This window comes from Marinobacter algicola DG893 (genome assembly GCF_000170835.1).
GTDB classification, from domain to species: domain Bacteria; phylum Pseudomonadota; class Gammaproteobacteria; order Pseudomonadales; family Oleiphilaceae; genus Marinobacter; species Marinobacter algicola.
Map to the genome: position 1 here is coordinate 1 of NZ_ABCP01000015.1, position 57671 is coordinate 57671.

The 57671-nt window shown below is 57.9% G+C and carries 55 protein-coding genes and 1 pseudogene (1 of these 56 running past the window's edge); 17 read left to right on the forward strand and 39 right to left on the reverse strand.

The genetic code is table 11. From position 1 onward, the window contains the following. A partial coding sequence (locus tag MDG893_RS11185; protein WP_007153896.1) for a metal ABC transporter solute-binding protein, Zn/Mn family occupies positions 1-624 on the forward strand: 624 nt, incomplete at its 5' end. Here MDG893_RS11185 and MDG893_RS11190 read toward each other — a convergent pair. The 3 genes from MDG893_RS11190 to MDG893_RS11200 all read right to left on the reverse strand — a co-directional run bounded on the left by MDG893_RS11190 (position 604) and on the right by MDG893_RS11200 (position 3192). After that, the gene (locus tag MDG893_RS11190; RefSeq protein WP_007153897.1) at positions 604-1518 is read right to left on the reverse strand and encodes an AEC family transporter; all 915 of its coding nucleotides are present in this window, start codon (positions 1516-1518) and stop codon (positions 604-606) included. The two genes, MDG893_RS11185 and MDG893_RS11190, sit on opposite strands and share 21 nt — an antisense overlap. 82 nt (positions 1519-1600) lie before the next feature. Continuing rightward, the gene (locus MDG893_RS11195) at positions 1601-2371 is read right to left on the reverse strand and encodes an SDR family oxidoreductase (protein WP_007153898.1); all 771 of its coding nucleotides are present in this window, start codon (positions 2369-2371) and stop codon (positions 1601-1603) included. Positions 2372-2412: 41 nt separating this feature from the next. Next, the gene (locus MDG893_RS11200; protein ID WP_007153899.1) at positions 2413-3192 is read right to left on the reverse strand and encodes a CLCA_X family protein; all 780 of its coding nucleotides are present in this window, start codon (positions 3190-3192) and stop codon (positions 2413-2415) included. Between the two features lie 245 nt (positions 3193-3437). On the opposite strand from MDG893_RS11200, the gene dusA reads away from it, so the two are divergent. The 5 genes from dusA to MDG893_RS11225 all read left to right on the forward strand — a co-directional run bounded on the left by dusA (position 3438) and on the right by MDG893_RS11225 (position 7966). Beyond that, entirely contained in the window at positions 3438-4460 is a 1023-nt protein-coding gene (dusA, locus tag MDG893_RS11205; RefSeq protein WP_167319395.1) for a tRNA dihydrouridine(20/20a) synthase DusA, read from the forward strand. A gap of 118 nt (positions 4461-4578) precedes the next feature. Further along, on the forward strand, positions 4579-5544 hold the full coding sequence (gene tal / locus MDG893_RS11210; protein ID WP_007153901.1) for a transaldolase: 966 nt from the start codon (positions 4579-4581) through the stop codon (positions 5542-5544). 34 nt (positions 5545-5578) lie between these two features. Further along, positions 5579-6025, forward strand: a complete 447-nt coding sequence (locus MDG893_RS11215) for a tellurite resistance TerB family protein (protein ID WP_007153902.1) — start codon at positions 5579-5581, stop codon at positions 6023-6025. Positions 6026-6041: 16 nt separating this feature from the next. Next, on the forward strand, positions 6042-7169 hold the full coding sequence (locus MDG893_RS11220; protein ID WP_007153903.1) for a 3-deoxy-7-phosphoheptulonate synthase: 1128 nt from the start codon (positions 6042-6044) through the stop codon (positions 7167-7169). Further along, positions 7166-7966, forward strand: coding sequence for a glycerophosphodiester phosphodiesterase (locus MDG893_RS11225; RefSeq protein WP_007153904.1), 801 nt, complete (start codon positions 7166-7168; stop codon positions 7964-7966). Before MDG893_RS11220 ends, MDG893_RS11225 begins: the two co-directional genes overlap by 4 nt. Here the strand turns inward: MDG893_RS11225 and sthA are convergent. The 10 genes from sthA to MDG893_RS11275 all read right to left on the reverse strand — a co-directional run bounded on the left by sthA (position 7963) and on the right by MDG893_RS11275 (position 18441). After that, on the reverse strand, positions 7963-9354 hold the full coding sequence (gene sthA, locus MDG893_RS11230; RefSeq protein ID WP_007153905.1) for a Si-specific NAD(P)(+) transhydrogenase: 1392 nt from the start codon (positions 9352-9354) through the stop codon (positions 7963-7965). The genes MDG893_RS11225 and sthA overlap by 4 nt on opposite strands. 123 nt (positions 9355-9477) lie before the next feature. Continuing rightward, the gene (gene nqrM / locus MDG893_RS11235; protein ID WP_007153906.1) at positions 9478-9726 is read right to left on the reverse strand and encodes a (Na+)-NQR maturation NqrM; all 249 of its coding nucleotides are present in this window, start codon (positions 9724-9726) and stop codon (positions 9478-9480) included. 12 nt (positions 9727-9738) lie between these two features. Beyond that, positions 9739-10788 (reverse strand): FAD:protein FMN transferase, encoded by a 1050-nt coding sequence (locus MDG893_RS11240; RefSeq protein WP_007153907.1) that lies wholly within the window; start codon positions 10786-10788, stop codon positions 9739-9741. Between the two features lie 9 nt (positions 10789-10797). Continuing rightward, a complete protein-coding gene (nqrF, locus tag MDG893_RS11245) occupies positions 10798-12024 on the reverse strand; it encodes an NADH:ubiquinone reductase (Na(+)-transporting) subunit F (RefSeq protein WP_007153908.1) in 1227 nt (408 codons plus the stop codon). Between the two features lie 37 nt (positions 12025-12061). After that, complete coding sequence (gene nqrE, locus MDG893_RS11250; RefSeq protein ID WP_007153909.1) at positions 12062-12670, reverse strand: NADH:ubiquinone reductase (Na(+)-transporting) subunit E; 609 nt, start codon at positions 12668-12670, stop codon at positions 12062-12064. Next, positions 12670-13335, reverse strand: coding sequence for an NADH:ubiquinone reductase (Na(+)-transporting) subunit D (locus tag MDG893_RS11255; protein WP_007153910.1), 666 nt, complete (start codon positions 13333-13335; stop codon positions 12670-12672). The genes nqrE and MDG893_RS11255 overlap by 1 nt, the downstream gene beginning before the upstream one ends. A gap of 2 nt (positions 13336-13337) precedes the next feature. Then, positions 13338-14141, reverse strand: coding sequence for a Na(+)-translocating NADH-quinone reductase subunit C (locus tag MDG893_RS11260; protein ID WP_040474537.1), 804 nt, complete (start codon positions 14139-14141; stop codon positions 13338-13340). Continuing rightward, positions 14134-15342: an NADH:ubiquinone reductase (Na(+)-transporting) subunit B gene (locus MDG893_RS11265; RefSeq protein WP_007153912.1), complete on the reverse strand. Its 1209-nt coding sequence runs from the start codon at positions 15340-15342 to the stop codon at positions 14134-14136. Before MDG893_RS11265 ends, MDG893_RS11260 begins: the two co-directional genes overlap by 8 nt. 3 nt (positions 15343-15345) lie before the next feature. Then, positions 15346-16692 carry a Na(+)-translocating NADH-quinone reductase subunit A gene (locus MDG893_RS11270; protein WP_007153913.1) on the reverse strand — a complete coding sequence of 449 codons (1347 nt, stop codon included), beginning with the start codon at positions 16690-16692 and terminating at the stop codon, positions 15346-15348. Positions 16693-17037: 345 nt separating this feature from the next. After that, positions 17038-18441: a glyceraldehyde-3-phosphate dehydrogenase gene (locus MDG893_RS11275; protein WP_421844845.1), complete on the reverse strand. Its 1404-nt coding sequence runs from the start codon at positions 18439-18441 to the stop codon at positions 17038-17040. Between the two features lie 262 nt (positions 18442-18703). Between MDG893_RS11275 and mfd the strand changes: the two are divergent. Then, positions 18704-22209: pseudogene (gene mfd / locus MDG893_RS11280) on the forward strand (transcription-repair coupling factor). Positions 22210-22256: 47 nt separating this feature from the next. Further along, complete coding sequence (locus MDG893_RS11285; RefSeq protein WP_007153917.1) at positions 22257-23174, forward strand: CsiV family protein; 918 nt, start codon at positions 22257-22259, stop codon at positions 23172-23174. Here MDG893_RS11285 and MDG893_RS11290 read toward each other — a convergent pair. The 5 genes from MDG893_RS11290 to MDG893_RS11305 form a co-directional block, all read right to left on the reverse strand. Then, positions 23155-23937: an S-methyl-5'-thioinosine phosphorylase gene (locus tag MDG893_RS11290; protein WP_007153918.1), complete on the reverse strand. Its 783-nt coding sequence runs from the start codon at positions 23935-23937 to the stop codon at positions 23155-23157. The genes MDG893_RS11285 and MDG893_RS11290 overlap by 20 nt on opposite strands. Positions 23938-23939: 2 nt before the next feature. Continuing rightward, positions 23940-25193: a mechanosensitive ion channel family protein gene (locus MDG893_RS11295; protein ID WP_007153919.1), complete on the reverse strand. Its 1254-nt coding sequence runs from the start codon at positions 25191-25193 to the stop codon at positions 23940-23942. Between the two features lie 32 nt (positions 25194-25225). Then, positions 25226-25732, reverse strand: coding sequence for a L,D-transpeptidase (locus MDG893_RS20730; protein ID WP_083797695.1), 507 nt, complete (start codon positions 25730-25732; stop codon positions 25226-25228). Positions 25733-25789: 57 nt separating this feature from the next. Next, on the reverse strand, positions 25790-26464 hold the full coding sequence (locus MDG893_RS11300; protein WP_007153921.1) for a TetR/AcrR family transcriptional regulator: 675 nt from the start codon (positions 26462-26464) through the stop codon (positions 25790-25792). A gap of 61 nt (positions 26465-26525) precedes the next feature. After that, positions 26526-27431: a hypothetical protein gene (locus MDG893_RS11305; RefSeq protein ID WP_040474540.1), complete on the reverse strand. Its 906-nt coding sequence runs from the start codon at positions 27429-27431 to the stop codon at positions 26526-26528. Between the two features lie 209 nt (positions 27432-27640). Here MDG893_RS11305 and MDG893_RS11310 point away from each other — a divergent pair, with 209 nt between their 5' ends. Continuing rightward, positions 27641-28255, forward strand: coding sequence for a riboflavin synthase (locus MDG893_RS11310; RefSeq protein WP_007153923.1), 615 nt, complete (start codon positions 27641-27643; stop codon positions 28253-28255). On the opposite strand, the gene MDG893_RS11315 is transcribed toward MDG893_RS11310, so the two are convergent. The 6 genes from MDG893_RS11315 to MDG893_RS11335 form a co-directional block, all read right to left on the reverse strand. After that, positions 28234-29376 carry a class I SAM-dependent methyltransferase gene (locus MDG893_RS11315; protein WP_007153924.1) on the reverse strand — a complete coding sequence of 381 codons (1143 nt, stop codon included), beginning with the start codon at positions 29374-29376 and terminating at the stop codon, positions 28234-28236. The two genes, MDG893_RS11310 and MDG893_RS11315, sit on opposite strands and share 22 nt — an antisense overlap. A 164-nt stretch (positions 29377-29540) precedes the next feature. Further along, a complete protein-coding gene (locus MDG893_RS11320) occupies positions 29541-30392 on the reverse strand; it encodes a UDP-2,3-diacylglucosamine diphosphatase (RefSeq protein ID WP_007153925.1) in 852 nt (283 codons plus the stop codon). 82 nt (positions 30393-30474) lie between these two features. Continuing rightward, on the reverse strand, positions 30475-31521 hold the full coding sequence (locus tag MDG893_RS11325) for a class I SAM-dependent methyltransferase (RefSeq protein WP_007153926.1): 1047 nt from the start codon (positions 31519-31521) through the stop codon (positions 30475-30477). A gap of 107 nt (positions 31522-31628) precedes the next feature. Then, positions 31629-31802 (reverse strand): hypothetical protein, encoded by a 174-nt coding sequence (locus MDG893_RS21075; RefSeq protein WP_007153927.1) that lies wholly within the window; start codon positions 31800-31802, stop codon positions 31629-31631. 125 nt (positions 31803-31927) lie between these two features. Further along, positions 31928-32605, reverse strand: a complete 678-nt coding sequence (gene can / locus MDG893_RS11330) for a carbonate dehydratase (protein ID WP_007153928.1) — start codon at positions 32603-32605, stop codon at positions 31928-31930. A gap of 65 nt (positions 32606-32670) precedes the next feature. Next, positions 32671-37557, reverse strand: a complete 4887-nt coding sequence (locus tag MDG893_RS11335; protein ID WP_007153929.1) for an NAD-glutamate dehydrogenase — start codon at positions 37555-37557, stop codon at positions 32671-32673. A 144-nt stretch (positions 37558-37701) separates the two neighbouring features. Between MDG893_RS11335 and MDG893_RS11340 the strand changes: the two genes are divergently transcribed. Genes MDG893_RS11340 through MDG893_RS11365 form a run of 6 tightly spaced genes read left to right on the forward strand, consistent with a single transcriptional unit; the run spans position 37702 to position 44671 of the window. Beyond that, positions 37702-38664, forward strand: a complete 963-nt coding sequence (locus tag MDG893_RS11340; RefSeq protein WP_007153930.1) for an AAA family ATPase — start codon at positions 37702-37704, stop codon at positions 38662-38664. A 10-nt stretch (positions 38665-38674) separates the two neighbouring features. Continuing rightward, positions 38675-39619 carry a DUF58 domain-containing protein gene (locus MDG893_RS11345; RefSeq protein WP_007153931.1) on the forward strand — a complete coding sequence of 315 codons (945 nt, stop codon included), beginning with the start codon at positions 38675-38677 and terminating at the stop codon, positions 39617-39619. Between the two features lie 19 nt (positions 39620-39638). After that, positions 39639-40109 carry a DUF4381 domain-containing protein gene (locus MDG893_RS11350; RefSeq protein ID WP_007153932.1) on the forward strand — a complete coding sequence of 157 codons (471 nt, stop codon included), beginning with the start codon at positions 39639-39641 and terminating at the stop codon, positions 40107-40109. Continuing rightward, positions 40103-41125, forward strand: a complete 1023-nt coding sequence (locus tag MDG893_RS11355) for a vWA domain-containing protein (RefSeq protein ID WP_007153933.1) — start codon at positions 40103-40105, stop codon at positions 41123-41125. Before MDG893_RS11350 ends, MDG893_RS11355 begins: the two co-directional genes overlap by 7 nt. Beyond that, positions 41118-42926, forward strand: coding sequence for a vWA domain-containing protein (locus MDG893_RS11360; RefSeq protein WP_007153934.1), 1809 nt, complete (start codon positions 41118-41120; stop codon positions 42924-42926). The genes MDG893_RS11355 and MDG893_RS11360 overlap by 8 nt, the downstream gene beginning before the upstream one ends. Further along, positions 42920-44671: a BatD family protein gene (locus tag MDG893_RS11365; RefSeq protein WP_007153935.1), complete on the forward strand. Its 1752-nt coding sequence runs from the start codon at positions 42920-42922 to the stop codon at positions 44669-44671. Before MDG893_RS11360 ends, MDG893_RS11365 begins: the two co-directional genes overlap by 7 nt. A 4-nt stretch (positions 44672-44675) precedes the next feature. On the opposite strand, the gene ccmI is transcribed toward MDG893_RS11365, so the two are convergent. Genes ccmI through ccmA form a run of 9 tightly spaced genes read right to left on the reverse strand, consistent with a single transcriptional unit; the run spans position 44676 to position 51900 of the window. Beyond that, positions 44676-45953 (reverse strand): c-type cytochrome biogenesis protein CcmI, encoded by a 1278-nt coding sequence (ccmI, locus tag MDG893_RS11370; protein WP_007153936.1) that lies wholly within the window; start codon positions 45951-45953, stop codon positions 44676-44678. Positions 45954-45995: 42 nt separating this feature from the next. Next, positions 45996-46475 carry a cytochrome c-type biogenesis protein gene (locus MDG893_RS11375; RefSeq protein ID WP_007153937.1) on the reverse strand — a complete coding sequence of 160 codons (480 nt, stop codon included), beginning with the start codon at positions 46473-46475 and terminating at the stop codon, positions 45996-45998. Continuing rightward, the gene (locus MDG893_RS11380; protein WP_007153938.1) at positions 46475-47011 is read right to left on the reverse strand and encodes a DsbE family thiol:disulfide interchange protein; all 537 of its coding nucleotides are present in this window, start codon (positions 47009-47011) and stop codon (positions 46475-46477) included. Before MDG893_RS11380 ends, MDG893_RS11375 begins: the two co-directional genes overlap by 1 nt. Continuing rightward, the gene (locus MDG893_RS11385; RefSeq protein ID WP_007153939.1) at positions 47008-49020 is read right to left on the reverse strand and encodes a heme lyase CcmF/NrfE family subunit; all 2013 of its coding nucleotides are present in this window, start codon (positions 49018-49020) and stop codon (positions 47008-47010) included. Before MDG893_RS11385 ends, MDG893_RS11380 begins: the two co-directional genes overlap by 4 nt. A gap of 38 nt (positions 49021-49058) precedes the next feature. Then, complete coding sequence (ccmE, locus tag MDG893_RS11390; RefSeq protein WP_007153940.1) at positions 49059-49535, reverse strand: cytochrome c maturation protein CcmE; 477 nt, start codon at positions 49533-49535, stop codon at positions 49059-49061. A 14-nt stretch (positions 49536-49549) separates the two neighbouring features. Beyond that, positions 49550-49777, reverse strand: a complete 228-nt coding sequence (gene ccmD, locus MDG893_RS11395) for a heme exporter protein CcmD (RefSeq protein ID WP_007153941.1) — start codon at positions 49775-49777, stop codon at positions 49550-49552. Positions 49778-49781: 4 nt separating this feature from the next. Continuing rightward, positions 49782-50528 (reverse strand): heme ABC transporter permease CcmC, encoded by a 747-nt coding sequence (gene ccmC / locus MDG893_RS11400; RefSeq protein WP_279625877.1) that lies wholly within the window; start codon positions 50526-50528, stop codon positions 49782-49784. 18 nt (positions 50529-50546) lie between these two features. Beyond that, the gene (gene ccmB / locus MDG893_RS11405) at positions 50547-51278 is read right to left on the reverse strand and encodes a heme exporter protein CcmB (protein WP_007153943.1); all 732 of its coding nucleotides are present in this window, start codon (positions 51276-51278) and stop codon (positions 50547-50549) included. Next, positions 51262-51900 (reverse strand): cytochrome c biogenesis heme-transporting ATPase CcmA, encoded by a 639-nt coding sequence (ccmA, locus tag MDG893_RS11410; protein WP_007153944.1) that lies wholly within the window; start codon positions 51898-51900, stop codon positions 51262-51264. Before ccmA ends, ccmB begins: the two co-directional genes overlap by 17 nt. A 133-nt stretch (positions 51901-52033) precedes the next feature. Between ccmA and fliK the strand changes: the two genes are divergently transcribed. Next, a complete protein-coding gene (gene fliK, locus MDG893_RS11415; RefSeq protein ID WP_040474538.1) occupies positions 52034-53383 on the forward strand; it encodes a flagellar hook-length control protein FliK in 1350 nt (449 codons plus the stop codon). After that, on the forward strand, positions 53380-53682 hold the full coding sequence (locus MDG893_RS11420; protein ID WP_007153946.1) for an EscU/YscU/HrcU family type III secretion system export apparatus switch protein: 303 nt from the start codon (positions 53380-53382) through the stop codon (positions 53680-53682). The genes fliK and MDG893_RS11420 overlap by 4 nt, the downstream gene beginning before the upstream one ends. 17 nt (positions 53683-53699) lie before the next feature. On the opposite strand, the gene MDG893_RS11425 is transcribed toward MDG893_RS11420, so the two are convergent. The 6 genes from MDG893_RS11425 to MDG893_RS11450 all read right to left on the reverse strand — a co-directional run. Further along, positions 53700-54092 carry a DUF2802 domain-containing protein gene (locus tag MDG893_RS11425; protein ID WP_007153947.1) on the reverse strand — a complete coding sequence of 131 codons (393 nt, stop codon included), beginning with the start codon at positions 54090-54092 and terminating at the stop codon, positions 53700-53702. A 68-nt stretch (positions 54093-54160) separates the two neighbouring features. Continuing rightward, positions 54161-54649 carry a chemotaxis protein CheW gene (locus MDG893_RS11430; RefSeq protein ID WP_007153948.1) on the reverse strand — a complete coding sequence of 163 codons (489 nt, stop codon included), beginning with the start codon at positions 54647-54649 and terminating at the stop codon, positions 54161-54163. Positions 54650-54781: 132 nt separating this feature from the next. Further along, positions 54782-55570 (reverse strand): chemotaxis protein CheW, encoded by a 789-nt coding sequence (locus MDG893_RS11435; RefSeq protein WP_007153949.1) that lies wholly within the window; start codon positions 55568-55570, stop codon positions 54782-54784. Further along, positions 55563-56360 carry a ParA family protein gene (locus MDG893_RS11440; RefSeq protein WP_007153950.1) on the reverse strand — a complete coding sequence of 266 codons (798 nt, stop codon included), beginning with the start codon at positions 56358-56360 and terminating at the stop codon, positions 55563-55565. The genes MDG893_RS11435 and MDG893_RS11440 overlap by 8 nt, the downstream gene beginning before the upstream one ends. 246 nt (positions 56361-56606) lie before the next feature. Then, positions 56607-57389, reverse strand: coding sequence for a flagellar motor protein MotD (gene motD, locus MDG893_RS11445; protein ID WP_007153951.1), 783 nt, complete (start codon positions 57387-57389; stop codon positions 56607-56609). A gap of 28 nt (positions 57390-57417) precedes the next feature. Beyond that, positions 57418-57671 carry the 3' portion of a flagellar motor protein gene (locus MDG893_RS11450; RefSeq protein WP_007153952.1) on the reverse strand. 484 nt of this gene lie beyond the right edge of the window, so 254 of the gene's 738 nt are visible here — the last part of the coding sequence; its start codon lies beyond the right edge, outside the window — the gene reads right to left on this strand; the stop codon is at positions 57418-57420.

The following is a 57671-nucleotide window of genomic DNA, read 5'->3' on the forward strand; positions in this document are numbered from 1 at the left end:
ACGCAGTTAGGTAGCGATCACGGTGACCACAAACATGGGCATCACAACCACCATGAGGAATCAGGCGAACACGACGACCACCGTCACGACCACGGCTCCGGAGAGGATCCGCACATTTGGCTGGATCCGGCCCTGGCGGTTGAGATGGGCCGGGATATTCACCGGGTACTTGCAACCCTGGAAGGTGCAGACATCCATGTACTTGACGACAATCTGGCGCGTTTCGAGCAGGCTATGGCCAAGGCCGAAGCAGCGATCGATCAACGCCTGACGCCCGTTCGCGACATCGACCTTTTCACATACCACAACGCATTCACCCGCTTCGTGGGACACTACAACCTGAACCTGGAGGGGATTCTGACGCTGAACCCGGAACTGTCTCCAGGTGCCGGCCACATCGCAGAAGTCCAGGAAAAACTGCGCAACGCCAATCAACCCTGCCTGCTGACCGAGCCTCAGTTCAACCGTCAATGGTGGCGCTCAATCACCGAAGGTCTGGACATAACGTTCAGTACCTGGGACCCGCTCGCCACCAATATTGAAACCAATCAAAACGGCTATGTCGCCTTTCAACAGAGCCTTGCAGACGCTGTGCTCAAGTGCTTACCAGAGAATGCCCAATAGCAGGGGAATAGTCACCATGGCCAGCAAGGTCTGGCCACTGATGATGCCCGCCATCAAGGGCGCGTCACCACCAAGCTGGCGCGCCAGGATGTATGAAGAGGTGGCTGTCGGCAGCGCTGCCAGCAGTATTGCCACCTGAACCATCATGCCTTCCAGGCCCAGCAGCAGGGCCAACCCAGCTGTAAGCAGCGGAAAACCCATCAGCTTCGCCAACGAGGACACCAGGAATGGCATGGAGGCGCCGCGCAGCGCCTTGAGCTGCAAGCCAGCACCCACCGTCATCAGGCCCAACGGCAACGCGAGGTCACTTAATGGCTCGAGAATACCGGCCACCAGTGGATGGAAGCCAATCTGGAAATAGCTCCATACCATTCCCACCACAGAACCAATGATCAATGGGTTGGAAACAATCGCCTTGAGGACAGGTTTCAGTTTTACCGCGCCCTGTCCTGCGACCAAGGAAAACATCAGTATGCACAGCAGGTTCAACAGCGGCACCTTCACCGCCACGGCAATGGCGATCAGTGACAGCCCATCATCGCCAAGCAACATGCCCGCCGTCGCCAGGGCAACGTAGGAATTGAAACGAATACCGCCCTGAAATACTGAAGAAAATACCGGCCCTGGCCAACGCCAGATCCACTGCAGGGCGACCAGCAACAACGTCATTGCTGCCAGCATGGCAACAATCAGAACGAGAATATCGCCGTAGGCTGACGCCGGCACCTGAGCCTGACCCAGCTTGAAGATCAACATCGCCGGGAAGAGTACGTAATAGGTGAACCTCTCCGCCTGGGGCCAGAAGTCGCCCCCCGGAAAATGCCAGCGTCGAAACAGGTAACCCAGCAGAATAAGCACAAACACCGGCAACAGCGCCTGAATCATAACCGGCATTGCTTAACTCTCCCGAATACCGCTTGGACAAGGCTTGAAAGCATAGCAAAGATAGCTGACTGTCGCCTGGCCGGAACGCGGACTACTGACGCCAGAGTTTGCTCAACACTCGTCGGGTCACTGAGGTCGGAGCGGATTTGGCGATGGGCCACAATGCCCGAAACTGCATGGAAATTGGTCGATGCAGGCGCGGCTGCTCGACCTGAGCCCATACCTGCGCTGCAACAACGTCCGGAGTCAGGTTTACGCCCAGGCGTTCAAATAAACGGGATCCCTGCTCGTTCTGCTGCACCATGCCGGTATTCACGAACGGAGGCATCAGATCACACACGCGAATATCGTGTGGTTCCCACTCAATATCCAGGGCCTCGGTCATCGCACGTACCGCGTGTTTGCTGGCGGAGTAGGACGCAAAATCCGGAATCCCATAGGCGGCTGATGCTGAACTCATGTTCACCACCTGGGCGCCTGGCGTTGCCTTCAGATAGGGAAACGCAGCGTGCAAAACCGTCATCAGCCCAATGACATTAACCTCTACCACGGCCCGATGCGCGGCCAAGCTGATCTCCTCGAAAGGCCCGACTTTCAGAATGCCAGCATTATTGTGAAGCAGCCTTAACTGTCCTCCCGTACGACTGGCAAAGTCCGCCAGCCCCTGCCTGACCGACGCTTCGTCCACCACATCTATAATGTGGGTACTGCAGCACTCATCCCCCAATTCACTCCCAAGCGATGCAAGGGCCGCCTCATCCCGGTCAGCAGCACCGACAAACCATCCCCTGGAGGCAAAGAGACGGGCGGTCTCCCGGCCAATACCGGCGCCAGCGCCAGTGATAAAAATGCAGTCGTTCATGAGGTAACCCTGTCCTTGTTATTGATCAACTGTGGATGATCTCAGGAAGTTGACGACAAAGTTTGGCCAACAGGGCCATCTTCAGCATGCTCACGATAAAGTGCTCCGCCCAGTGCCACAAAGTAGCACTCAAACGCATCGTTGATTCGCTGGCGTTGATGGCCTTCCGGATAAAGGCCTGCCCTGGCCTCGTCAGAGTAGACAGTCCCCCTGACCAGAAAATTATTCTGCGGCTGACTGTCTTCAACAAACGCTTCAAATGCCCGGGCACAGAGTTCTTCAGGCCTGGCGTAATAAAGCACCTTCATCTGTGCATCGGCCCGCTTCGAGCACTGAAACAACGAGCTGGGGCTGGTGCCGTCCTCATTCAACAAGATAGCCTGAAAACAGGCCCCCAATCGTTTGTTGAGGGGATGCTCCTTCTGGTCAGCGCTCTCCAGCCAACCAGTGGACGCAAAGCCGCCACTCGCCAGGCCGCGGAACGCCTTATGCCCCATGTAATGATCGAAAGCGTGAAACCATTCATGGGCCAGGCTCCCGGCGCCGGCATTCTTTGCCAGCGCCAATTGTCGGGTTGCTGGGACGTAGTGCGCTGCAACACCCGGCCGGCCACCGATCCCGTACTGCAACCCCAGTGATCCACGCAACGAAATCAGATGTTCCGGGCCCTGGAGGATAACCATAAGATCGCACAGAGCCTCATGGAACCTTCCCGCCGCCCGGTCCCGTTCAGGCGGCGTAACCCAGCGACCCACTTCAATGCTGCGGAATTCGAACCGGCGCCTAACGTCAACAAAAGATACCGGGCTTTGTCCTGTCATGACGGCTCCACCTGCCTGGTTGAAATTCTAAACGCCCGAGTCGAGCATGCCTTCGGCCGAATACTGATTATTTGTACAGTATTCTGTCGCGCATTGATCGCCGCGTCAACGACTCGTGAATCCAGCCAAGGCATCCGTGTTTACACTACCTTTCGCACATCCCCTCACGTCAAAAGGTGCGTTTTCCTGATAAACTATGGCCCCTCGGATCACTTGTGAACGTTATAGCTGAGCAGTCAATGAACATGAACGCGCCCCAGGAAACTCCCACTCTGAAGCCCTCCCGCCGCTTCTGCGTGGCTCCGATGATGGATTGGACCACCAGCCACTATCGCTATCTGGCGCGCCAACTCAGCCGACATACCCTGCTCTACACCGAGATGGTCACAACCGGCGCACTGATCCACGGCGATACCGCTCGATTTCTGAGACACGACCCGACGGAATACCCGCTGGCGCTGCAACTGGGTGGCAGCAATCCTCAGGAACTGGCTCATTGCGCCAACCTGGCTGAACAGTACGGGTTTGATGAAGTCAACCTGAACGTGGGCTGCCCCAGCGACCGGGTACAGAACAACATGATCGGTGCCTGCCTTATGGCACACCCCGACAAAGTGGCCGAGGGCGTGCAAGCGATGATCGCCGCCACCAGTCTGCCAGTCACCGTCAAACACCGTATCGGGATCGACGGCCGCGAATCCTGGGACGATCTTTGTGAGTTTATTGAGAAGGTCTCCGAAGCCGGATGTCGTACCTTTATCGTGCATGCCCGCATTGCGGTTCTCGAAGGCCTGAGCCCGAAAGAAAACCGGGACATACCACCGCTGAAATACGACTGGGTCTATCGCCTTAAAGCCCGTTACCCGCATCTTGAGATCATCATTAACGGTGGCATCAAGACCTTTGCTGAGTGCCGCGAGCATCTCGAGCACACAGACGGCGTAATGCTCGGGCGTGAGGCCTACCACAATCCCTGGCTACTGGCTGGCGTGGATACCGAGTTTTTCGGACGGCCCATGCCGATTTCGTCACGGCACGACGCGCTGCGTGCTGTATTACCATTCATTCAGAGTGAACTGGACCGTGGCGTTTACCTCAGCCACATCTCCCGCCACCTGATGGGCCTGTTCCACGGCCAGCCTGGAGGCCGCCAGTTCCGGCGCTACATCAGTGAGAACGCCCACAAGCCCGGGTCCGGCATTGAAGTTATCGAACAGGCCATGGCGAAAGTTCCCGAGCCTGCCGGGGCCACGATAGTGCCCGCCTGAACACCCTGATACCTTTTACTGTCTTGTTCCTGTCAGGGCAGCCCGTTATTGTAGGCGTATGACCCTAGCGCCCGCCAAACGGGCGATCAATAACAAATCGATCAGGACGACAGGACGAATGACCAGCAAGCTCGAACAACTGAAAGCCATGACCACGGTGGTTGCCGACACCGGGGATCTGGACGCTATCGCCCAGTGGAAACCGGAAGACGCCACCACCAACCCATCGCTTCTCCTGAAGGCGGCGGCCTCTGACGCCTACCGCCCGATGCTTGATGAGGCCGTCGCGGCCGCTCGCAAACAGGGCGGCTCCGATGCCGAGCAGCTGACGTACGCTACGGACATGCTGGCCGTACTGGCAGGCAAGCAGATTCTCGGGCGCATACCAGGCGTGGTTTCAACCGAGGTGGATGCCCGGCTGTCCTTCGATACCGATGCCACCCTCACCCGCGCACGTCGCCTGGTCGAACTGTATGACCACCTGGGCATGGATACCAGCCGGGTGCTGATCAAGATCGCATCCACCTGGGAAGGTATTCGCGCCGCTGAACAGCTGGAGAATGAGGGCATACACTGCAACCTCACCCTGCTGTTCTCCTTTATCCAGGCTGCGGCCTGTGCTGATGCTGGCGCCTTCCTGATCTCGCCGTTCGTGGGCCGCATCCTGGACTGGCATCTGGCTGACACCGGGCGTGATGCTTTCCCGGCGGCAGAGGATCCCGGTGTCCAGTCGGTCACCCGCATCTACAACTATTACAAGGCCAACGACTACAAGACAGTGGTGATGGGCGCCAGCTTCCGCAACACTGGTGAGATTGAAATGCTGGCCGGTTGTGACCGCCTGACCATCAGTCCGGCCCTGCTTCAGGAACTGGAAAACGATTCCGGCGCGCTGACACGCCAGTTGTCCGTCGAGGGTGCGAAGAGCTCTGACAAACCGGGCGACATAGATGAACGCCTGTTCCGCTGGGAGTCCAACGAAGATGCCATGGCCACGGAAAAACTGGCCGATGGCATACGTCGCTTTACCAACGACCAGATAGAACTTGAAAACCGCGTCCGCCGGCTGTCCCAGGCAGCCTGACGCCAGCAATCCCGTAGAGGAGAGCCCTGACACCATGATTGAGCGCCTGAAGAGCCTGTTTGGCTCGCCCCAAGATGAACCGACACAGCCCGACAGTCACCAGCTAGCGGTGGCGGCCACGGCGTTGATGGTTCAGTTGTCCCGGGTCGACAACGATCAGGACGACGAAGAACTGCAGACCATTGTTAATTTTGCGGTAGAGGCGCATCAGGTCACCCGCGACGAAGCCGAGGAGATCCTTCAGGATGCGCTCAGCCAGGCAGATGACGCCACCTCCCTGTACGAATTTACCGGCCTTATCAATGAGCAGCTGAATCAGGAAGAAAAACAGGCACTTCTTGGAAGCATCTGGCGGGTAGCGTTTGCTGATGGCCGCATTGACAAGTACGAGGAACACCTTATTCGCCGCATGGCGGATCTGCTGCATCTTAACCACAGGGAATTCATGCAGGCCCGCCATCGCGCTGAAGGCGCTGGCTGAATCTTAAGGAGCAAGTATGTTAGCCATTCTCCACCCGGATACCGCGCTGGACAGCGAAGCCTATCGACAGACCATGCATTTTCTGGAGAACCTGCCAGGGGTATCGGTCAGGGTGCATGAAGTCCAGGGTGCCAAGCAGCGCCTGACAGAGGTGTACCTGCTGGGTGACACCAAATCCCTGGACAAGGACGAAATCGAGGCCCTGCCTGCCGTTGAGCGCGCGATACGCATCTCCGACGACTACCGGATTCTGGGGCGGCACAAGGACGACAAGCGCCAGAGTGGCTTTACCTATAACGGCGTGACCTTCGACCAGTCCAACCTGAACATTTTTGCCGGCCTGTGCGCCGTTGACGTGCCAGAGCATGTGGAGCAGATGATGCAGGCCCTTGAAGACAACGGCCAGGTCTGCACCCGCATGGGTGCCTACAAACCCCGGACCAACCCGTACTCCTTTCAGGGCCACGGCAAGGGCTGCCTGCCCTGGGTGTTCGAGAAAGCCGGCAAACATGGCATCAAGGTGATTGCCATGGAGATCACCCACGAGAGTCACATTGAAGAGATCGACCATTGCCTGGAGCAACTGGGGCGCCCTACCGGTGTCATGCTACAGGTAGGCACGCGCAACACGCAGAACTTTGAGCTGCTCAAAGCCATTGGCCGCCAGAGTACTTACCCGGTGCTGCTTAAACGCGGCTTCGGCATCACCCTGAATGAATCTCTGAACGCGGCCGAATATCTGGCCAGCGAAGGCAACGCAAACGTGATTTTCTGCCTGCGAGGCATGAAGACCGAAGCTGGGCAGCCCCACCGCAACATGGTGGACTTCGCCCACGTGCCGGCGGTGAAACGCCTTACCCGTATGCCGGTATGCGTCGACCCGTCCCACTCGGTCGGCAGCCGCGAACGTGCACCCGACGGCGTTCTGGATGTCATGCACGCAACCGCTCAGGGCGTGATAGCAGGCGCCAACATGGTACTGGTGGACTTCCACCCGAAGCCGGAGAAAGCCCTGGTGGATGGCCCTCAGGCCCTGCTGATGCGGGAATTACCGGCGTATCTGGAAGACATTCAGCTGTGCCACGACACCTGGAAGCAACGCCAGCAAATCTACAACCGTCTGAAGGAATCTTCTCCAGAATGATCGTGTATGGACACAGGGGCGCAAAGGGGGAAGCCCCCGAAAATACCCTGGCCGGTTTTACCCACGCCTACCGCCACGGGGTTCGACACTTTGAGCTCGACCTGGTGTTGTCAAAAGACGGCACGCCAATGGTCATTCACGACCTGACCGTTGACCGCACCACCGGACAGGAAGGCAGCGTTGCCAGCTACACGGCATCCGAGCTGGCGGATATGGACGCCCGGCGCAACACCACAGCCTGGCCGCGGAAAGCAGGCATTCCCACTCTGGAGGCGTTACTCAACGAGTTTCCGGATTTCGAGCACCTGCAACTGGAAGTAAAGAAAGACAACCGTCACCGACTGAATATTCTGTGCAATCGCCTGACAGAAATCATCCAACGTCGTGACCTGTACAACCGAGTGGCTATTACTTCCTCCGACAGCTGGTTCCTTCAGGAAGCCCGCCGCCGGGACCGCAAGGTGCGGATCGGACTGGTAACGGACCGGAAATTTCCAAGACCGGTCAATACAGCAGCCCGCCTGCATTGCGATTTTCTCTGTATCGGCTGGCGTATCTGCACCAGATCGATCGTTGACGATGCCCACAGGCGCGGCATGCACGTGTCCACCTGGACAGTAAACCGCATTCACGACATGGTTCAGCTTGAAGCCAAGGGCGTCGATAGCATCATCACCGACTATCCTACAAGCACGCGGATGTTCTTCGACAATCGCGCCAAAGCAGCCCTGCACCTTCCAACGCCCCAGGAGAGCGCGGAAGGCACGGATAGCACTCGGCCAGCAATCACCAGTTAGAAAATCCGATTCAAGCCGTTAAGGGCCGCTACCCGATAAGCCTCAGCCATGGTCGGGTAGTTAAAAGTCGTATTGATGAAATAGTTCAGGGAGTTGGCCTCACCTTCCTGATTCATGATGGCTTGGCCGATGTGAACGATTTCCGCAGCCTGGTCGCCGAAACAGTGAATTCCCAGTAGTTGGCGGGATTCGCGGTGAAACAGGATCTTGAGCATGCCTACCGGGTCGCCGGTGATCTGGGCCCGCGCCAGGTCCTTGAAGAACGCCTGCCCCACCTCGTAGGGAACCTTGGCTTCGGTCAGTTCCCGCTCGGTTTTACCCACCGAGCTTATCTCCGGCAGGGTATAGATACCCGTCGGCACATCCGATACCAGCCGGAAATAGTCGTCCTTCACGATGTCGGAGGACGCCGAGCGGCCCTGGTCGTAGGCGGCGCTGGCGAGGCTTGGCCAGCCAATCACATCACCGGCCGCGTAGACATTCTCCACCTCGGTTCGATAATGATCGTCAACCGCCAACTGCCCACGACCGTTTGGCGTCAGACCAATGTTGTCCAGGCCCAGTTTTTCGGTATTACCGCTACGGCCATTACACCAGAGAAACGCATCCGCACGTATTTTCTTGCCGGACTTCAGTGACAGTACGACCCCGTGGTCATCACCATCGACTGATTCATACTCTTCGTTGTGTCGAACCAGCACACCGTTATTGCGAAGGTGATAACTCAGGGCGTCAGAAATCTCGTCATCCAGGAACGTGAGCAAGCGGCTTCCGGGGTTGATCAGGTCCACTTTCACACCCAGGCCGGCGAAAATCGAGGCGTACTCGGAACCAATGACGCCGGCGCCATAAATAATCAGTGTGCGGGGCGTGTGGGACAGGTTCAGAATGGTATCCGAGTTGTAGATACGGTGGTGACGGAAATCCACATCCGGCGGAAGATATGGACGAGAGCCGGTTGCAATAATCGCCTGCTTGAAGTGCAGGATTTCATGGGATTTATTACCCCGTATCTCGAGCCGGTTGCTATCGATAAAACTGGCACGGCCGTTAATCAGATCCACACGGTTCCGCGCATAGAACTGGGTTCTCAACTTGACCTGCTTGCCGATCACCTTCTGCGCATTCTGCAAAACGCGGGGAAAAGAAAACCAGCGCGGCTCGCCGATATCGCGGAACATCTGGTTGGTGTTAAACGTGATGATCTGCTTGACCGAGTGACGCAACGCTTTGGAAGGAATAGTGCCCCAGTGGGTGCAGTTGCCGCCAACCGTGGGTTTATCTTCGATGATTGCGACACGCTTGCCGTGTTTCGTCGCATTCATCGCTGCACCTTCTCCCGAAGGGCCCGCGCCGATAACGACGACGTCGTAATGATGTTCTGCCATTCTGCAGTGACTCCTTATCTACGTCGTGAGGGAGCCTCTGAAAAGACCCTGCAGGCACGCACTGGCAGGGCGCAGGCGCTTTTCAGAAGCTCCCGGAATTTTTATAGGTTGGTGGACGCCGGATCAGCGGTCGTCTGAGCGGGAGGCGTCATACGTCAACGCCTTCGCGGACTTGCCGTCGTTGGCAAGGCGTTCGTTTTCTTCTTCACATTTCTGGGTGTTACCACCACAGATATCACAGGACTTGCTGATACCCATGGCACCAATCCCACCGCAGGTGCCACTGATCGGCTTGCGGCCAAAAATCACCCCGACGGACATCGCTGCCACCAGCAGTACGACGATCATCAGGACCAGCAGAAAAGTACCCATACGGACTCTCCGTCAGTGTGTCAGGAACGAGGAAAACGCAGGCGTGTAGTCCGTTTCAAACCCGTTGTCACCCCGCACAATAAAATACGCGGCTATGTTCTCACGCGTGGCCAGCGCCTTTGCACGATCATGCCCCATCACATTAAAAGCCGTGGCCAGGGCATCTGCCGTCATGCAGTCATCCGAAATGACCGTTACCGATGCCAATGTATGGCTGATAGGTCGACCGTCCTTCGGGTCTATTGTATGCGAAAACCGCTGACCGTCCGATTCGTAGTAGTTACGATAGTCACCCGAGGTTGCCATTGCGTGGCGGTCAAGGGCAACCACACGGTTGATTTCACGCATCTCCGAAACCGGCTGCTCAATGGCCAGGCGCCATGCCTCGCCATCCGGCTTATGCCCATGAGCCTGAACCTCACCACCTATTTCGACAAGGTACGCGGAAATGCCTTCATCTTTCAGGTAACGAGCCACCGCATCCACGCCATAGCCCTTGGCAATAGCTGACAGATCGATGTATTGATTGGGGCTCGCTCTCAATGCCGGAGGATCAGCCTGAAGGTCCAGTTTACCGTAGCCGGTGGCTGCTATCCTGGCCGCGAGCTCATCGTCGCTGGGGATCGTCTCTGGCCGGGCATCTGGCCCAAAGCCCCACAGATTAACCACCGGCCCGATGGTGACATCGAAAGCGCCATCGGTCAGTTCGGAAACCTGGCCAGCGGTTGCAAGCACTTCGTAGAGCGGCGTTGAGATTTCCACCCACTCAGACTGATCGTCCAGACGATTAAAGCTTGAAAGCTCGGAATCTGCACGCCATGTGGACATCGACGCGTCCACGCCTTCCAGAACCTTTTCAATGCCTTGCGCGAGATTCTCCAGCCGCCCCGGATTGTCCGTCAATACGACGTTGATATGATAACGCGTACCAAACACCGGCCCGGCGATCTCCCAGACCTTTTCCTCTTCCTCAAACGAACAACCCGCCAGCGCGGCCAGGGCCAGCACCAGTAAGGCGCCGGCCGCAACCACCCTGACGGGTCGGAACATGCTGAATGTCATGTGAGCTAATTAACCCCCGAAGTCATCCAGCATGATGTTTTCGTCCTCAACACCCAGATCTTTAAGCATCTTGATGCAGGAGGCGTTCATGATTGGGGGCCCACACATATAGTACTCACAGTCCTCCGGAGCTGGATGCTCCTTCAGGTACTTTTCATAGAGCACGTTATGGATGAAGCCGGTCTCGCCTTCCCAGTTATCGGTTGGCTGCGGGTCTGACAGAGCCACATGCCACTCGAAGTTGTCGTTTTCTTCCGACAGCTGGTCGAAATCCTCAACGTAGAACATCTCGCGAACGCTTCGTGCGCCGTACCAGAAGCTGATCTTACGCTTGGACTCCAGACGCTTGAGTTGGTCAAAGATATGAGACCGCATGGGCGCCATGCCGGCACCGCCGCCAATGAACACCATTTCCGCTTCGGTTTTCTTGGCGAAAAATTCGCCGAATGGCCCCATAACAGTCACCTTGTCACCCGCCTTCAGGTTGAAGACGTAGGACGACATGATGCCCGGGTTATGGTCGGTTCCAGGAGGCGGCGTGGCAATACGGATATTGAACTTGAGAACGCCCTTCTCTTCCGGGTAATTGGCCATGGAGTAGGCGCGGATGGTCTCCTCCTTGTTGATGGCCTTGTAACGCCAGATATCGTGCTTGTCCCAATCTTCATGGAACTCCTCCTCAATCTTGAAATCCTTGAACGGGATTTCGTAGGGAGGGCACTCAAGTTGTACGTAACCACCGGCACGGAAATCAACTTCTTCGCCTTCGGGAAGCTTCAGTACCAGTTCTTTGATGAACGTCGCCACGTTGTGGTTGGAGATAACCTCACATTCCCACTTCTTGACGCCAAAGAACTCCTCTGGCACTTCCACTTTCATGTCCTGCTTCACCGGAACCTGACAGGACAGGCGCCAGCCTTCCTTTTCCTCGCGATTGGTGAAGTGGGTCTTTTCCGTGGGCAGCATGGCACCGCCACCCTCCAGGACCTTGCACTTGCACTGGGCACAGGTACCGCCGCCGCCACAGGCGGAGGACAGGAAGATACCACTTCCGGCCAGGGTTCCGAGAAGCTTGCCGCCAGCTTCCGTGGTCAGCGTGTGCTCTGGGTCGTCGTTGACTTCAATGGTCACATCACCGGTGCTTACGAGTCTGGACCGTGCCGCGAGAATGACCGCGACAAGGGCCAGCACGATAACGGTGAACATGACCACGCCGAGAATAATTTCTGTATTCATGGTCTCGCCTTTTCGTTAAACCGAATCACCGGGTTGATTACAGTGAAATACCTGAGAACGACATAAAGCCGAGGGACATCAGACCAACAGTAATGAAGGTGATACCCAGGCCTCTCAGCCCTTCGGGAACATCGCTGTACTTGAGCTTTTCGCGGATACCGGCCAATGCGAGTATGGCCAACGCCCAGCCGACACCGGCACCAAATCCGTAAACCACACTTTCACTGAAGGTGTAGTCCCGCTCAACCATGAACAGTGATGCACCCAGGATGGCGCAATTCACGGTAATCAGCGGCAGAAACACCCCAAGGGCGGCATACAAAGCCGGCATATACTTGTCCAGAACCATCTCCATGATCTGGATAAGCGCCGCAATTACACCAATGTACGTAATAAGGCCCAAAAAGCTCAGGTCAACATTCGGTAGCCCCGCCCAGTCCAGCGCACCTTCCCTGAGGATGGTGTTGTAGAGCAGGTTGTTCACCGGCACCGTAATGGTCAGTACCACGACAACGGCGATACCGAGGCCAGCGGCCGCTTCAATCTTCTTGGAGATCGCCAGGAAGGTACACATCCCCAGGAAGAAGGCCAACGCCATGTTTTCAACAAAGATGGCCTTCAGAATCAGACTGATATAATGCTCCATCAGAAGGCCTCCTTAACGGTGTGGCGGGACATTTTGAAGTCCGCTTCTTCTACCTGCTCAGGCTTCCAGGTACGCAGACCCCAGATCGCCAGACCGATGATAAAGAACGCACTCGGCGGCAGCAGCAACAGACCGTTGGGAATGTACCAACCACCCTCGTTGACGACCGGCATCAGAGACACGCCGAACAGCGATCCCGCGCCGAGCAGCTCCCGGAAGAACGCCACGAAAATAAGCAGAACGGAATAGCCCATGCCGTTACCAACGCCATCCAGGAAGCTCAGCCAGGGGCCGTTCTTCATGGCGAAACCTTCAGCACGGCCCATAACGATACAGTTGGTGATGATCAAACCAACGAATACCGACAGCTGCTTGCTGATTTCGTAGGCATACGCCTTGAGCACCTGATCAACAACGATAACCAGGGAGGCGATAATGGTCATTTGCACGATAATCCGGATACTGCCGGGAATCTGCGTGCGAACCAGCGACACGGCCAGGTTAGAGAAAGCCGTTACCGCGATAACCGCCATGCACATAACCAGAGTTACGTTCATGCTGGTGGTCACCGCCAGTGCCGAGCAGATACCGAGGATCTGCAGGGCAATGGGGTTGTTACTGAATATCGGCTCGAAGAGAACCTGTTTGGCTGAAGCGTCTGCCATGATCAGACCTCCCCTTCACGAAGTTTTTTCAGGTACGGTGCGAAGCCCCGGTCACCCATCCAGTAGTTAACCAGCTGCTCAACACCGCGGCTTGTCAGGGTCGCACCGGACAGGGCATCCACCTTGTGTTCCTTGTCGGATGCACCAGCGCCCACGCCACCCTTGACCAGGCGAATCTGCGGCTCTTTCAACTCATCGCCGTACACTTCCTTGCCGACCCATTGACTTTTCCAGCGGGGGTTATCCACTTCGCCACCAAGCCCCGGCGTTTCAGCGTGGTCATAGAAGCCAAGGCCTTCAATGGTATTGGCATCGCCCTCGAGCGATACAAACCCGTAAAGGGTGGACCACAGACCATAGCCATGAATCGGAAGCACTACCCTGACCAGCTCACCGTTTTCACTCAGCGTATAGATCTTGGCAACATTCGGGCGACGCTTGATGCCGGCCTTGTCTTCCGATGCAGGAATATCGATAGACATGGACGGATCAGAAGCCGCCTTATACATGTCGTACTTCATCGGCTCTTTCACACCAACGGCCCCGGGGTCAACGTAATCACCGGAATCGAGGTCAACCAACCGAACGTCGAAGCGAGAGAAGGTTTCCTCAATCTCTTCCGCCGTTGCGCCTTCTTTCAGCATTCCGGCAGCCGCCAGGATGTTGGAACGAATATCCAGGTTCTGGTTCTGGATCTGCGCCGGTCGAAGCATTACCGCCGCTGTCGATACCACGACAGAAAACGCAACGCTCAGCACCAGAGCAACCATCAGCGTTCTGGAGACAGTTTCTTTAGCTTTAGCCACGGGCAAGCCTCCGTTTGATGTTGGCCTGAACCACATAGTGGTCCATCAGCGGTGCAAAGAGGTTGGCAAACAGAATTGCCAGCATGATGCCTTCCGGGAACGCCGGGTTGATTACGCGAATCAGTACGGTCATCACGCCGACCAGGATACCGAAGCACCAGCGACCGGTGTTGGTCATCGCCGCCGACACCGGATCGGTCGCCATGAACATCATGCCAAAGGCAAAGCCACCCATCACCAGGTGCCAGTGCGCCGGCACGTCAAACATGGGATTGGTATCCGAGCCAATCACATTCAGCAGCAGCGACATGGCAATCATGCCGATCAACACCCCACCGACGATACGATAGGACGCGATTTTCATCACCAGCAGGATAATGCCGCCGATCAACACGGCCAGCGTCGAGGTCTCACCCATGGAGCCCTGAATCGAACCCATAAAGGCGGACATCCAGCCAATCTGGGCTTCCAGTGCTTCCAGGCCACCACTGGCAGCCCAGCTCAGCGCGGTCGCGCCACTGAAACCGTCGACGGCCGTCCATACCGTGTCACCGGAAATCTGGGCCGGATAGGCAAAATACAGGAATGCACGACCGGTAAGGGCCGGGTTCAGGAAGTTCTTGCCAGTGCCGCCAAACACCTCCTTGCCAATGACCACACCGAAGGTGATACCGAGAGCAACCTGCCACAGCGGAATGGTCGGCGGGCAGATCAGTGCGAACAGCACGGAAGTGACAAAGAAGCCTTCGTTCACTTCGTGACGACGTACCGTGGCAAACAGCACTTCCCAGAAACCACCCACCGCGAAGGTGACGAAGTAAATGGGCACGAAGTAAGCCATGCCATAAACGAAATTATCCCATATCCCTGCACCGGCGCCAGTTACCGCAAGCGCTTGAATAAAGGCCGTTCGCAGGCCGCCATCTGCCACCAGGGCGTCCGGATTGGCCGCCAGATAGCTGTTGGCCTGAAAGCCGATGTTCCACATACCGAAGAACATCGCCGGGAAAGTGCACATCCACACGGTGATCATGATGCGCTTCAGATCGACGCCGTCACGAACATGGGCGGTCGTGGATGTCACCTTGCCGGGAGTATAGAAAATAGTATCGACGGCTTCGTACAGCGCGTACCAGCGCTCGTACTTGCCACCTTTCTCAAAGTGGTGCTCTATGCCATCGAGAAACTGTCGAATTGCCATCTGTTAGCCCTCGATCTCGATTCGGGTCAGGTTCTCGCGGAGAATCGGACCGTATTCGTATTTACCCGGGCACACGAACGTGCACAGCGCCAGATCTTCTTCATCCAGCTCCAGGGCACCCAGTTTCTGTGCCATTTCCGTATCACCGACGATCAGCGAACGCAGCAGTTGCGTCGGCAGGATATCCAGCGGCATCACCTGTTCATACGCACCAACCGGCACCATCGCTCGCTCACTGCCGTTGGTTGTGGTGGTGAAATTGAACAATTTGCCACCCGCCAATTTCGACAGATAGATATTCAGCACGGAGAATTTGTTGGGGCCGGGTGAAAGCCAGCCCATGAACTCCCGCTTGTAACCTTCCTCAAGCACGGAGATCTGGTTGGCGAAACGACCAAGGTAGTTACAAGGCCCGTCACCACGACGACCACCGAACACAGAGCCGGAAATTTTGCGAACCTCGCAGTCCGTGGCGATTTCACCCTCAAGAAGTTCATCAAGATTGGCGCCGACACGGGTACGAATCAGGCGCGGCTTGAGAGCCTTCGGACCACCAACCGCCACAATACGGTTCACCGACAACTCGCCGGTCTCGAACAGCTTTGCGATATCAATGACGTCCTGGTAGCCGATGCTCCATACCACTTTGTCCCCGGCAATGGGATCGAGGTAATGGATATGAGTACCTACGTTACCCGCTGGATGAATACCCTCAAATTGCTGAACTTCCACACTGTCGCCAGACGGAACCGGCACATCAGAGCCCGGCTTGCCGGTGACAAACACCTTACCGGTGGTCAGCTTGGAGAGAATCTTCAGCCCCTGCTCGAAGGCCGCACCGTTTTCACGGATGATCACTGTGGGATCTGCTGCCAGCGGGTTAGTGTCCATGACGGACACGAAGATGGAATGCGGCGCCGTATCAATGGCAGGCACCTTGCTGTAGGGACGGGTCTTGAAGGTTGTCCACAACCCGGACTCGACCAGGTTATCAACAACTTGCTGACGCTCCAGACCAGCAACATCAGACGCATCGTAACGAGCAAAGGTCTCAGCTTCATCGCCGTCGATTTCAATGACGACCGACTGAAATACACGGCGCTCGCCGCGGTTGATTTCCTTGACCACACCGGCTGCCGGTGAGGTATAACGAACGCCCTCGGTCTTCTTGTCCGTAAACAGCAGCGTGCCGCGCTTTACACGGTCACCTTCTTTCACAGCCATCGTTGGCTTCATGCCTACGTAGTCAAAACCGATCAACGCCACATGGCGAACGGGTTTGCCGTCTGTAATGGTCTGTTCAGGAGCGCCGCTGATGGGAAGATCCAGGCCTTTTTTGATCTTGATCATTAGCCTCATCCAATCATCAGAAACTATTCGATGGATTTGTAACGCCCGACGCCTGCCGCCCAGTTGTGCCAATCCGGCCTGAACCGAATGATGGCGCCAGGGCAACGGATCCACCAGCGTAAATTACAGCCAGGCATCCGGTTAAGGAAAAGCGATGGGAAGCGGGTGTCAGACGTACCCAAAATCGCGCCAATTATAGAGATTAAGGAATACTATTTCCACCAGAAACCCTACGGAGTTTGTGCCTTAACGTAATCAGAGAGTGGTTTACATGGGCCCAAAAAGAAACCCCGGTCGCGAAAACGACCGGGGTTTCTTAACTGCCTCGGAGCACTTTGGGGCCCGTCAGCCTCTGACCCGCTTCGGGAAGATCGGATAGGTAACACCCGCCATCTGATTAACCACGCGAATCACCTGGGCACTGTAGCCGGCCTCATTGTCATACCAAACGTAAAGGATCAGGCGCTTGCCATTGGCGATAGTGGCCTGCGCATCCACAATGCCAGCATGGCGGGAACCGACGAAGTCGGTGGAAACCACTTCCGGCGAGTTGACGAAGTCAATCTGCTTCTGCAACTCGGAGTGCAGCGCCATATCGCGAAGGTATTCGTTAACACCCTCCACCGTTACGTCTTTCTCAAGGTTGAGGTTGAGGATTGCCATGGACACGTTCGGAGTGGGAACGCGAATGGCGTTACCGGACAGCTTGCCCTTCAATTCCGGCAACGCCTTGGCAACGGCCTTAGCTGCGCCGGTTTCGGTAATAACCATGTTGAGCGGGGCACTGCGACCACGGCGGCTACCTTTGTGGTAGTTATCGATCAGGTTCTGGTCGTTGGTGTAGGAGTGAACCGTCTCGACATGACCATCCTCAACACCGTACTCATCATAAATAGCCTTGAGCACCGGTGTAATGGCATTGGTGGTACAGGATGCCGCTGACAGGATTCTGTCCTCACGGGTGATCCAGTCGTTGTTGATGCCGTGAACAATATTCTTGATGTCACCCTTGCCCGGCGCTGTCAGCAGAACCCGGCTGACCCCCTTGGATTTCAGGTGCAGCCCAAGACCTGCCTCGTCACGCCAGATACCGGTGTTATCTATGACGATCGCATTGTTGATGCCGTATTGGGTGTAATCTACCTGATCGGGGCCCGGTGAATAGATCACCTTGATAAAGTTGCCGTTGGCGATCAGCGCAGAGTTTTCTTCATCAACAGTGATTGTACCGTTGAAGGGGCCGTGAACCGAGTCGCGGCGCAGCAGGCTAGCCCGCTTTTCAAGGTCATTGTCTGCCCCGCCCTGACGAACCACGATGGCACGCAAACGCAGGTTGTTGCCGCCCCCAGCCTTTTCGATCATGATCCGGGCCAGCAGCCGCCCGATCCGCCCGAAACCGTACAGCACCACGTCCTTGGTGTCGTTTTCGGCATCTTCCTGGGACTGGGTCTGATATTGGCCGATAATCGGGCCAATCTCACGCTTGAGGAAGTCATCAAGGGACCCGCCCTCTTCCTTGAACTTCACCGCAAGCTTGCCAATATCGACATGGCCACGCCCCAGATCCATCTTGTCCATCGCCTGCAGAATAGGCAGCGTGTTGTGAACGGACAGCTCGCTGTCTTCAACCTGACGCACAAAGCGGTGCGCGCGGATGATGTCGATGACCGACTGGTTGATAATGGACCGACCATACACGGACGTGACCACATTATTTTTACGATAGAGGCGACCGATCAGCGGAATCATGGCTTCCGCAGTGGATTCTCTTTCCGTCCAGTTAGACAGGTGCTGGTTGATCTGTTCGTGACTCACGCTTGAACCTCTGCAGTTGGAACCTTAAAAATTGGGGCATTATTATCCAACGTTATTTCCCAGACAGCAAATACACCCCGTTAATCCTTTCGTAACTGTTGACCCGCTGTCATGACAGCGGGACGTCTGGCCGGTAGAATACGCGCCTCGCCAGTCCCCGACTCCCAATGTTTCCAGGAGAAAGAACCAGCCCATGATGCAAACCGCCGCCCATTCCGACAGACACACCGCACTGGTTGCGCCGGTCGCACCTGTCAAGGCTGCGGATCATCGCACCTGGGGGCAACTGCATGGCAGCAGTGACGCCCTGGCCATCTGCGAGAGCGCCAGGGCCCACCAGGGCCTGACACTGGTAATAACCCGCAGCACCGAGGAATCCATCCGCCTCGAGCAGTCCATGCGATTCTATCTGGGCCTGCCCACCGATGAAGACCAACCGGCCATCACACCGGATGGGCTCGAGCTGCTGTCGCTGCCGGATTGGGAAACCCTGCCCTACGACCTGTTTTCACCACACCAGGACATTACCTCCCGTCGAATCCGGCTCTGCACCGGTTACCAACAACGAACCACGGCGTCCTGGTGGTGCCTGCCCGCACCCTGATGCACCGGCTGCCGCCGGTCAGTTACCTGCAGGGCAACACGTTGCTTCTTGAGGTTGGGCAGTCACTGGATATCGACAACTGGCGAATGCAGCTGGAATCCGCTGGCTACCGGCACGCCGATAACGTCTATGAACACGGCGAGTACGCGGTGCGCGGGGCTATCCTGGACATCTTCCCTATGGGGGCCACCCGCCCCTATCGCATCGATCTGTTCGATGACGAAATTGAAACACTGCGAACCTTTGACCCGGAAACCCAGCGCTCGATCGACCGAATTGAACGCATTGAGTTGTTGCCCGCCAACGAGTTTCCCTGGCATAAGGAAGCCCGCTCAGGGTTCCGCAACCGGTGGTTTGAGCAATTCCCGCACGCCGACAAGGACGCCCCCATCTACCAGGACGTCACCCACAGCATTACACCGCCGGGAATCGAGTACTACCTGCCCCTGTTTTTCGAACAGACGGCGACACTGTTTGACTATCTGCCCGGCGAGACCCTGGTATTCACAGCGTCCGGGCTCAATGACGCGGCCAGCGCCTTCGACGCCGACACCCGTGCACGCTACGAGGACCGTCGCCACGACCGGATGCGCCCTATCCTGCCGCCAGCGGAACTCTTCCTCCAGAAGGACGAACTTTTCGGCCTGCTCAAAGGGCTTCCCCGGGTAACAATGACCACGGAAGCCACTGAGTCCAGCGGCGGCCGCAATTGCCAGACCGACGTCATGCCCGATGTTGCGATGGATGGCCGTGCCGCAGACCCGGCTGGGCGTCTCAAGCGCTTTATCAGTGAGTTCAATGGTCGGGTCCTGATCTGTGCGGAGTCCTCTGGCCGACGTGAGGCGCTGATTGAGAATCTGGCCGACCATGGCCTCAAGCTGTCGACTCTGGAAAACTGGCAGGCTTTTGTTAGCGACCCGTCCGCCACCCTCGGCATTACCGTCGCACCCATGGAATATGGGTTGCTATTGCCTGACCATCACCTCGCTTTGATCACGGAGACAGCCCTCTTCGGAGAAAGGGTGCTGCAGCGTCGACGCCGGGAGAAACCAACCGAGGCCGACGATGCTGGCTACCGGGACCTGTCCGAGCTGCGCATCGGCGCGCCGGTGGTTCACATAGATCATGGCGTTGGCCGCTACCAGGGCCTGGAAACCATTACGGTTGAAGGCGAAGCCAGTGAATTCCTGATGCTGGAATACGCCGGCGGCTCGAAACTCTATGTACCGGTCTCCAGCCTGCATCTGATTTCCCGCTACACCGGTTCGGATACAGATCACGCGCCTTTACATAAGCTGGGCACGGACCGCTGGAGCAACGCCAAACAGAAGGCTCTGGAGAAAATCCGCGATACCGCGGCGGAATTACTGGATGTCTATGCGCGCCGGGAGGCCCGCAAGGGTTTTGCCTTTGAAGACCCCAAGGAGGCTTACCGCGCCTTTGCCGCCGGTTTCCCCTTTGAGGAAACCCCGGATCAGCAGGCTGCTATCGAGGCTGTGTTCGAGGATATGGTGAGCGAAAAACCCATGGACCGCCTGGTCTGTGGCGATGTTGGCTTCGGTAAAACAGAAGTCGCCATGCGCGCCGCCTTCATGGCGACATACTCCGGCAAGCAGGTCGCTGTGCTCGTACCTACCACCCTGCTGGCACAGCAGCATTACGAATCCTTCCGCGACCGCTTCTCGGAGACCGCCGTTCATGTGGAACTGCTCAGCCGTTTCCGTAGCGGCGGGCAAACCACCAAGGCGATGGCCGCCATCGAAGCCGGCAAAGCCGATATCGTTATCGGAACCCACAAGCTGCTCCAGGGTGACATCAAGTTCAAGAACCTGGGCCTGGTGATCATCGATGAAGAACACCGGTTCGGCGTCCAGCAGAAGGAACGCCTGAAAGCCTTGCGTGCCGAGGTGGACATGCTGAACCTGACCGCCACACCGATCCCCCGCACCCTGAACATGGCCATGGGGCACCTGCGGGATCTGTCAATCATCGCCACGCCCCCCGCGCGACGCCTGTCGGTAAAAACCTTTGTGCGGCAGCGGGACGAGGCAATGGTAAAGGAAGCTATCCTGCGGGAAGTTCTGCGGGGCGGCCAGGTGTACTTCCTGCACAACGATGTGGCCACCATCGAGAAAACCGCCGAGGATCTGCGCCAACTGATCCCGGAAGCACGTGTGGGCGTCGCCCATGGCCAGATGCGCGAGCGCGAGCTGGAACAGATCATGTCGGACTTCTATCACAAGCGCTTCAACGTGCTGGTGTGCACCACCATTATTGAAACCGGCATCGACATTCCCAGCGCCAACACCATCATCATCGAACGCGCGGACAAGTTCGGGCTGGCACAGCTGCATCAGCTCCGTGGCCGTGTCGGACGCTCTCACCATCAGGCCTACGCCTATTTGCTGACACCACCCCCCCGATCCATCACCTCGGACGCCAAGAAGCGTCTTGAAGCCATCTCGGAGGCTCAGGACCTGGGTGCCGGTTTCATGCTGGCCACCCACGATCTCGAAATTCGCGGCGCCGGAGAGCTGCTGGGGGAAGAGCAGAGCGGCCAAATCGAAAGCATTGGTTTTACCCTTTACATGCAGCTACTCGATGAAGCCGTGGAGGCTATACGCGAAGGCAGAACCCCCAACGCTGAGTTGCCGCTGAGCCACGGCACGGAAATGAATCTTCGCATACCGGCACTGATTCCCGAGGATTACCTACCCGATGTCCACAACCGGCTTATGCTCTACAAGCGCATCGCTAGCGTGAACGACAAAGATGGATTAAAAGAACTTCAGGTTGAAATGATTGATCGCTTCGGACTATTACCGGAACCGGCAAAAAACCTGATCCGCCAGTCCGAACTCCGGATTCACGCAGAAGCCCTGGGAATCGTGAAGGTGGACGCCGGAAAAGAATGGGCCAGGCTGGAATTCGGCAGCTCTACGCCGGTGGACCCGCTGGTTCTGGTTAAGAAAGTGCAATCCTCTCCAGACCAGTATCGACTGGAAGGCGCCAACAGTTTCCGTTTCCGGCTGAAGGATGCCTCAACCAGTGGTAAACTCGACGGCATTTCCGACATGCTGGGGCAGCTGGCCTCGTGACACAGCCGGTTCAGCGCCCCCTGATGATCAACAGGAACATTGGAGCAATGCCCTTGCGAACGCCCGGTAAACCGTTGTACGGAACACCCGCCCTATTTCTGGCGGCCCTGCTGGCCCTGTCACCCTGGGTATCAGCCCAGGAACCATCCGGGCCCGCCGCAGGCGCAATCTCTGAAGAGCAGAGGCGCGATAACCCTGCGTCTCAGGCCCAGCCTCCTCGTGAAGACTACTACCGGGCTGAGTTCGTGATCCTCGAAAGGATTGTCGACCCGGCCAATGTCAACGAGAAAATGACCAGCCGGATTCCTGAGCCGCCCAACCCGAACATCAACGAGATACTTCGCGCCGTGGACCGCAACGGAACCGTGGAAACCACCCGACAGCTAGTGCCTCGAAATCAACTGCACCTGCAAACAGCTGCCAACCGACTGGAAAACAGCGGTCGCTTCCGGATACTCCTGGCCACAGGGTGGTACCAGTCTTTCCCGCCCGACTTTGACGGTGAACCCCTTAGGGTCGCTATTGGCGACTGGCTGGCCGATGCCGGACACCGCGAAGTGGAAGGCCACATCACCATCGATCGACAACGCTATCTCCACGTGGATGTCCACCTCAACCACTGGCAGCCCCTGTCATTGCAACGGACCACACTCAGCCAGAGTTCAGACGAAGCAGCCACCGCAAGCGGTAACAATCAGCCAATGGACGACGGTGCTGGGCAGGAAGCTACGGGCAATGACCAGCCTGCCCTCGAAAACGATGAAGCTCGGGACTCGCTGGCCTCAATGGCAACGGGTGGCGACATTGCAGGAGCAGATCAGACGCAGGTTTCCAGCGCCAGTCAGCCAAAGGCGGAGTTAATCACCTGGATACGGGAAACACGCCGCATGCGCAGCGAGGAAGTCCATTTCCTCGACTCCCCCACCATTGGCGTGCTGGTGTTTTTCAAGAAGGTTGAGGAGTAAGGGCTCCAAGCCCGCCAATGGCGATTTCGAGGATCCGCTTGACGCCGGACATGCCCTGGTCGATAGCGACCTCGATCTCAGTCATCGTTATGATGTGATCCGACTTCCCTGCCGCGCGGTTAACCACCAGCGCCAGGCACACGTAATTCATCTTCAGTTCAGCCGCCAGAGCCGCTTCCGGCATTCCCGTCATACCGACAAGGTCACAGCCGTCCCGCTCAAGGCGACGTACTTCCGCTGCGGTCTCCAGTCTGGGCCCCTGTGTTGCACCGTAAACACCGAAATCCGAGAACGGACAACCCACTGTACGAGCTGCATCAATCAACAGCGCCCGGGCCAACTCTGAATATGGGAAGGTGAAGTCAATGTGCGTGGTTTCCTCCAACTCGCCCTCAAAGAACGTACTCGCCCTGCCCCAGGTGTAGTCAATGATCTGATCGGGAATCACGATATGGGCAGGCCCCATATCGGCATGGATCCCGCCAACAGCATTAACACCGACCACCGTACGTACTCCCGCCTGCTGGAGCGCATGGAGATTGGCGCGATAGTTCACCTGATGCGGAGGAATACGATGAGGGTTTCCGTGGCGAGACAGGAACACCACCGGCTGATCCCCGAGCATGCCGTCCACCAAAACCGACGACGGCTCACCCCAGGGCGTGTCGACAACCCGCTCACCCGTGATTTCCAGCCCCGACAACGTCGTGAGCCCGGTTCCCCCGATGATTCCCACGGGGGCAACTTGGTTACTCATACCCATGATCAGTCCCCGTCCGCCTGGTTACTATCGCCACGTGTTTCCGAAGAGTGCTCGCTTCCAGAAACAGGCGCACGTCCCTGTTCAACATCTTCGTCAACGGCCTCATCTGACGAATCCGAATCGCTACGACCTTTTGCCGGCTTGCCGTTCGACGCGACACGCACCCCGTCAGGCAGGTGAAGCGTGCGGGTCGGAAAGGCAACTTCGGCACCATGGCTTTCAATGATCTCGCTGATCCTCAGCAGTATGTCCTGCTTGACCTCATGAAACCTCACCCATTCGATGGTCTTGGTAAAGGTATAAACCATGATATCCAGCGACGAGTCGTTAAAGGCCAAGAAATTCACGATCAGGGTCTGGTCCTGGTCGATGTCCTCGTGGTTCTCCAGCATGGACCGGATATCCGCCACAACCTCAGCCATGCCACTGACATCCACGTAGCGTATACCAATGGTTTCAGAGATACGGCGGTTGTGCATGCGCGAGGGGTTTTCTACGGCAATGGTCGTAAAGGCAGCATTCGGCACGTAGAGCGGGCGCTTGTCAAAGGTGCGAATCGTAGTCAGCCGCCAGCCGATGTGCTCCACCACGCCCTCGATATTACGATCGGGAGAGCGAACCCAGTCGCCGACCTTGAATGGCCGGTCCAGATGGATAATGAACCCGCCAAAAAAGTTGGCCAGCAGATCCTTGGCGGCAAAGCCCACAGCGATACCACCAACACCACCAAAGGCCAGCACCCCGGATATGCTGTAACCAAGGGATTGCATGGCAATCAATACCGCGGTGATGATAACAACGGTCCGGGACAGCTTGCTCACCGCATTGACCGTGGTGTAATCCATCGGCTTTTTCATCTTCAGGGGCGAAGCGAGAATCTGTTCCCCCTGCTTGATCAGCCGAAGCAGCGTCCAGACCAGCAGAAAAACAAAGCCAATCTGCAAAATGGTTTGATTGACTGAAAAGATTTCGGCTTCCGAGTAGTGGTGAGCAACCTCTGCCGCCCAATACACACCCTGCAGCCAGACAAACGCGACCACCGGCTTCCTCGCAGCGTGAAGCAAGGCGTCATCCCAGAGGTTATCGGTTTTCTGGAAACGCCGCTCAACAGCGCCGACGATGAAACTCGCTATGTAGGCAACCACGGCGGTGCCCGCTACCAGGGCAAACACCACGAGTCCCACTCGCCAGCTCTCTGACAGCAGATTCCAGTCCTGGATCCAGGTATTGAGTATGGAAGGTGCTTCTTCGATCATCGTTTCCCTCGGTTTATTAACAACCGCCGGCCCTATCGTATTGTGACGGGTATGCCCGGCCAGACACGGTCGTAAAGCTCAGCAACGTCGGTATTCCTCATGCGTATGCAGCCATGGGAGCGCGGAACGCCCATGGGTTCGGTATCCGGTGTGCCGTGAATGTATATGAACCGACGAAAACTATCGACCCCGGAGCCCCGATTTTTCCCCAACTCAAGCCCGCATAACCAGATGATCCTGGACAGTATCCAGTCACGCTCGGGAAACTGATGCGCCAATCGTTCGGAATAGACCTCCCCAGTGGGCCGGCGGGCGATGAATACGGTATTCAGGGGCAGACCACCCCCCACCATCGCGCGCACGTAATGCCGGCCCGTGGGCGTGCACCCACTGCTCTGGCGCTCACCGGGACCATTCAGTGCCGTCGAAACGGGATAGTATAGAGGCGTTGACGTATCGTCAGGAAACAGTGTCAGCGTTTGCGCACTGAGACTGATCTCGATTCCGGGAACAGGTATGGAAACAGGATTACGTGGCATGCGGTGTCAGGCTCCCGGCGAACAAACCAACCGGAAGCCTAACCGACAGCGCGCAACTCAGGCAACCGAGGTTTTATGGGCAGGCGGTACCAGCATGGCGTCATCGGCCTGCATACCCGCCGCCAGGAAGGGTACGAGTCGAGCTGCAATTTCCTGGACCGTGGTTTCCACACCCAGCTTGTTCTGCAGAATATCCCGCAGGGCATCACTGCTGGACATGGTAAAGGCGGTGGCGCCAAGCATGAACTGAATGCGCCAGTAGCGGTCTACCGCGGACAATTGTGGCGTCGCTTCCTTGAGCAGTCGCATAAAGCGGCTGAACGGCTGGCTGTATTCCTGCTCAAGAAATTTCCGAAGGTGGCCCTGGGATTGCGTATAGGCGAGGCCAAGCAAACGCATGAATATCGAAATACCTTTCTCATTGCGCTGCGGCATGCGGACTGCGCTTTCAGTTAGCGCCCATAAGGTCTGGTTCAGCGTTGGCGGTTCGCCGTCGCATTTCGCCTCCAGATCGTCGAACGCATCCTCCAGCGTGGCGGAGAATGGCGTCAGGAAGCGGGCAAACACCGCATGGATCAAGGCGTTTTTAGAACCAAAATGGTAATTGACAGCAGCGAGATTTACCTTAGCCTTACTGGTAATCATGCGAAGGGAGGTTTCGGAGAAACCCCGCTCGGCGAAAAGCTCTTCCGCTGCATCAAGAATTCGGTCAACCGTATCAGACTGAGCCATTTTATTATCAGTGCCTCTAAGCAAACGTCTGTTTGAAACATACGTTTGACCGGCAGCTATGTCAAGCTCTGTCCCCCGGCTCTGCAGCTACCGATGACCAGCCCCGGTCAATGGCCTGCTGGTGCCCCTCAAAGAAAGCCTGCTGTGCACGGGCGTATGCTTTCTCGGCCTCCAGAAGATAGATCAGATAAAGACGGATATGTTCCCGCCGGGTCAGATTTCGAGCCAATACCCGGCGCTCGGATAATGCCAGCAGCTCACTGAACCGGGTCGCTTTCAGAGCCGAGTTAAACTCGGCCATACGAGCACACTGCCACACCAGCCCTTCTTTCCCTTCCAGATGCTCAATGTGCTTACGCGCATCGCGAAGCAGCCTCTGACGACGGATGACCAGATCCAGATACGAAGGCCGCGACGTGTAAAGGCGGCGCACACCTGGTATCCCCAAAAGCAGGATGATGACAAAAGCACCAAAACCACCGCCGGCAATCCAGGCTGGCACAAAGCCTGTCATACCGCTGAGAAAAACCACTGCCGCCAACAACGCACCGAACAGCCAGATGTCACGATTACGCCGGGCCGCAGCAAGTGTGTAGTTATCCGGCCAGTCAGGCAGAGCCAACAAGTCGAAATCCAGCAGCAACACACGGTCGCACTGACGCAGCATCAAACGGAGCTTACGTTGCCGTGACTCTGCCAGAGTTTTATCGATGTTCTGAGGAGCCTCACCCGTCGACGATTCCTCGACAGCCTCATTGCTCGCAGGAATGTCGTCAGTCTCAAGCCGGTCTGCAGGAGCCGTTGCGGGTCGGTTGGCAGAAACTTGGGCGCCACTGGCAGCGTCGCCCAGCCGCGCTCCATCACCCGCTTCCGGGCGCGGGTCCGCGGGTCGACCTCTGCGCAGCAAGGGCTCTTCCCCGCGCGCGCTGTCGCTGGTTCTCTGACGTACGCTTTCGTTCTCTGCCATGGTTGATTGTCCGTCTTGGATCACCGGGCCAATAGCTGCCACCTGCGCCCTGCCCTTACCGGTTATCGGCCAACGGCTCGGATCCTTGAGCCACGGCGGGATGCCCGAGACGGTCATGATGGCTTGGCACCGGCCCGCAGGATCGCTATCCTTGCCTCCATCAAGTGTGGCCCTATACGGCTACAGACACCAGTAGTCGAGGTTGAGACATGTTTACAGGCATTGTTCAGGGTATTGCCATCGTTGACGAGATTTCCGCCGTGTCGGGTCTGAGCAGCTTCAGCATCCGCTTTCCGGAGGATCAGGCTCACAACGTGACCATTGGTGCGTCAGTGTCCATCGACGGCACCTGCCTGACGGTGACGCGGCAGGAAGGCCAGAATCTCTATTTCGATGCCATGCAGGAAACACTGCGCCTGACCACCCTGGGAAAGCTGAAGCCAGGTGATCGCATCAATTTTGAACGAGCGGCCCGGATAGGCGACGAAATTGGTGGGCACCTTCTCTCCGGCCACGTGCACAGCACGGCGGATATCGTCGCGATCGACCGCCCCGAGAACAACTGCACCATTGAATTCGAGGTCCCGCAGGCATGGGCACGCTATATCTTCCCCAAAGGCTATATCGCCATCAACGGGGCCAGCCTGACCATTGGCGACGTCACTGATAATCGCTTCAACGTTCACCTGATTCCCGAGACCCTGCGTGCAACCACCTTTGCCGATTTGACTGTTGGCGACCGGGTTAACATCGAGATCGACAGTCAGACCCAGACCATCGTCGACACCCTGGCCCGCATGGGTTACGACCGGCCACCTTCCTGAACAGAAGCCTCGAACACCACAAACTTCGGATCTGCATCGATTTGTCGCACCTGGCCAAAGTAGTGACGGAGACTGCGGTGGTAACCCAGGTGCCGATTCCCCACCAACAACATACATCCGCCAGGGGACAGGTGCCCCGCCACCTGACTGAAGAGTCGAAGGGCGATATGGTCACCGACCACACCGCCTTCGTGAAACGGCGGGTTTAACAGCACCAGATCGTAACGGCCGGCCGCCTCCGGAATACCATCACTGTGGTAAAAGCTCGCGACAGCGCCCGGGAAAGCCGTCTGGACATTGTGACGTGCGCTGGCAACCGCCTGACTGGAAACGTCCGCGAACGCAACCTCAAGCGCCGGATTACGGGCCAGTGCCGTCAGCCCGAGCACACCGTTACCGCAACCCAGATCCATCACCCGTGCTCCGGGGGGAAGATCTGCAACCATCCGCTCAATGACCGGCAGCAGCAGCCGTGAACCGATATCCAGCTTCCCTCTGGCGAACACCGCTGGCATGCCCGATAGCTCGTACCGGGACGACAACCTGTATCCCCGCCACAAATCCGGCCAGTCCAGCAACGTATTCTCACCCCGGACGGCAACCACCACCCTCGCTTTTTTGCGCGCGGGGCAGACTTCCCGGGTGTTGACCAGCTCGCCGAACACATCAGCGCTGCGGGACGGCAGATGCTTGATCATACCACCGGCAATCAGCTCGCCTTCGGGCGCCAGAACGCTATTGACCCACCGCAACAGGCACGCCAGGTAGTCCAGTTGGCGGGGAATCCGCATAACAACGAGATCGAAGGGCCCTTCCGGAGGCTCCAGCCAGTTCTTTGGCGCCGGAATTGACAGATCGGCCGGAGCATTCATAACCAGGGATTCAGACAGGAGACAGCTATCCGCAAAGGAAACCGGGGCGAAAGGCGCAAGACCGAGGGTCAACGCCCCAAACTGGTCATCAAGGATCAACACCCGTGGGTGGCTCTGAGGCGTGAAGCACTCCAGAACCCGCTCCAGCAATTGCTCGTCAGCGGCATCCCAGGCCCGCAGGGTGCGACCTCCACCGGGGCGCTTCAGGGGCAAGCGCCCACCACTGAATGTTAGAACCTCACTTGTCATTTTAGGCATCCGCATCGTCGTTCAGAAAACTGCGGACATTCTAGGCTGAATACTCTAGAAATTAACCCTACTCTGACAAAACGATTTCAGGTTGCACCGTTTGTTGTGGTAGCAAACCTTCTTGCCCCTCACCCCAGGGGCTTTTTTATGCCCTGAGAAGACCGCTATTTTGGCGCCGCATTGATGCTTTCGATAAACGCAGGCGACAGAACGTCGATAACGGGACGTTGGCCGCCGCTGAATTCAGGCGCGGGTTGCGCTGGCTCCGACGCAAGGATGACAGGCTGTTCTGACCAATGCAGGATATCCAGCTTGCCATCGTACCGCTCCACCAGCGCCGTGCAGTGCTCTACCCAATCGCCGTCGTTACAGTAGAGTCCTTCCTGGCTGCGAAGAAAGCCAGCGGAGTGGATGTGACCACAAATAAAACCGTCATAATGTCCGCGTTCCGCCGCCGTCAGAGCAGCCAGCTCGAAACGTCGAATGAACGACCGCGCCTTGCCGATACGGCTTTTAACCCAGGCCGCCAGAGACCAGTATGGCTTGCGGCGTAAGCGCCGCCAGGCATTGAACCAGCGATTCAGGCGCAGCAGCAGGCCATGCGCGCGGTCGCCCACCAGCAGCATCAAGGGGCTGCAGCGCACCACCTGATCAAACTGGTCGCCATGGCAAACCACGAATCGGCGACCGTCCGCCGTCGCGTGAATGGCTTTTTGCTTCAATTCGATACCTGCCAACGTCTGACCGCAGAAGTGCCGCAGAAACTCATCGTGATTGCCGGGTACATAAACCACCCGCGTGCCGGCAGCAGCAATGGCCATAAACCGCCTCACGACCGCCTGATGGCTTTCCGGGAAGTGCACCCTCCGCTGCATCGCAATCAGATCAACGATATCCCCGACAAGGTACAGGGTCTCGCAGCTGACGTTGTCCAGAAAATCCAGAAGATAGTCCGCCTGGCAATCAGCGGAACCCAGGTGAACATCGGAAATGAAAACGCTCCGGTATTGATGCATCGGTTTCCCCCACCGGCCTGCTCAAGGATTCTTCGTACCTTGTCCGATGGCAATGACGACCGTATGACAACCAGGCGACAATTCAGTGACGTCGGGCGCTCCACACGGTGAAGCGTCGGTCGCCGGCGATCGCCCTGACCGGCCCGACATGACGACGGATCAGCGCCTCATAGGGAAGAAACGCGTTCGCCACCAGGCGCAACTCACCCCCAGGCTCCAGGTGCTTTGCCACGCCCTGCAGGAACTGCTCAGTCATGGACGTATCGGTGCGAACACCGGTATGGAATGGCGGGTTGGTAACAACTGTGGTGTAGCGGCCGTCAACGCCGGACAACCCGTCGGAGGCGTGGATCACGCCATCGACGCCCGCCTCCTGATAGGTCGCGCGAGCGCAAGCAACGGCCTGAAATTGCACGTCTACGCCGTCGACTGGAAAAACGTCCTGCCCCCTGGCTCGCTGGAGCAACTGCAACCAGGTGCCGATAACACCTGCGCCACAGGCAAAGTCCAGCACGGGTCCTTTCTCCAGCGATGAGCTGGCAAGGGTTTGCAGCAGCATGGCAGTACCATCATCCAGCTCTCCGTCACTGAATATACCGGGCAAGCCGGCCACGCTGAAGCCAATTCCCGCGCTTTCAACCGGATGCCACTGACGCCAACGTTGAAGGTCAAACGCTGGACGCCTGGGCAGGCTATCGGCTTGCCAGACCTGGCAATGACGGGCACTGTCTGCCTTCGATGCTTGAGGCGCCAGTTCCTTCAGCTGTTTCACAGCGCCGGCAATACCTTCTTTCTTTTCGCCCACCAGGACCAGTCGAGCACCCTCGGCCGCCAGCCAAAGCGCCAACTCAAGCCTTATCGACAACTCCGCTCTGGCCTTGGGGAGGAACACCACCAGGGTATCGGCCGTGCCAGGTGACAACTCCGGAGCGTCATAACCAAAGGCCGCCGTCCAGCCGCTGACGGCCAGCAATTGTTGGTAGTTGCCAAAATGCTCGGAAATCGTCAGTCCCCGGCTTGGCAATAGGGGAAGCAACGCGGGATCGACCACGCCAATAACGACCAGGCGACCACGCAACAGGTTCCGGTTCTTGAGCAGGGCTTCGTGGGAATTGGGCAGTGCAGGCATTGATCAACGTATCCCGGCGTTCATATCAGGTGGGATACTTTAACCGGAACTGAGCCCTGAGTCTTGGCCCGGGCGATCAGAAACCGGCAGATTCCAGCTAGGGCCTCTTACTTGTAGCGAGCAACCGTGTTGGCTCGCAACGCATCTTCGGGTGACATGCCCCAATCTTCCGCTGCTTCAGGCTGCGGTGTCGTCTCGCTGCCGCGGCGGCGGGCCTGAGTGGATTGTGTCGTTTTACGCTGACTCATGGCACTGAGCGCTTTTTGAACGATCTCTCGCATGGTTAACCTCCTGATATGTTACAAATTCAGTGTAACAATCCATCAGGAGGTTAACTGTGATGACGCGCCGGGTCAGAAAGTGACACCCGTCACGAATAATTGACACAATTTGACATTCTTTTGCGTCAACTTTTCTGGCGACCCGAACGGACCGGCCTCAACACCAGTTCATCAATACTGTTTTGTTTGACGGCCTCGAGATCGGCCTCGGAGCTGATGGACAGCCCCATATCCCGAAGGATACCGTCGGCCACGTCGTAGACAAAGCCATGCACGGTCAACGCCTGCCCACGGCGCCAGGCCTCCTGAACAACGTTGTTTTGACAGACGTGACCAACCTGCTCCACCACGTTTAACTCGCACAGGCGGTCAACGCGGTCCTGCTCGGATGCCAGGTCATCAAGGATGTCCTGATGTTTGTCGCGAACGTCCTGAACGTGCCGAAGCCAGTTCGAAAGCACGCCAAAGCCCTCGTTGCTCAGGGCCGCCTTAACGCCCCCGCAGCCATAATGACCGACGACGAGAATGTGCTTGACCTTGAGCGCATCAATGGCGAACTGAAGCACCGACAGGCAGTTAAAGTCGGTGTGCACCACCACATTGGCCACGTTTCGGTGCACAAACAACTCACCCGGCATCAGGTCAACGATCTGGTTGGCAGGAACCCGACTATCCGCGCAGCCAATCCAGAGGTACTCCGGCGCCTGCTGGTTGGACAGGCGGTCAAAAAACTGAGGGTCCTGGCTCTTGATGCCGTCAGCCCAAGCCTTGTTTTTGTCCAGCAAATGATCAAGCTGCCCCATCAAACCTCCTCCTAATGATCAACATTGCCCGGAATTGAACGGTAATTCGCGACATAAATCAATCATCAACTGGTCTGAGTCAGATTGGTATCGTGATGTTCGTGCATGGTCGTCTGAGCCAGATCCAGTAGCTCCCGCAACGCCACGGAGAACATCGCGTATTCCGGTTCACGTACCCCTTTAAGCTCTGTCAGCATGGACTTCCAGCGGCTGATCATGGTGCTGTGCCGCGCCATCCAGTTGTCAACAGCGCTGCTGACGTCTCCCGGTTTGGCAGCCAACTTCAGCACACCGGTGGTCAGGGCCCTCTGCTGCCAATCCAGATCCTCACGGAAACTTTCCCTCGCCAGGGCTTGCCAGTGAGACGCAGGCACCAGGGCGGCAATGGCGTTGGCAAACCAGTTCAGATCCAGCTTGTCTCCGAGATCATAGTAGAGATTGGCAACGGTTTTCAGGGGCATGCCTGTTGCTTCACGGGCCTCGATAATACCGAGGGACGAGTAGAGGTAGGTAGTTCCTGACGCCACGGAGGCCAGATCTCCCGGTAAGCCTGCCTCCACCAACTCGTCATGGCGCTTCTTCCAATCAGCACATGCCTGTTCACCAAGGTAGTCCGGCAGGTCGGACGTAATCTTCCAGACGCTGTCAGCGAAACGCTCCATATGGCTCTGAATACCCAGTTCAGCCCGGCGGTTGCGCAACAACCAGCGAACAGCGCGGCGAATCAGTCGCATCAGGTCGCCCATCAGATCCATCTGAATCTTGGCCGGGATGAAGTAGTCCAGGTACTCCACCTTGTCCCACCAGGTGTCCAACCGGAAGACGTCGCGAGCGATGATCCAGGCCAGCGCAATCGATGCTGCATCAGCCCCGGTTGATTGCTTCAACCGCTCCACAAAGGTGATGCCCATGTGGTTGACCATGTCGTTGGCGATCTGAGTCGCAATGATCTCACGACGCAACTGATGCTCACCCAGCTCTTTGGAGAACTTGCGAGTCAGGTCCTGAGGAAACACTTTGTACATTTCTCCAGCCAACAAGGGCTCATCCGGCAGACTGCTGTCAATCAGGGTCTGCTTAAGATCACCCTTGACGTAGGAAATCAGCACGGACAGTTCCGGACGGGTCAGTCCCTTCTTGTCCAACTTGCGCTCGGACAGGGTTTCGTCGTCAGGCAGAAACTCCAGGCTGCGATTCAGCTTGCCCTCGCTTTCCATGGTGTTCATCAGCCGGCGGTATTCTTCGAGCCGGGTAATGGCCCCCACACTGGCAATACTGATGGCCTGTGTCTGTCGATAATTGTTCTTGAGCACCAGGGCAGCCACATCATCCGTCATTTCCTCCAGCATGATGTTGCGCTGCTTATCCGTCAGATCCCCCATCGCAACCGCCTGGTTCAGGAGAATCTTCATGTTCACTTCGTGGTCGGAGCAATCCACACCACCGGAGTTGTCGATGAAGTCGGTATTAAGCCGGCCGCCGCGTAACGCAAACTCGATACGCCCGAACTGCGTCAGGCCCAGGTTCCCACCTTCGCCCACAATCTTGCAGCGAAGCTCTGAACCGTTGATACGAACCGCATCGTTGGCTTTGTCCCCAACGTCCCCGTGAGACTCGCCCTGGCCCTTGACGTAGGTTCCAATACCACCCACCCAAAGCAGGTCGGCCTGAGCCTTCAGGATGTGGGTAATCAACATATTGGGCGGCACCCGGTCGGACTTGATCCCCAGCAGTTTCTTCATTTCGGGGCTGACCGGAATGGACTTGGCGCTGCGATTGAAGACGCCACCACCTTTGGAAATCAGACTGGTGTCGTAATCTGTCCAGGAGGAGCGTGGTAGGTCGAACAAACGCTTACGCTCCTTGTAGCTTTTTGCCGCGTCCGGGGCCGGGTCGATAAAAATGTGCACATGGTTGAAGGCGGCGACCAACTTTGTCTTTTCCGAAGAAAGCAGGCCGTTGCCGAATACGTCTCCCGCCATATCACCGATACCGATGGCGGTGAATTCATCCAGTGCAGGGTTGATGCCCAGCTCGCGGAAATGGCGCTCCACGGACACCCAGGCACCACGGGCGGTTATGCCCATCTTCTTGTGGTCATAGCCGTTGCTGCCACCGGAGGCAAAGGCATCTCCCATCCAGAAGCCATACTCCGCCGCCAGACCATTGGCGATGTCCGAAAAGGTTGCAGTCCCCTTGTCAGCAGCCACGACCAGGTAATGGTCATCCTCATCGTGACGAATCACCGACGCTGGCGGCTGAATACCTGCGTCCACCAGGTTGTCGGTAATGTCCAACAGGCCACGGATGAACGTCTTATAGGCCTCGATGCCTTCGGCCTGGAAGGCCTCGCGATCCGACATGTCCGGAAGGCGCTTGGCCACGAAACCGCCCTTGGCACCGACGGGCACGATGACCGCGTTCTTGACCTGCTGTGCCTTGACCAGCCCGAGAATCTCGGTGCGGTAGTCCTCGAAACGGTCAGACCAGCGCAAGCCACCTCGGGCCACCTTGCCACCTCGCAGATGCACACCCTCAACCCGAGGCGAGTAGACAAAAATCTCGAACATGGGCATGGGCAGTGGCATATCCGGAATGCGGGATGGGTCGAATTTCACACTGATATACGGCTTTGTACGACCTTCACCGTCGGGCTGATAATAGTTGGTTCGCAGGGTAGCCTGCATCAGCTCCAGGAACAGACGCAAGACACGGTCCTCACTCAGGTTTTCTACCTCGTCAAGCCCGGCATTGAACTCGATCTCAAGCTTCTGCTGCGCGGCTGCGCTTTTACCCTCGCTCTGATAACGCTCCGGATTAAAGCGCACTTCGAAAAACTCCAGCAACAACCGCGTCAGGTCCACATGGTTGACCAGGGTATTGGAGATAAAGGTCTGGCTGTTGGAAAAACGGATCTGACGCATGTAACGGGCGTAGGTCCGCAGCAAAGCAATCTCCCGCCAGCTCATGTAGGAGGACAACAGCAGCCGGTTGAAGGCGTCATTCTCCGCATCGCCGTACCACACGCGACGGAACAGATCCTCAAAAATAGGTCGGATACGGTGGATATCAACAACTTTCCCGCTGTGAGCCTGCAGGGTGAAGTCGTGTATCCATACCGTCGTCTCTTTCCGGTCCATAACTTCAAAGGGGTGCTCGCCGATCACCCGGAATCCCAGGTTGTCGAAAATGGGCATGACATCGGACAACGGCAACGGCTCATCCGGATAGAAGAGTTTGAAATGGAGTGTACTTTCGTCCTCTTCCAGAGCCCGATAGAAGCTCATGGTGAGATGCTTTTCCCCGGCCGCGCCGGATATATGCTCGAGATCAATGGCAGCCCGCCGCGGCGAAAACATTTCTTTGTAACTGGCAGGGAAACCACCGGAGTATACACGGAACATCTCGTTGCCCTGCTCTTCGCCATAGGCCTCGGTCAGCGCTTCCAGCAGGCCATCTCGCCAGGACTGGGCCAACCCGATCACCTTGTCGCGAATCTCCGAAATCGGCAGTTGCCGGTTTTCCACCTGAGGCACCCGTATCGTGAACTGCACCCGCGCCAGAACCGACTCGGAAAAATGCGTCACGAATTCGATATCCTCGGCACCCAGGGTTTCCAGCAACTCCTGCTCGACCTTCAGGCGCAACTCGGTGTTGTAGATATCCCTGGGGAAGAACGCCAGGCAGGTCACAAACTGGCCATACACGTCTTCCCGCATGAACAGTTCGATACGACGGCGTTCCTGGATGTAGAGAATGCTCTTGGCGACGGACAGCAGTTCTCCGGGCTCTATCTGGAACAGTTCATCCCGGGGGTACACCGTGAGGATCTGATCCAGCTCCTTACCCGCGTAATCATCACGCAGGAAACCCGAACGTCTCATGACCGTCTGGAACTTGCGGCGCAGCAGGGGAATCTCATCCGGGCGTTCGTTGTAGACCCGTGAGGTATACAGCCCCAGGAAACGACGCTCGCCAACCACTTCGCCCTTGCTGTTGAACTTCTTGACGGCGATGTAGTCCGGATAGGCCGGACGGTGAACCCGCGAACGCTGGGCGGACTTCGCGAAAATGAAAATATCGTCGGTGCGGGTCATTTCATGCCGGGTGCGCTGTGGCAGTTCATTGAGCCGAACGCGATCCGGGCGTTCGTTATTCACCCGCAGGATACCCAGTTCGGAATTCTCCACACGGCGGACCACCAGCCCGCTCTTGTCCTTGGCGAAATCGTATTCGTCGTAGCCGAGGAAGGTGAAGTGGTCTTTGACCAGCCACGCCAGGAACGCCTTCGCCTCCTCCTTTTCCTCGTCGTCGATACCCGCCGTGGTATTATCCAGCTCCCGGCTGATTTCATTGACTTTTTCAGTCACAATCGGAAAGTCACTGACCGCTATGCGGACTTCATGAAGAATGGTTTGCAGCACCTCTTCAAGCGACCTCAGGTCTTCCGGGCTGCTATGCCGGTCAATCTCCAGCACAATGAACGCCTCGTAGCTGGCATTGGCGGACTTCTTTTTCGGAGGATGCAGTTTTTTCAGTTTGCCCTGAGTGTCCCTCTCCACCTGAAGTATGGAGTGCTGAATGGAGTGGGTACCGATTTCCCGCTGGTTAATGGCAATTCGCAGGGAATCGATCAAGAACGGCATGTTTGGATGAAGAATGAAAATGACGGTGTGGGTGGACTGCCATCCATCGCTTTCGAGGTCCGGATTGAACACGGACACAGGGGTTTCCTCGGCGGACCGTTTCTGAAGAAACTGCCAGGCTGCGAGGATAGCCCCATAGGTATCTGAAAATCGTCGACTTATAAGTTCTTCAAGAGGAATGTGAGCATAGTGCTGCTTCGCGAATTCACTGATCTTTTTCGCTTCGGTTTTCGCTATTTTTTCAGCGAAAGCTTCGTCCAGCTGTTGGAAAAACTGTTCCTTGCTGGCGATCGTCAGCGCATTCATAGTCGACCTCTGAGAGTGTGAAATAAACGTAATCGGTGTACCGTCACATAAGCATAGTCAAAGCCTTGATTTTTGCCCCACAGATGCGAAAACTGCGGCATCTACTTACGCGAACCGTCTCTGCAGTAGGAGTGGACACCCCCCATGGCATTACAGCATACGTTTGGAGAGCTCAGGTCTCAGTTAGCAAAAAGGATCATTGGCCAGGAGAAACTGGTGGACCGTTTGCTGATTGCCCTGCTGGCCGATGGCCACCTACTGGTAGAAGGTGCTCCCGGCCTGGCCAAAACTACCGCCATCAAAGCCCTAGCCGACCACCTCGAAGGCGACTTTCACCGCATCCAGTTCACTCCGGACCTGCTGCCATCCGACGTAACCGGCAGTGAGATCTACCGAGCTGAAACCGGACAATTCGAGTTTCAGCATGGCCCGATCTTCCATAACCTGGTGCTGGCCGATGAAATCAACCGGGCGCCGGCCAAGGTACAGTCAGCGCTACTCGAAGCCATGGGCGAACGCCAGGTCAGTGTCGGCATGCGCACCTTCCCACTGGATCGCCTGTTCATGGTGATGGCCACCCAGAACCCCATCGAACAAGAAGGCACCTACCCTCTGCCTGAAGCCCAGCTCGACCGCTTCCTGATGCACGTGGTGATTGACTACCCTTCAGCCGCCGCGGAGAAAGAAATTCTCCATCTTGCGCGCAACGATTACCGCCGTGGGCAGGTGGCCGCTGAAGTCCGCCTGACGGCCGAACAGGTTTTCGAGGCCCGGCACGCGGTTTCCGACATCTACATGTCAGAGCCTGTCGAGCAATACCTGCTGGCACTGGTGCTTGCTACCCGTGACCCGGCATCACTTGACCCGGAACTGGCCCGCTGGACGGCCTTTGGTGCCAGCCCACGCGGCACCATCGCACTGGATCGCTGCGCCAGAGCCATGGCCTGGCTGGAAGGACGGGACTACGTCAGTCCGGATGATGTTCGTAACATTGCCTTCGACGTCCTTCGCCATCGTATTTTGCTGACGTTTGAAGCCGAAGCCGAAGGCCTGACCGCAGATGCGATTATCCAGCGCCTGATAGACCGCGTTCCGGTAACAGCCTGACACCGTGACCATGACGCCCGAAGAGCCAGCAACCCATATTCCCCTTTCCGGCCTCATTCGCCTGCAGGCAGATGCCCGCGCCTTGAAGTTGCCGGCTGCGCGCCCGGTAAGATCCCGGCAGGCCGGCTTACAACGCTCTCCCCGTCGCGGGCGGGGCATGGCCTTTGCTGAAGTACGCCAGTATCAGCCTGGGGACGATATCCGCAGCATCGACTGGCGGGTGACCGCCCGACGGCAATCGCCACACACAAAGCTCTACGAGGAGGAGCGCGAGCGCCCTGTGCTCCTGCTTTGCGACCTGGGACCTTCCCTGTTTTTCGCCAGCACCGGCGCTTACAAACAGGTTCGCGGGGCCCAGATTGCCGGCATCCTGGCCTGGCTTGCCCTTTGGTCTGGCGACCAGGTTGGGGGCATTGTTTTCAATGGCAACGAACTCACCGTGCAACGACCGGCGCGTCGCAAGAAGTCGGTACTGCAATTCCTCGACACGGTGGCAAGACAGCAAAGAAGCACACGCGACTCGAGCGCCGCCGCAGCCTCTGTCGCGGGAAACGCTACCCTGGATACGGCCCTGCGGGAAGCGCGTCGGGTGGCCCACACCGGTAGCCGCATTTTCGTTATCAGTGACTTTCTGACCATTACCACGGAAACGTCGCGGCTACTCGGTTCACTGGCGCGTCACAACACGGTCAGCGCACTGAGAGTCGTTGACCCGCTGGAACTGAAGCTACCTGAAAGCGGTCGTTTCGCCATTGCCGGCGAGGACGGACCGGTGTGGTTTGATAGCAGCAACCCCCGCTTCCAGAGGGCCTATGCGGACAAGGTTCGCCAGCATACGGAAGCCCTTGAGGAGTGCTTTCGAACGGCGGGTGTACAGCCCGCCAGCGTCATGACCGGCGATCAGCCAGCGTTGGCGTTGCAGGCACTGCTTGGCCCCCGAGGCCACATCGGATGACAGGAACCGCAAAGACCCCATGATGGAACAGGACCCACTGAGCCAGCTCAGAGACATTCACCTGCCCCAATCCGGAGGCTTCTGGCCACCGGCGCCCGGTTGGTGGCTGTTAATGGCCATTGCGATTGCGCTGGGCATTCTGGCATTTGTGCTGATCCAGCGAAAACGGCGCAAAAACCGCTGGCTGAAAACCGCCAATACAGAATTGAACCGACTGGAGCAGGCCGCAACACCCAACAGCCAATGGTTCGGCGCGCTGAACGCTCTACTGAAACAAGCCGCGCGTATCCGCTACCCTGAACGCCTCCCGGAATCCCTGTCCGGCGAACCCTGGGTTCGCTTTCTTCTGGAAACCAGCCCGAAAGATCGCATTGCCTCACGCCCGGTGGTGGAAGCCATGGTGAACAGCAGTTGGCAACCGACCCCCGAGTGCCATACCAGTGATGCTGTCGCCTTTGCCCGTGTTTGGCTGGGAGGTCAGAAATGCTGAGCCTTGCGTTTCCATGGGCCCTGTTACTGGCTCTGGTGCCCCTGATTATCCGTTTACGCAAGCGCAGCGCTCAGGCTGTGGAGGCACCGGTTTTCCCGGTCGGGCATTGGTTGTCGGACCTTCCGGGCGTCAGCCGTAGCGGCAGCCACGCCCCCCTTTGGCAGCAACTGGCACTGTTATTGATCTGGCTGTTGTTGGTCGTGGCCCTGGCACGCCCCCAACACGTCGGCGAACAGGTACAGTTGCCAGTCAGCGGCCGTGACCTGCTTCTTGCGGTGGATATTTCCCCGTCAATGGATGAACAGGACATGGTCATCCAGGGCCGCAGCATAAACCGACTACAGGCGGTGAAGCGCGTGCTGGATGACTTTATCCAGCGCCGTGAAGGTGACCGCCTGGGGCTGCTGTTGTTCGGTACAGAGCCCTATATCCAGGCGCCGCTGACCTTTGACCTCGCCACCGTTCGCACGCTGCTGCACGAGGCAGGTATCGGCATGGCCGGGCGGGCCACGGCGATCGGCGACGCCCTTGGTCTGGCGGTCAAGCGCCTTCGTGATCGTCCCCAGGAACAACGCGTGGTGATCCTGCTGACCGATGGCGCCAACACCGCTGGTGAGATCGCGCCAGACAAGGCGGCGGAGATAGCAAAAGCCGCCGGCGTACGCATCTATACCATCGGTATCGGTGCCGAAACCATGGTCCAGCGTGGGCTGCTCGGCTCGCGCCGGGTCAACCCATCCCGCGACCTCGATGAGGGATTACTGACGCGAATTGCCCAACAGACCGGCGGTGAATACTTTCGGGCCCGCAGCCTGCCTGAGCTGGAACTGATCTACGAAAGCATCAACCAGCTCGAACCCATCGAACTGGAAGGCAAGCACTATCGTCCGGTGACTGAACTGTACGTCTGGCCTGCCGGGATTGCGGTCCTGATCTGGCTGCTACTCCAGGGCGCCAGAGTCGCCAGCAACCGGCTTGAAACCAGAAACAACGCACGGGTAGGAAACCATGGCTGATTTTCACTTCCTGCGCCCACTTTGGCTGCTGTTGCTTCTTGTCGCCCTTTTCCTGCCGCTGGTATTCAAACGCGTCCGCCAGAGCGACAGTGGCTGGAGCCGCGTGATACCGCCGCAACTGCTACGCCCACTGATCAGCCAGTCCGGTGCCGCGGGCGATCAAAAACGCTCGCCCGTATTGCCGGTCGTTGCCGCAATTGTGGTGCTTGCCGTTGCCCTTGCCGGCCCGTCGTGGCGCAAGGCACCCACGCCACTGCAACAACAGAATGACAGCCTCGTCATCGTGCTGGACCTGTCGCTGTCAATGCTTGCCACCGATGTAACACCCGACCGCCTGACCGTCGCCAAGCGCAAGATACGCGATATTTTGAAGGCACGGCAGGGCAGCCTGACGGCCCTGGTGGTCTACGCCGCAGACGCGCATGCAGTCACACCGCTGACGGATGACCGCAATACCATCGAGGGCATGCTGGACGTACTCGAACCGGTGATCATGCCCGCTGCCGGAAACCGAACCGATCTCGGCATACAACGTGGCCTCGACCTGTTGGAACAGGGCGCCCCGGGAACAGGAAGACTGTTACTGATTGCAGACAATGTGGACGAGCGTTACTTTCCCCGCATCAACGATACCCTTACGGGCAGCCGGTTCGCGCTCAGCACCCTGACCGTTGGTACTTCAGAGGGCGGCCCAATACCCCTGGCACGCCAGGGATTCATTCGTGATGGCGGCGACATCGTGATTACCCGTGCGGATCCCGCAGGCATGGCGGAACTGGCGAAAAGCAGTGGTGGTGACAGCCATAGCCTGACCATTACAGACGAGGACATCCGCAGCCTGGAGCTTCGCCCCATCGACTCGGACAACTGGCAAGACAGCGAGCGCGACCTGACGGTCAACCGCTGGCAGGATGACGGCTACTGGCTATTGTGGCTGGCCGCGCCACTGGCATTGCTCGGCTGGCGTCGCGGTGCCATGGTGGCGGTACTGGTAACACTTTTGCCCCTCACCCCACGTCCCGCAATGGCCATGGACTGGGACGCCCTTTGGTCCCGGGAGGATCAGCGTGCACCCGCGCTGATCAAAGAAGACCCGGAACGGGCAGCCAGGATTCTCGACAATCCCCAGTGGCGTGGCAGCGCACTCTATCGCTCGGGGGAGTATGAGTCCGCAGCGGGCGCGTTCGCCAGTGAAGACACACCCAGGGCAAGCTACAACCGCGGCAACGCCCTGGCCCGTGCCGGCAAACTGGAGGAAGCCCTCAAGGCCTACGAGAATGTGCTGGCGAAGCAACCTGGGCATGAAGACGCCTTGTTCAACCGTGACTTGGTAAAACAGCTGCTGGAGCAGCAACAGAACCAATCCAGCGGGGACGGCAGTGAATCGTCAGACCAGGAGGGCGATCAACAGCAGCAGGGTAACCAGCAGAACTCACAGAATGGGTCGGATACCCGGAATCAGGGCGGCGACCCGTCGGATCAGGCGGGGCAGAACCAGCCTGACAACCAACAGAATGGACAGCAGAACAACGAGCCACAGGATAGCCAGCAGAACGGCCAAAGCGATGAAGAGGAAAAACAGGCGGAGGGCGATCAACAACGCCAGGAAGGCGACTCTGCTGAGAGCGACGGACAGGCATCCAGGGCACCGGCGGAGCTGGATACTTCCCCACTGACCCAAGGGCAGGAACAATGGCTCCGGCGTGTGCCCGATAACCCGGGCGGCCTGTTGAGGCGCAAATTCCTGCAACAATACCAGGAACGAGAAACACCATCTGACGAGGGCGATACACCATGGTAAGCCGGTTGACCGGTCCGTTTATTCTGATACTGCTGCTTGTCACCATGGCGGGGCCGGCCATGGCAGCCAACGATCTGACCGTCGAACCCGACAGAACCCGCCTTTACGAGGGCGAAGTACTTACCCTGAGCGTCAAGGGCAGTACCAAAATCGATATCAATCTGGGAAACCTGTTCGACTTCGACTTGTCGAGCCTGCCAAAACCGGACATTGAAAAGGTAGAAGACGACTTCGAGATTCTCGCCCGCAACCAGCAATACTCCATCCGCACCGTCAACAATGAGATGGTGGGCGAGATCACATGGACGTACCAGCTCGCGCCCAAAAAAACCGGTGAGCTGACCATTCCGCCCCTGACCTTCCGCGACTCCCGTTCAACCCCCGTCACCATCGAGGTTATCAGCGGCACCCCACCCGACCAGGAGAGCGACGCCCAGAGAGACAGCTTTATCGAGCTGGCCGCAGACAAGGACGAAGTGTACGTTCAGGAACAGCTGGTGCTCACCATCAAGCTGTTTTTCACCGGCAACCTCATTCGCGGCGAGCTCTCCGAACCGGAGCACCCGAATGCCATTGTCGAATCGCTGGGCAAGCAGAGCGAGTACACTCGCTACCGGGACGGTGTTCGATATCGTGTGGTTGAGCGCCGTTACGCACTGTTTCCCCAGAAAGAGGGACAACTCAGCCTGCAGCCCATCCGTTTTGAGGGCCAGGCCCGCAATGAACAGGGCCAATTGAAGTTTCTCCGCGACAGCGCCAACCTGTTTGATATCACCGTCAAAGGTGTGCCAGCTGAATTCAGCGGAGACACCTGGTTGCCCGCCCGCACGCTGGAGCTGGATCAGTCCGGACTGCCACGGAACCAGAATCTGACAGCGGGCCAGAACCTTACCAGGAGCCTCACCATACGGGCGGAGGGCCTGCCTGCCGAATCCCTGCCTCCATTTCCGGAACGGGTGCCCGATGGCATACGGGCCTACCCGGAAAAGCCCGAGCGCACAACCACACCTGGCGCCGAAGGGCTGACCTCGACACTGACCCAGACCACGGCACTGGTACCGGTGCAGCCTGGAAAGTTAACATTGCCCGAAATCCGGATTCCCTGGTGGGATACTGAAAGCGACAGCGAAAAAGTAGCGGTTATTCCAGCACATACACTGGTCGTCGAGGGAATTCCCGGCCAGATCGACTCGGCGCCCAGCAACCCGGAAGGCGGCTCGGAAGCGGTTACGGAGACCAACAATGGCCGGGCATCAGCTGAGCCTGACAATGAGTCCGGTGCCGAATTCTGGCCCATGGCCACCCTGGCCGTTGTGGTAGGATGGCTGATCACATTGGCGGCCTGGTGGTACAGCAGGCGTCGCACCAATGCTGGCAAGGTCGTGGCGAGTCAGGGAGACAACCGGGAAAAGGTGCTATTCCGCGACCTGTGCGAGGCAGCACAGGCGGGATCACCCAAGACGACCGATCTGCTTGTTCGCTGGATGTCTCAACGGCATACGGAGCGCACTTTCCAAAGCGTAACGGACGTGAACCGGTTTCTGGACGACACGGAACTGGCCGCCGAGATCGAACAGCTTCAACAGCGATTATTCGGGACACCCGGTGAATCGGCCACACAAGAGCCCTGGCAGGGAGAACGGCTTGTCGCTGCGCTGATCCGCGTGCGCGGGACCGCCAGTGAATCAGCCACCGGGGATCAGCTACCGCCGCTCTACCCACAGGGCCTGAGCACCAGCCGGTGAACAATTACTGCACCAGCTGGGTGTCAATCAACAGGGTGACAGGCCCGTTTTCGCCTTCACCCACTGGCACCGGCTGATCCACCTCGCCCTGCCAGTCACCTGCTTGTGGCCTGGCGTTGCCAGAGCGCGACAGTCGAGCTTGCAGGCGCACTTCACCCGCCTCCGACAGTTTTGCACCCGCGGACATATTGAAGCGGTCGTCCAACCGGATCTCCATCGGCAGCTGGCCTGCACTCAGCCGTGCCACCGCCAGAGGTGGACCGCCCTGGACGTCCGCCCGACGCGCCAGAACAAACAGGGTGGTGTCGTCAGGAATCTCACCCCGGAATGCTTCCTCTATTTCCACCCGGACGGTTACGCCGGCCCCGGATACCTCTGACGGCTGCTCCTGTGGCATCTCCCGACCCAGGCGCTGGTAGGCCTGCTCAATGCCCTGGCGGATGGACGCAATCTGGGGATGATTGGGCGCCACCGACACGATGCGCTCCCAATACCGGATCGCCTCCTCAAAGTTCTGCTGGCTGAATGCATGGATACCGAGCAAGCCAAGGGAATTGACCTCGTCGGGATTGAGCGACCTGGCCTTTTCAATGGCGTTCGACACTTCCGGGTTGAGATCACCCTCACTCAGGAAAAACGCAGCCTGGGCTGACAATCCCCAGGCGACGGCTTTGCCATTCTCATCGTCCTCAATACTCTCTGCCAGCCGTTCGAAGGCCCAAGCCGCATCCTCATACTGCTCAATGCGCATATAGCTGCGCCCCAGCATGGCCCAGCCCTCTGTGTTCTCCGGATTGTCCTCCAACCGCTCGCGAAGCTGGGAGGTCAGCTTCTGCATCTGGCCCAGGCGATCGCTGTCGGCTGCCATCATTTCCTGCATGGCGCGGAACTGCTCAACGTCGTCCATGGCGCCCCACTGTCCGTACAGGTATACCGCAGCGGCGGGAATAACCGCGAGGCTGGCAATCGCAATAACTACAGCACTTTTCCCGCCCCTGGCCCGGTCCGGTGAATCAATGACGCCACGTTCGGCATCCGGGACATCATCAAGCATGCTGCCGGCCAGTTCTTCCCGGAGTTGTTGATAGCTTTCCTCGTCCAGCGCGCCAGCATCGAACTCGCGATCCAGTTCCGCCATTCGGCTTCGATAGGCCAGCAGGTTCTGGTTGCGCAGGTCCATCTCTGCCCGCCGGCCGGAACGATGCAGGAACAACGGCGCCACCACAAACGCCAGGGCAAGTAAAATTAATACAGCGGCCGTCAGCCAGAAGGTCTGTGTCATAGAACGGTCATTAATCCGGTTGAGAAAGAGTGTTGTTTAAAATCAGGTACGGCTGGAGTCATCGCCATCGAGCATGGCGGATGCCCGTGCACGCTCTTCGTCGGTTAGGGGCGACTCGTTCTGACCGGCCCTGCGGGAGCGGATCACAATCCCCGCCACCACCATCAGGCCACCCAGAACCACAATGGCCGGCGTTGCCCACAGCAGGATGGTGCGGCTATCCACTTCGGGCTTGTAGCGCACGAACTCACCAAAGCGGTCGACCAGCGCTCCGACAATTTCCTCGTTGCTGGCGCCATCAGACATCATCCGGTACACCTCGTCGCGCATGTCCTTGGAAATCGGCGCATTGGAATCGGCGATGTTCTGGTTCTGGCACTTCGGGCAACGCAACTCCGAAATCAGGGTCTGGAACCTCTGCTCCTGCGCCTGCGTATCGAACCCGTATACGTCGCGGGCATCCGCCGCGGATATCGGCGCAATCGCCATCAGCAACAGCCATGCAAACACCGGGCGCCACATCAGATCTTCTCCCTGAACCGGTCGACGATGGGCTTGATGTCCTGCTCCCATACTTTTTCGTTGACCACGCCAACGTGGCGGTAACGCACAATACCATCGGCATCAATGACATAGGTTTCCGGCGCACCATAAACCCCCAGGTCAAACCCGAGGCTGCCACGGGGATCGTAGATCGACACCTGATACGGGTCGCCCAACCGATCCAGCCAGACCAGGGCGTCGTCACGGTTGTCCTTATAGTTAAGGCCAACGATGCGAACACCTTTCTCTTCCGCCAGCCAGACCAGATCACCATGCTCATCCCGGCAGGCCGGGCACCACGTACCCCAGACGTTCAACAGGGACACCTGCCCCTCAAAAACCTCACTGCTTAGTTCGCGGCTCTCGTTGTGGAGATCCGTCAACAAAAACTCGGGCACCGGTTTGCCGATCAGCGCCGACTCCAGCTTGTTGGGGTCCTTGCCGATACCGGCGAACAGGACCACGCCGAGTACCACAGCGAGGATCAACGGCGTGAACAGCAGCAGCCGCTTCATGACACCGCTCCTGCCGGGTCTGCGCCGCGCTCATCACCTGCATTCGGTGCCTTGGCCTTGCCGTTTTCCGCAACCTTGTCGCGAATGCGATAGCGACGATCCGAAATGGCCAGGAAGCCACCGGCAGCCATAAACAGCGCCCCTAGCCACAACCAGCGGACCAGCGGCTTGTATTGAAGCCGTATCGCCCAGGCGTCGTCAGACACCCGCTCACCTATGGCAACAAAAATATCCCGGAACAGGCCGCCGTCAATACCGGCCTCGGTCATGGTGTTGCGCTGAACCATGTACTGGCGCTTCTCGGGATAAAGCGTGGATATCAGGCCGCCATCCGAATCGTAAACCTCAAAACGCCCGTACTCCGCGGTGAAATTCTGTCCCCGTCGGTTGCCAATCTCCGCAAATGCCACCCGATAATCCCCCACCATCGCTGTGTCACCGGGCGACATACGAACATCCCGCTCGATACCGTAATTGGAAGCAACCGTCGCACCGGCCATAGTGATGGCCAGCCCCAGATGCCCGAACACCATGCCGTAGTAACTGCGAGATTGACGCCTGAGGCCGTGGAGGCGCCCCTTCCGCGACCCGGACTTTTCCCAGAGATCCCAAAAGGTGGCCACCGTAATCCACATCGCTGAGAACAGGCCCCCAAACGCCCAGGGCTCGAACGTGCCGTACCCAACCAGCACAGCACTGGTCCCGATCATACTGACAGCCAACGGCCACAGCAGTTTACGGCCCAGCCAGCCGCCGTCGGTTTTCTTCCAGCGGGAGAATATGCCTGCCCCCAACAGCAAGCCGGCGGCAATTCCAAGGGGGCTGAAGGTCAGGTTGAAGAAGGGTTCACCGATGGATAGCCGCCCCATGTCCAGGTAGTCCAGAACCAATGGATAAAGAGTCCCCACCAACACCAACAGGGTTGCGGCAACCAACAACACATTGTTCATCAGCAGGAAGATTTCACGGGACAGGCTGCCGTAACGGGAGCGCACATGCACCACCGGCGCCCTGAACGCGTACAGGGTCAGGCTCGAAACAATCGTAATCGCCAGTAGCGCCAGCAGAAATGTCCCCCGGTCGGGGTCTGAGGCGAAGGCGTGGACAGAGGTCAGCACCCCGGAACGCACCAGGAAGGTTCCCAGCAGGCTCAGGGCGAAGGTAACGATAGCCAACAGCACGGTCCAACTCTTGAATACGCCGCGCTTCTCGGTGACGGCCAGACTGTGCATCAGCGCCGTTCCCGACAACCAGGGCAGCAGCGAGGCGTTCTCGACCGGGTCCCAGAACCACCAGCCGCCCCAACCCAGTTCGTAGTAGGCCCACCAGCTACCCAGGGCAATACCCAGGGAAAGGAAAGCCCAGGCCACCGTGGTCCAGGGGCGAGACCAGCGAGCCCAGGCCGCATCCAGTTTGCCATTGATCAGCGCGGCAATGGCAAAGGCAAAGGCCACGGAGAAGCCCACATACCCCATGTACAACATGGGTGGATGCACAATCAGCCCGAAATCCTGCAACAGCGGGTTCAGGTCGGCGCCATCGGCCGGCACGTTGGGAAGCGTACGATCGAAGGGGTTGGAGGTCATGATGGTAAACAGCAGAAAGCCCACCGTGACCATACCAAGTACCGACAACACCTGGGACACCATCACCGACGGCAGGCGTCGGCTGAACACGGCGACGGCCAGCGTCCAGCCAACGAGCATCAGTACCCAGAGCAACAGTGAGCCTTCATGGCCGCCCCAAACCGCACTGAATTTGTAGTACCAGGGCAACATGCTATTGCTGTTGTTGGCGACATAGGCCACGGAGAAGTCATCGGTCACGAAGGCGTGGGTCAGGAGACCAAAAGCCAGGGCAACGAAAACAAACAGGCCCGCAGACAATGGCCGGGCGAAGGCCAGCAGCTGGTCACGCCCCGTCACCGAGCCCACGAGGGGGACCACGGAAAGGAGCACTGCCAGCAACAGCGCGAGTATCAGTGTGATCTGTCCGAGTTCCGGAAACATCAGGATTCTCCAACTCTCTTAAACGTGGGCGAGCAACGCTAGTAACCGGCGCTGGATTCACCGGTTGCCCCAGGCATGGCAGCCCGCTTGCCGGCGGCCTTTTCCAGGGCTTCGTTCACTTCCGGTGGCATATAGTTCTCATCGTGCTTTGCCAGCACCTGGTCCGCGACAAAACGGCCATTACCGTCCATGCGCCCCATGGCGACAACACCCTGCCCTTCGGCAAACAGGTCCGGCAGGATGCCGGTGTATTCCACCAATACCGATGAGGTAAAGTCCGTTACCTTGAACTCCACTTTCAGGCTTTCCGGATCACGCTGCACAGTCCCTTCTTCCACCATGCCGCCGGCACGGATGCGGACGTCCACCGGCGCTTCGCCAGCGGCAATTTGGCTTGGGTCGTAAAACAGGTTGATATTCTGCCGCAGCGCGTAGGTCGTCAGGGCCACGGCCACCGACACCCCGACAAGGAGAAAAAGGACAATGGTGAGCCGTTTTTTTCGGATCGGGTGCATGTTTGATATACCAGTCAGTCTTGTGAAGATTCAATTCGGGTAAAGCTGGCCGCCGCCGGGCGCTCATCGGCTGACGGAGTGGGAGCCATGCGGCGTCGCTGTTGCGCGATCACGGCCCGCCGCTGACGCAGCGACCACCACGTCATGACTCCCATCAGCAGAAAAAACACCGCATAGCAGGTCCAGACGTACGGGCCGTGGCCATCCATTGCCAGAAAAGCACTAAAAGAGTCGAAGGCCATTGCGTCAGTTCTCCCGTGCCTGAACCAGTTCTTTTACCCAGCGTGTGCGCCCTTCTCGCGCCAGTATGTGGGTCTGCATACGCAGACAGGCGAGCCAGCCAAATATCAGATAAAGCCCTAATACCGAAAGCAACAGGGGCACCCACATTTCCGCGGGCATACTGGGCTTTTCCGTGAGCTTGAATGTCGCGGGCTGGTGCAGAGTATTCCACCACTCCACGGAATACTTGATGATCGGTATATTGACCACCCCTACCAGTACCAGCACGGCAACGGCACGTGCCGAGGATTTCTCGTCAGAGATGGCCGCTCCCAGCGCCATCACCCCAAAATAAAGAAACAGCAGGATCAACATCGAAGTAAGCCGGGCATCCCAGATCCACCAGGTTCCCCAGGTGGGTTTTCCCCACACCGCGCCGGTAAACAGGGCCAGGAAGGTCAGCACTGCCCCAACCGGTGCCACAGCCGTGACGAAGACATCGGCCAGTTTCATACGCCAAACCAGCGTAACCAGCGCCGCAACGGCCATCATGATGTACACCGACTGGGCCAGAAACGCAGACGGTACGTGGATGAAAATAATGCGGTAGCTGTTACCTTGCAGGTAATCCTGTGGCGCAAACACCAACCCCCAGACAATACCGGTCATCAACAGGGCTGCCCCCGCCACAAGCAGCCAGGGCATCAGTGTTGAGGCAATGCCGAAGAACCATTTTGGCGACCCCAGCTTGTGAAAGATTTGCCACATCAGGTTGTTACCTTTTTACCTTTAACTGTTGGACAGACTGATCCTAAGGGCCGCCGCCGATGCGAACGGCGCCAGTGTCAGCGCCAACACCAGAAACGCCCCCATCAACGCGAGCTGTCCACCCACCGGCGCGCTCTCAGACGCAGCCATTACCGTGCCTGTGCCAAAAATCAGCACCGGAATGTACAGCGGAATGATCAGCAGGGACAAGAGCACGCCTGCCGATCTCAATCCGAGGGTCAAGGCCGCTCCAATGGAACCGATCAAGCTGAGGACCGGTGTGCCGATCAGCAGCGTTAGACACAGAATGGCAACAGAGTTCCCCTCGAGGTGCACCATCACCCCCAGAACAGGCGCCAGCATCACCAATGGCAGGCCAGTGAGCACCCAATGGGCCAATGACTTCGCCAGTACCAACAAAAACAGCGGCTGGGGTTGCAGTACCAGTTGTTCAAGCGTGCCGTCATCAAAATCATGACGGTAAAGATGATCCAGTGACAATAACACGGACAGCAAGGCCGCAACCCACAGGATACCGCTACCCGCCTCTCTCAGGAATGAGACTTCGGGGCTAACTCCAAGGGGAAAAAGCGTTACGACCATGACGAAAAACAGTAACGGATTGAGCAGATCCTGGGGCTGACGAAAGGCGGTTTTCAGATCCCGCGAGAATACGGCTTTCATGGCCGACAACGCACTTACCGACTCCTCCGACGTACGAACAGGAAGCTTGGTTTCAGAGGCCATGGTCATGACGCCCCCCCAGGGTAACTCGGTGCATCGAGGGCAGATTAAAATCGTGGTGCGTGGTCACCACAATCGCACCACCACTTGCGACACGCTCCACCAGCAATCGCTCCAAGGCAGCCACACCGTGGATATCAATGGCGGTGAATATCTCATCCAGAATCCACAGGGGTTCATCCGCAACCAGCAACCTGGCGAGCGCCACCCGACGCTGCTGCCCGGCGGACAAATTACGACTGGGTACATTCTGGAAGCCACCCAGGCCAGTGCCTTCCAATGCCTGCCAGAGCACCTTATCGGTAACATACCGACGCCCGGCCATCAGGGTGCGGAGATTTTCCATGGGGGTGAGCAACGGTTTGATACCCGGGCGATGGCCGAGGTAGAGCATATTGCGGAGGAATTCCTCCCGGTAGGTATGACGAGGCCTGCCGCGCCAGAGCATGTCACCACTGTAACTGTCGTTCAATCCGGCAAGAATTCTAAGCAACGTGGTCTTGCCAGAGCCGTTAGGCCCCTCGACACGGGTCAGAGTACCGGGCAGTATGGAGACAGAGAGGTCCCGGAACAGTATCCGGTCATCACGCTCACACTGCAGATTGACAGCCTGTAGTAACGGCTCAGACATCGGGGCCCCAGAGCTGGTGTACACATTACTGACCCGGCGGGTTCAGACGTTCGGAAAGGCAATACTTACCGGCGGGGCGTATTATAGCGAAAGCGCCTCTGGAATACTCTTGTCTGACATCAAATCAGTGGCAATGAAATTACCAAACGGTAACCCTACACCACCACCTAAAACCGAGTCACCGGCGCCGATCGTTCATCGGCCAGCCGGCGGACAACCTTCGGCAGCGCTGGATGCGGCCTCCGCCCGTGTGCAGCTTGACCAGCTCAAGCTTGCCAATCGCGAGGCAACACTCGCTCGGGTGGCAGAAGTGATCAACCGCCAGTCCTCTGCCGGCGCGCAATTGTTGTTGGAGATTCGTGGCCAGTCGCTGACCGTTCAGGCGGCCATTGGCGACACGTCCCTTGAAACCGGTGACTGGGTCAAAGTCATGCGTGCGGGTAATGAACTGCAACTGATGGGTAAGCTGGCCCAGACGCCGGAAACCACGATCTCCCGGGCGCTGGCGCAGCGCCTGCCCTGGCAACAGTCCGTTGATGCCGGCCTTGCCAGAATTCTGACAACGCTGACCGGCGGTGCGAGACCCGACAGCGTTGCGCCCACTGGAACCCCCATCAACAATCCACCACAGCCACTTCCCCAGCCGGTGAGGCAGGCTATTGAACAACTGATATCACGGCTGCCGTCCAGCCAGTCACTGACGCCAGGTGCCGGAACTCAACCCGGTGCGGCCGGCCAGTTGCGGCAGTGGGTCGAGGAAAGCGGGCTGTTCGCCGAATCGCGGCTGGCGAGAGCGCCCCAGGCCGCCCTACCCGATCTCAAGCTGGCTATCGGCCGGGTGATTACCGCCTTGCTCGCACAACAGGGGAGCGGCCCCGACGCCTTCAACCGCTTTACACCGCTGGCAAGTCCGGAACTGGTGCAGGCACCGCTTCAGTTCCCCAATACGTTTCCACCTCCGCCACCACAGGGGTCTGCCGAACCCACGGTTGGGCAAATGCTCAGGCTGCTGGCCGGCATGCTCAATCGTATTACCGTGAATCAGTTACACAGCCAGATACTCTCCACACGGACCACCGCCGAGGCGCCAACACCGGTATCAACCATGCTGCTTGAGCTCCCCTGGCTGAACCCCAACAACGAACCACGGATCGCCCAGTTGCGAATCGAACAGGATCCGGCAGACAGCGGCCAGAAAACCTCTGGCACCCCCCGGGCAACGGAGTGGCGTCTTTCACTGGCCATGGACCTGGACGAAGCCGGGCCTTTGCATTTTGATGTATCACTGCGGCAAGATCAGGTGTCTGCGCAGGTGTGGGCGGAGAAGCAGTCTACGCTGCGTCAGGTGCGGGAAGATCTGCCGCAATTACGAAAGGGCCTTTCGGATATCGGCCTGGATGTGGTGGACCTGGAGTGCCGGCGAGGGACACCAAGGGGTGCAAACACCCGTCTTGAGCACCGGCTGGTGGACACGCGGGTATGAGCAAAGATCATCAGAACACAGATTCACCGGCGGCGGTGGCACTGAAATACGATGGCGAGCGAGCCCCGGTCATTGCGGCGAGCGGTACCCACGAACTGGCGGAGGAAATCATCCGCATTGCCCGTGAGCATAATGTGCCGCTGTACGAAAATCCGGAGCTGGCCAGCATACTGGCGCGACTGGAATTGAACGACGAAATCCCGGAAACACTCTACCGGGTGGTGGCTGAAATTCTTGCCTTTGCCTTCAACCTTCAGGGCCGTACGCCAGAGGACGCCGGACGGCCCCGTGAAGGTTAGACAGATAAACCCTTAGGTCAGGCCGCCTGGCGCTTGCGGAGCGCTGATACCAGTTCGGCTTCCGGCCGTGAAATGCCACAGGTATTCATCAGGTCGTCGATATCCGCCCCCAGGTCCACTAACCTTGAGGCCTCATCGTAGGAAATCCTCAACGGATCGTTCTGGCGCATTTCGTCAAGCATACCGCGCAATTCATGAAGCTGGCGCTCGCAGGTGACCACTCGCTGCCCAACCCCCATACTGCCACTGGCTGTTGCGTGGAGCTCGCGGCCAAGGGTTTCGCAGCGTTCTTTCATTTGCTCCCGAAGTTTTCGGTTTTCACGGCGTAGCATCATACCCTGGGCAAACAGTAGGCACAGGGCAGCGGCTGTCAGGAGCCACGGGGCCAGGGAAGAGATTTCTGCAAACATGATGGACGTCCTCGGTTCGTTGAAACCACGGGGCGTCCATCCAGCCTGCTGTCCGGCCAAAGCCGGCATTACAGTGAGGAGATTTCAGCCCATTCATGGTCTGACAACATCTTGTCGAACTCGACCAATATGATCAGTTCGCCGTTCTTGTTACACACACCCTGGATGAACTTGGCGCTTTCCTCGTTCCCCACGTTGGGCGCGGTCTCGATTTCACTGGCTTTCAGGTACACCACCTCGGCAACCGAATCCACCAGGATACCCATCACCTGGTTCGACGACTCCATTACCACAATGCGTGTCGCGTCAGTGACTTCCGCATCCGCCAGGCCAAAGCGACGGCGGGTGTCGATAACGGTGACCACATTGCCCCGCAGATTGATAATGCCCAGAACATAATCCGGGGCACCTGGAACCGGCGCAATCTCGGTGTATCGCAACACTTCCTGAATCTGCATGACGTCAATGCCATAGGTTTCGTCATCCAGCCTGAAGGTCACGTACTGCAGTACCTGATCATCCTGGGCCTGATTTTGCTGTCCGCTCGGGGATGCCATAGCCTTGTATCTCCTGTTCGGCTGCCCGGCGGGCAGCCTGATCGTCAAAAATTCATCATCAGTGCCCAATACTATAGTTCAGGGCACAAACCGTGCCAGCAGAGCACGGTTTCATTCGGTAACCGGAAATTGCTAGCTCAGGTCGAGGTGGTGTTCCCGCTCAGCCCGGACCAGCAAGTCCGCCATGGTTTTAACATCAATCAGTGCGCACATGTGGTCGATGACCGTACCCGCCAGCCAAGGCCGCTTGCTACGGGCCGTGCGCCAGCGTACTTCATCCGGTTTCAGGGTAAACGACTGCGCGACATCGTCACAGGCCAACCCCCATTCACTGCTATCCAGTCGGATCACGAAGCGATAGTTATCCCGTGCGTCCGCCGGTGCCCGCCCCGCCATAATCCATTCCGCCGTATCCACCACTCTGAGATTACGGTCCCGGTCCGGGCGCATGCCCATATACCAGCGGGGGCTACCGGGGATCGGCTTCACCGGCTCTTCTATTCGATGAATGGCGCCAAGCAGTATCAACGGCACCGCCAGTTGCAGCCCAGCCACCGTGAAGATCAGGCATTCGAACGGTTTGTCTGACCATTCCGGTCGCCCCGGGGGCTCCACCTCAGGAGGCGACGGAATATCGGCGACCTGTTTGTGCTCAACCGGGGGCGACTCCACCTCCGGTGCTTTTTCTGCCACCGGGGCCGGTGTTTCCGGCTTTCGCAACTCAGACTTCGCCTCCGCGACCGGACGGGCCACAACAGGCGCGGGCTTCGGCGCGATGCGAGTGCGTTCACGAGCCACCGGTTTTGGCGGTTCCGGTTCCTCACGCAGGGCACTATCCGTCGCCGTATGCAGCAGTTCGTCCAGATAGCTGGCGATGGCGGAGCTAGGGTCCGCCACCTGTGTCATTTTTTTGTCAGCCATGCCGGCGCTCCGCCACCGAGCGTGTTATTTCCTGTAGATCACTCAGCAGACGGGCATATCCCCGAACACCATGGGTTTCAGCATCCATGGATGATGGCGTAATACCGGCCTGGCTGGCATCGCGGAACTTGGTGTCCACTGGAATGGCGAAGCGCCATAGCGTATCGCTGTGGGTCTTCCGTAACTGGTTAAGACTTTTCACCGATGCTTGAGTACGCCGATCAAAAAGCGTTGGCACAATGGTGTAGGAAAGCTGGTTCTTCTGGGAGCGCATGATCATTGTGAGCGTGTGTAGCATCCGCTCGAGGCCCTTGATAGCGAGAAACTCGGTCTGAACCGGAATGATCAGGTGTTGTGCAGCGGCAAGCGCGTTCACCATCAGCACGCCCAGCGAGGGCGTATTGTCCAGCAGGACGTAGTCGAAATCGTCCCACAACTGGGTCAGAGCCCGGGATACAATCAGCCCCATGCCCTCAACACCGACCATTCTCCGCTCAAGAGTTGCCAGCGCTGTGCTGGCCGGCAACAGGGATAGCCCCGGACAGCTGGTTTCGGTAATCAACTGGGCCGGCAGACCATCCGGCACTTTGCCCTGATGCTGGAACAGGTCGAACACACTGTGGGCGATGGTATCCGGGTCGTATCCAAACCAACTGGTCAATGAGCCATGGGGGTCCAGGTCGACCACCAGCACTCGCTTACCATTCTCGGCCAGCAGGCCACCCAAGGCGACAACCGATGTGGTTTTGCCCACACCGCCCTTTTGATTGGCTACTGCCCAGATGCGCACGCTGTGCACTCCATATCCATCACCAAGTTCATCGCCAACCTCGTCACCACACTGATTCTCCAGAAATACCCGTTCCGGAAACGTCGCACGTACACCGTGTTATCGGCCACGATCCGTTCAACTTGAAAACAATCCGGCAAGAGCTTGCCGGGGTCTAAAGATGTACAGACGTTAATACAGATATTGTGCCAACTCGCCTATAGGCACCTTCCGCCATGACTGCGCAACGTGATGATAGGAAAGGTGTTATCGCATCGCTCCACGGATACTGGCATCGCGGGAGATCAGCAGGACCACGCGGCGATTGCGACGGCGGCCTTCCTCGGTGTCGTTGCGGGCCACCGGCTGATGCTCACCGTAACCCACGGCGGCCAGCCGCTCGGCCTCAACCCCCTCCATCGACAACATGCGCACAACCGCCGCTGACCGCGCGGCGGAAAGCTCCCAGTTGGAAGGAAAGGCACTGGTGTTGATCGGGCGGTTATCCGTGAAGCCCTCCACCCGGATAGCGTTATCCCGGTTGCGGAGTACAGCGGCAATTTTCTCCACCACATCGAAAGCATCGTAATGGGGCTCGGCATCCCCGCTGCCGAAGAGCAGGCTGTTGCGGAGACTCAGCTCCAACCACTCATCGCTGGTTTCCAGGGTTACCACCCCCTGATTGATCAGTTCGTCAAATTCCAAAGCCAACTGGTCCGCCATGGCGCGCAGCGCCTCGGTGCGCCCTTCTGCATTCATGGAGGGGTTCTGCGGAGCTTCAGTCACCGGCGGATTAATCACGTCCTCCGCAGCCTGCGGCGTCGAACGTCGGGACTGGTCACCCACTTCGATAGGCTGAAAGGAGCGCTGAGGGGCATTGAAGACGCCTGTCAGAGTTTCGGACAGCACCTTGTACTTGCCCTCGTTCACCGATGACACGGAATACATCACGACGAAGAAAGCGAACAACAAGGTGATGAAGTCGGCGTAGGAAATCAGCCAGCGTTCCTTGTTGTGAAGATCGTCATCCTGCCGCCTGCGTCGTCTCATCAGCTTACCCCTGGCGCTGGTGCCGACACTACAGGAAGCCCCGTAGGCGCAGCTCAATGGATTTAGGGTTCTCGCCATCGGCAATGGCGATGATGCCGTCAATCATCATGTCTTCATAACGGGTGCGTTCCCGCAGAATGCCACGTAACTTGTTGGCAACCGGGAAGAACAGCAGGTTGGCCAGAGCCACACCGTAGATGGTAGCCACGAATGCGGTAGCGATACCGCTGCCAAGTGATTGGGGGTCTTCGAGGTTGGTCATCACCTGAATCAGCCCCATCA

Coding starts and splice junctions, on each gene's coding strand:
- MDG893_RS11190 (WP_007153897.1), bottom strand. CDS start 1,518: ATGCCGGTTATGATTCAGGCGCTGTTGCCGGTGTTTGTGCTTATTCTG.
- MDG893_RS11195 (WP_007153898.1), bottom strand. CDS start 2,371: ATGAACGACTGCATTTTTATCACTGGCGCTGGCGCCGGTATTGGCCGG.
- MDG893_RS11200 (WP_007153899.1), bottom strand. CDS start 3,192: ATGACAGGACAAAGCCCGGTATCTTTTGTTGACGTTAGGCGCCGGTTC.
- dusA (WP_167319395.1), top strand. CDS start 3,438: ATGAACGCGCCCCAGGAAACTCCCACTCTGAAGCCCTCCCGCCGCTTC.
- tal (WP_007153901.1), top strand. CDS start 4,579: ATGACCAGCAAGCTCGAACAACTGAAAGCCATGACCACGGTGGTTGCC.
- MDG893_RS11215 (WP_007153902.1), top strand. CDS start 5,579: ATGATTGAGCGCCTGAAGAGCCTGTTTGGCTCGCCCCAAGATGAACCG.
- MDG893_RS11220 (WP_007153903.1), top strand. CDS start 6,042: ATGTTAGCCATTCTCCACCCGGATACCGCGCTGGACAGCGAAGCCTAT.
- MDG893_RS11225 (WP_007153904.1), top strand. CDS start 7,166: ATGATCGTGTATGGACACAGGGGCGCAAAGGGGGAAGCCCCCGAAAAT.
- sthA (WP_007153905.1), bottom strand. CDS start 9,354: ATGGCAGAACATCATTACGACGTCGTCGTTATCGGCGCGGGCCCTTCG.
- nqrM (WP_007153906.1), bottom strand. CDS start 9,726: ATGGGTACTTTTCTGCTGGTCCTGATGATCGTCGTACTGCTGGTGGCA.
- MDG893_RS11240 (WP_007153907.1), bottom strand. CDS start 10,788: ATGACATTCAGCATGTTCCGACCCGTCAGGGTGGTTGCGGCCGGCGCC.
- nqrF (WP_007153908.1), bottom strand. CDS start 12,024: ATGAATACAGAAATTATTCTCGGCGTGGTCATGTTCACCGTTATCGTG.
- nqrE (WP_007153909.1), bottom strand. CDS start 12,670: ATGGAGCATTATATCAGTCTGATTCTGAAGGCCATCTTTGTTGAAAAC.
- MDG893_RS11255 (WP_007153910.1), bottom strand. CDS start 13,335: ATGGCAGACGCTTCAGCCAAACAGGTTCTCTTCGAGCCGATATTCAGT.
- MDG893_RS11265 (WP_007153912.1), bottom strand. CDS start 15,342: ATGGCAATTCGACAGTTTCTCGATGGCATAGAGCACCACTTTGAGAAA.
- MDG893_RS11270 (WP_007153913.1), bottom strand. CDS start 16,692: ATGATCAAGATCAAAAAAGGCCTGGATCTTCCCATCAGCGGCGCTCCT.
- MDG893_RS11275 (WP_421844845.1), bottom strand. CDS start 18,441: ATGATTCCGCTGATCGGTCGCCTCTATCGTAAAAATAATGTGGTCACG.
- MDG893_RS11285 (WP_007153917.1), top strand. CDS start 22,257: ATGCCCTTGCGAACGCCCGGTAAACCGTTGTACGGAACACCCGCCCTA.
- MDG893_RS11290 (WP_007153918.1), bottom strand. CDS start 23,937: ATGGGTATGAGTAACCAAGTTGCCCCCGTGGGAATCATCGGGGGAACC.
- MDG893_RS11295 (WP_007153919.1), bottom strand. CDS start 25,193: ATGATCGAAGAAGCACCTTCCATACTCAATACCTGGATCCAGGACTGG.
- MDG893_RS20730 (WP_083797695.1), bottom strand. CDS start 25,732: ATGCCACGTAATCCTGTTTCCATACCTGTTCCCGGAATCGAGATCAGT.
- MDG893_RS11300 (WP_007153921.1), bottom strand. CDS start 26,464: ATGGCTCAGTCTGATACGGTTGACCGAATTCTTGATGCAGCGGAAGAG.
- MDG893_RS11305 (WP_040474540.1), bottom strand. CDS start 27,431: ATGGCAGAGAACGAAAGCGTACGTCAGAGAACCAGCGACAGCGCGCGC.
- MDG893_RS11310 (WP_007153923.1), top strand. CDS start 27,641: ATGTTTACAGGCATTGTTCAGGGTATTGCCATCGTTGACGAGATTTCC.
- MDG893_RS11315 (WP_007153924.1), bottom strand. CDS start 29,376: ATGACAAGTGAGGTTCTAACATTCAGTGGTGGGCGCTTGCCCCTGAAG.
- MDG893_RS11320 (WP_007153925.1), bottom strand. CDS start 30,392: ATGCATCAATACCGGAGCGTTTTCATTTCCGATGTTCACCTGGGTTCC.
- MDG893_RS11325 (WP_007153926.1), bottom strand. CDS start 31,521: ATGCCTGCACTGCCCAATTCCCACGAAGCCCTGCTCAAGAACCGGAAC.
- MDG893_RS21075 (WP_007153927.1), bottom strand. CDS start 31,802: ATGCGAGAGATCGTTCAAAAAGCGCTCAGTGCCATGAGTCAGCGTAAA.
- can (WP_007153928.1), bottom strand. CDS start 32,605: ATGGGGCAGCTTGATCATTTGCTGGACAAAAACAAGGCTTGGGCTGAC.
- MDG893_RS11335 (WP_007153929.1), bottom strand. CDS start 37,557: ATGAATGCGCTGACGATCGCCAGCAAGGAACAGTTTTTCCAACAGCTG.
- MDG893_RS11340 (WP_007153930.1), top strand. CDS start 37,702: ATGGCATTACAGCATACGTTTGGAGAGCTCAGGTCTCAGTTAGCAAAA.
- MDG893_RS11345 (WP_007153931.1), top strand. CDS start 38,675: ATGACGCCCGAAGAGCCAGCAACCCATATTCCCCTTTCCGGCCTCATT.
- MDG893_RS11350 (WP_007153932.1), top strand. CDS start 39,639: ATGATGGAACAGGACCCACTGAGCCAGCTCAGAGACATTCACCTGCCC.
- MDG893_RS11355 (WP_007153933.1), top strand. CDS start 40,103: ATGCTGAGCCTTGCGTTTCCATGGGCCCTGTTACTGGCTCTGGTGCCC.
- MDG893_RS11360 (WP_007153934.1), top strand. CDS start 41,118: ATGGCTGATTTTCACTTCCTGCGCCCACTTTGGCTGCTGTTGCTTCTT.
- MDG893_RS11365 (WP_007153935.1), top strand. CDS start 42,920: ATGGTAAGCCGGTTGACCGGTCCGTTTATTCTGATACTGCTGCTTGTC.
- ccmI (WP_007153936.1), bottom strand. CDS start 45,953: ATGACACAGACCTTCTGGCTGACGGCCGCTGTATTAATTTTACTTGCC.
- MDG893_RS11375 (WP_007153937.1), bottom strand. CDS start 46,475: ATGTGGCGCCCGGTGTTTGCATGGCTGTTGCTGATGGCGATTGCGCCG.
- MDG893_RS11380 (WP_007153938.1), bottom strand. CDS start 47,011: ATGAAGCGGCTGCTGCTGTTCACGCCGTTGATCCTCGCTGTGGTACTC.
- MDG893_RS11385 (WP_007153939.1), bottom strand. CDS start 49,020: ATGTTTCCGGAACTCGGACAGATCACACTGATACTCGCGCTGTTGCTG.
- ccmE (WP_007153940.1), bottom strand. CDS start 49,535: ATGCACCCGATCCGAAAAAAACGGCTCACCATTGTCCTTTTTCTCCTT.
- ccmD (WP_007153941.1), bottom strand. CDS start 49,777: ATGGCCTTCGACTCTTTTAGTGCTTTTCTGGCAATGGATGGCCACGGC.
- ccmB (WP_007153943.1), bottom strand. CDS start 51,278: ATGACCATGGCCTCTGAAACCAAGCTTCCTGTTCGTACGTCGGAGGAG.
- ccmA (WP_007153944.1), bottom strand. CDS start 51,900: ATGTCTGAGCCGTTACTACAGGCTGTCAATCTGCAGTGTGAGCGTGAT.
- fliK (WP_040474538.1), top strand. CDS start 52,034: ATGAAATTACCAAACGGTAACCCTACACCACCACCTAAAACCGAGTCA.
- MDG893_RS11420 (WP_007153946.1), top strand. CDS start 53,380: ATGAGCAAAGATCATCAGAACACAGATTCACCGGCGGCGGTGGCACTG.
- MDG893_RS11425 (WP_007153947.1), bottom strand. CDS start 54,092: ATGTTTGCAGAAATCTCTTCCCTGGCCCCGTGGCTCCTGACAGCCGCT.
- MDG893_RS11430 (WP_007153948.1), bottom strand. CDS start 54,649: ATGGCATCCCCGAGCGGACAGCAAAATCAGGCCCAGGATGATCAGGTA.
- MDG893_RS11435 (WP_007153949.1), bottom strand. CDS start 55,570: ATGGCTGACAAAAAAATGACACAGGTGGCGGACCCTAGCTCCGCCATC.
- motD (WP_007153951.1), bottom strand. CDS start 57,389: ATGAGACGACGCAGGCGGCAGGATGACGATCTTCACAACAAGGAACGC.